40 protein-coding genes, 2 pseudogenes and 1 riboswitch (1 of these 43 running past the window's edge) are annotated in these 57,671 nt (G+C 72.1%); of the genes and pseudogenes, 11 read left to right on the forward strand and 31 right to left on the reverse strand.

Annotation, left to right across the window (positions count from 1 at the left end):
- On the reverse strand, positions 1-1,906 hold a 1,906-nt coding region (locus ABZY44_RS17180; RefSeq protein ID WP_356654512.1), incomplete at its 3' end, for a GNAT family N-acetyltransferase.
- Between the two features lie 184 nt (positions 1,907-2,090).
- Between ABZY44_RS17180 and ABZY44_RS17185 the strand changes: the two genes are divergently transcribed.
- The gene (locus tag ABZY44_RS17185; protein WP_356654514.1) at positions 2,091-2,372 is read left to right on the forward strand and encodes an HPr family phosphocarrier protein; all 282 of its coding nucleotides are present in this window, start codon (positions 2,091-2,093) and stop codon (positions 2,370-2,372) included.
- A gap of 355 nt (positions 2,373-2,727) precedes the next feature.
- Here the strand turns inward: ABZY44_RS17185 and ABZY44_RS17190 are convergent, their stop codons facing one another.
- The 4 genes from ABZY44_RS17190 to ABZY44_RS17205 all read right to left on the reverse strand — a co-directional run bounded on the left by ABZY44_RS17190 (position 2,728) and on the right by ABZY44_RS17205 (position 7,561).
- Positions 2,728-3,393, reverse strand: a complete 666-nt coding sequence (locus ABZY44_RS17190) for a GntR family transcriptional regulator (protein ID WP_356654516.1) — start codon at positions 3,391-3,393, stop codon at positions 2,728-2,730.
- 252 nt (positions 3,394-3,645) lie between these two features.
- The gene (locus ABZY44_RS17195; RefSeq protein ID WP_356654518.1) at positions 3,646-4,443 is read right to left on the reverse strand and encodes a M23 family metallopeptidase; all 798 of its coding nucleotides are present in this window, start codon (positions 4,441-4,443) and stop codon (positions 3,646-3,648) included.
- 12 nt (positions 4,444-4,455) lie between these two features.
- A riboswitch (cyclic di-AMP (ydaO/yuaA leader) is annotated at positions 4,456-4,615 on the reverse strand.
- A gap of 184 nt (positions 4,616-4,799) precedes the next feature.
- Entirely contained in the window at positions 4,800-6,167 is a 1,368-nt protein-coding gene (locus ABZY44_RS17200; RefSeq protein ID WP_356654605.1) for a pitrilysin family protein, read from the reverse strand.
- A 20-nt stretch (positions 6,168-6,187) separates the two neighbouring features.
- Positions 6,188-7,561 (reverse strand): pitrilysin family protein, encoded by a 1,374-nt coding sequence (locus ABZY44_RS17205; protein ID WP_356654520.1) that lies wholly within the window; start codon positions 7,559-7,561, stop codon positions 6,188-6,190.
- Between the two features lie 324 nt (positions 7,562-7,885).
- On the opposite strand from ABZY44_RS17205, the gene ABZY44_RS17210 reads away from it, so the two are divergent.
- Both ABZY44_RS17210 and ABZY44_RS17215 read left to right on the forward strand, forming a co-directional pair.
- On the forward strand, positions 7,886-10,342 hold the full coding sequence (locus tag ABZY44_RS17210; RefSeq protein ID WP_356654522.1) for a DNA topoisomerase IV subunit A: 2,457 nt from the start codon (positions 7,886-7,888) through the stop codon (positions 10,340-10,342).
- 102 nt (positions 10,343-10,444) lie between these two features.
- Complete coding sequence (locus ABZY44_RS17215) at positions 10,445-12,535, forward strand: restriction endonuclease (protein ID WP_356654524.1); 2,091 nt, start codon at positions 10,445-10,447, stop codon at positions 12,533-12,535.
- Between the two features lie 22 nt (positions 12,536-12,557).
- Here the strand turns inward: ABZY44_RS17215 and ABZY44_RS17220 are convergent, their stop codons facing one another.
- The gene (locus tag ABZY44_RS17220) at positions 12,558-13,736 is read right to left on the reverse strand and encodes a GTP-binding protein (protein ID WP_356654526.1); all 1,179 of its coding nucleotides are present in this window, start codon (positions 13,734-13,736) and stop codon (positions 12,558-12,560) included.
- Positions 13,737-13,750: 14 nt separating this feature from the next.
- Entirely contained in the window at positions 13,751-14,911 is a 1,161-nt protein-coding gene (locus ABZY44_RS17225) for a citrate synthase (RefSeq protein WP_356654528.1), read from the reverse strand.
- A gap of 70 nt (positions 14,912-14,981) precedes the next feature.
- Here ABZY44_RS17225 and ABZY44_RS17230 point away from each other — a divergent pair, with 70 nt between their 5' ends.
- The gene (locus tag ABZY44_RS17230) at positions 14,982-16,235 is read left to right on the forward strand and encodes a citrate synthase family protein (RefSeq protein ID WP_356654530.1); all 1,254 of its coding nucleotides are present in this window, start codon (positions 14,982-14,984) and stop codon (positions 16,233-16,235) included.
- A gap of 48 nt (positions 16,236-16,283) precedes the next feature.
- On the opposite strand, the pseudogene ABZY44_RS17235 reads toward ABZY44_RS17230, so the two are convergent.
- A pseudogene (locus ABZY44_RS17235) lies at positions 16,284-16,502 on the reverse strand (hypothetical protein); the annotation flags it as partial.
- 370 nt (positions 16,503-16,872) lie between these two features.
- Between ABZY44_RS17235 and ABZY44_RS17240 the strand changes: the two are divergent.
- Both ABZY44_RS17240 and ABZY44_RS17245 read left to right on the forward strand, forming a co-directional pair.
- Complete coding sequence (locus ABZY44_RS17240) at positions 16,873-18,474, forward strand: sensor histidine kinase (RefSeq protein WP_356654607.1); 1,602 nt, start codon at positions 16,873-16,875, stop codon at positions 18,472-18,474.
- Positions 18,471-19,205: a response regulator gene (locus ABZY44_RS17245; RefSeq protein ID WP_356654532.1), complete on the forward strand. Its 735-nt coding sequence runs from the start codon at positions 18,471-18,473 to the stop codon at positions 19,203-19,205. The genes ABZY44_RS17240 and ABZY44_RS17245 overlap by 4 nt, the downstream gene beginning before the upstream one ends.
- A gap of 54 nt (positions 19,206-19,259) precedes the next feature.
- Here ABZY44_RS17245 and ABZY44_RS17250 read toward each other — a convergent pair whose 3' ends face one another.
- The 3 genes from ABZY44_RS17250 to ABZY44_RS17260 all read right to left on the reverse strand — a co-directional run bounded on the left by ABZY44_RS17250 (position 19,260) and on the right by ABZY44_RS17260 (position 23,700).
- Positions 19,260-20,852, reverse strand: coding sequence for a cation acetate symporter (locus tag ABZY44_RS17250; RefSeq protein WP_356654534.1), 1,593 nt, complete (start codon positions 20,850-20,852; stop codon positions 19,260-19,262).
- Entirely contained in the window at positions 20,849-21,403 is a 555-nt protein-coding gene (locus ABZY44_RS17255; RefSeq protein WP_356654536.1) for a DUF485 domain-containing protein, read from the reverse strand. The genes ABZY44_RS17250 and ABZY44_RS17255 overlap by 4 nt, the downstream gene beginning before the upstream one ends.
- Before the next feature lie 176 nt (positions 21,404-21,579).
- A complete protein-coding gene (locus ABZY44_RS17260) occupies positions 21,580-23,700 on the reverse strand; it encodes a DNA topoisomerase IV subunit B (protein ID WP_356654538.1) in 2,121 nt (706 codons plus the stop codon).
- Positions 23,701-24,146: 446 nt separating this feature from the next.
- Between ABZY44_RS17260 and ABZY44_RS17265 the strand changes: the two genes are divergently transcribed.
- The gene (locus tag ABZY44_RS17265) at positions 24,147-24,383 is read left to right on the forward strand and encodes a hypothetical protein (RefSeq protein ID WP_356654540.1); all 237 of its coding nucleotides are present in this window, start codon (positions 24,147-24,149) and stop codon (positions 24,381-24,383) included.
- A gap of 185 nt (positions 24,384-24,568) precedes the next feature.
- Here the strand turns inward: ABZY44_RS17265 and ABZY44_RS17270 are convergent, their stop codons facing one another.
- The 7 genes from ABZY44_RS17270 to ABZY44_RS17300 all read right to left on the reverse strand — a co-directional run bounded on the left by ABZY44_RS17270 (position 24,569) and on the right by ABZY44_RS17300 (position 36,046).
- Positions 24,569-25,537 carry a trypsin-like serine protease gene (locus ABZY44_RS17270; protein WP_356654542.1) on the reverse strand — a complete coding sequence of 323 codons (969 nt, stop codon included), beginning with the start codon at positions 25,535-25,537 and terminating at the stop codon, positions 24,569-24,571.
- Positions 25,538-25,645: 108 nt separating this feature from the next.
- Positions 25,646-27,226, reverse strand: a complete 1,581-nt coding sequence (locus ABZY44_RS17275) for an RNA polymerase sigma factor (RefSeq protein ID WP_356654544.1) — start codon at positions 27,224-27,226, stop codon at positions 25,646-25,648.
- A gap of 427 nt (positions 27,227-27,653) precedes the next feature.
- Complete coding sequence (locus tag ABZY44_RS17280) at positions 27,654-28,520, reverse strand: FCD domain-containing protein (RefSeq protein WP_356654609.1); 867 nt, start codon at positions 28,518-28,520, stop codon at positions 27,654-27,656.
- A gap of 226 nt (positions 28,521-28,746) precedes the next feature.
- The gene (locus ABZY44_RS17285; protein WP_356654546.1) at positions 28,747-30,558 is read right to left on the reverse strand and encodes an ATP-binding cassette domain-containing protein; all 1,812 of its coding nucleotides are present in this window, start codon (positions 30,556-30,558) and stop codon (positions 28,747-28,749) included.
- Between the two features lie 270 nt (positions 30,559-30,828).
- Positions 30,829-31,575, reverse strand: a complete 747-nt coding sequence (locus ABZY44_RS17290) for an NUDIX domain-containing protein (RefSeq protein WP_356654548.1) — start codon at positions 31,573-31,575, stop codon at positions 30,829-30,831.
- Positions 31,576-32,414: 839 nt separating this feature from the next.
- Positions 32,415-34,397: a glycogen debranching N-terminal domain-containing protein gene (locus ABZY44_RS17295; protein ID WP_356654550.1), complete on the reverse strand. Its 1,983-nt coding sequence runs from the start codon at positions 34,395-34,397 to the stop codon at positions 32,415-32,417.
- 371 nt (positions 34,398-34,768) lie between these two features.
- Positions 34,769-36,046 (reverse strand): DUF4192 domain-containing protein, encoded by a 1,278-nt coding sequence (locus ABZY44_RS17300; protein ID WP_356654552.1) that lies wholly within the window; start codon positions 36,044-36,046, stop codon positions 34,769-34,771.
- A 250-nt stretch (positions 36,047-36,296) separates the two neighbouring features.
- On the opposite strand from ABZY44_RS17300, the gene ABZY44_RS17305 reads away from it, so the two are divergent.
- Both ABZY44_RS17305 and ABZY44_RS17310 read left to right on the forward strand, forming a co-directional pair.
- Positions 36,297-38,456 (forward strand): RecQ family ATP-dependent DNA helicase, encoded by a 2,160-nt coding sequence (locus tag ABZY44_RS17305; protein WP_356654554.1) that lies wholly within the window; start codon positions 36,297-36,299, stop codon positions 38,454-38,456.
- Positions 38,457-38,673: 217 nt separating this feature from the next.
- Positions 38,674-39,303 carry a hypothetical protein gene (locus ABZY44_RS17310; protein WP_356654556.1) on the forward strand — a complete coding sequence of 210 codons (630 nt, stop codon included), beginning with the start codon at positions 38,674-38,676 and terminating at the stop codon, positions 39,301-39,303.
- 227 nt (positions 39,304-39,530) lie between these two features.
- On the opposite strand, the gene ABZY44_RS17315 is transcribed toward ABZY44_RS17310, so the two are convergent.
- From ABZY44_RS17315 to ABZY44_RS17325, 3 genes are all read right to left on the reverse strand, one after another.
- Entirely contained in the window at positions 39,531-40,163 is a 633-nt protein-coding gene (locus ABZY44_RS17315) for a hypothetical protein (protein ID WP_356654611.1), read from the reverse strand.
- A 102-nt stretch (positions 40,164-40,265) separates the two neighbouring features.
- Positions 40,266-40,976, reverse strand: a complete 711-nt coding sequence (locus ABZY44_RS17320) for a ribonuclease HII (protein ID WP_356654558.1) — start codon at positions 40,974-40,976, stop codon at positions 40,266-40,268.
- Between the two features lie 75 nt (positions 40,977-41,051).
- Entirely contained in the window at positions 41,052-41,654 is a 603-nt protein-coding gene (locus ABZY44_RS17325) for a TetR/AcrR family transcriptional regulator (RefSeq protein WP_356654560.1), read from the reverse strand.
- A gap of 139 nt (positions 41,655-41,793) precedes the next feature.
- Here ABZY44_RS17325 and ABZY44_RS17330 point away from each other — a divergent pair, with 139 nt between their 5' ends.
- On the forward strand, positions 41,794-43,347 hold the full coding sequence (locus tag ABZY44_RS17330) for an MFS transporter (RefSeq protein ID WP_356654562.1): 1,554 nt from the start codon (positions 41,794-41,796) through the stop codon (positions 43,345-43,347).
- A 150-nt stretch (positions 43,348-43,497) separates the two neighbouring features.
- Here the strand turns inward: ABZY44_RS17330 and ABZY44_RS17335 are convergent, their stop codons facing one another.
- The 8 genes from ABZY44_RS17335 to nrdR all read right to left on the reverse strand — a co-directional run bounded on the left by ABZY44_RS17335 (position 43,498) and on the right by nrdR (position 53,703).
- Positions 43,498-45,333, reverse strand: a complete 1,836-nt coding sequence (locus ABZY44_RS17335; protein WP_356654564.1) for a DUF4173 domain-containing protein — start codon at positions 45,331-45,333, stop codon at positions 43,498-43,500.
- Positions 45,334-45,557: 224 nt separating this feature from the next.
- The gene (locus ABZY44_RS17340) at positions 45,558-46,472 is read right to left on the reverse strand and encodes an ADP-ribosylglycohydrolase family protein (RefSeq protein WP_356654566.1); all 915 of its coding nucleotides are present in this window, start codon (positions 46,470-46,472) and stop codon (positions 45,558-45,560) included.
- Between the two features lie 11 nt (positions 46,473-46,483).
- A complete protein-coding gene (locus ABZY44_RS17345; RefSeq protein WP_356654568.1) occupies positions 46,484-47,143 on the reverse strand; it encodes a histidine phosphatase family protein in 660 nt (219 codons plus the stop codon).
- Positions 47,144-47,192: 49 nt separating this feature from the next.
- Complete coding sequence (locus ABZY44_RS17350) at positions 47,193-47,798, reverse strand: YdbC family protein (RefSeq protein ID WP_356654570.1); 606 nt, start codon at positions 47,796-47,798, stop codon at positions 47,193-47,195.
- A gap of 32 nt (positions 47,799-47,830) precedes the next feature.
- Positions 47,831-48,655 (reverse strand): arylamine N-acetyltransferase, encoded by an 825-nt coding sequence (locus ABZY44_RS17355; RefSeq protein ID WP_356654572.1) that lies wholly within the window; start codon positions 48,653-48,655, stop codon positions 47,831-47,833.
- Positions 48,656-48,805: 150 nt separating this feature from the next.
- Entirely contained in the window at positions 48,806-49,954 is a 1,149-nt protein-coding gene (locus tag ABZY44_RS17360) for a hypothetical protein (protein ID WP_356654573.1), read from the reverse strand.
- Positions 49,955-50,132: 178 nt separating this feature from the next.
- The gene (locus ABZY44_RS17365; RefSeq protein ID WP_356654575.1) at positions 50,133-53,024 is read right to left on the reverse strand and encodes a vitamin B12-dependent ribonucleotide reductase; all 2,892 of its coding nucleotides are present in this window, start codon (positions 53,022-53,024) and stop codon (positions 50,133-50,135) included.
- A 166-nt stretch (positions 53,025-53,190) separates the two neighbouring features.
- Positions 53,191-53,703 (reverse strand): transcriptional regulator NrdR, encoded by a 513-nt coding sequence (nrdR, locus tag ABZY44_RS17370; RefSeq protein ID WP_356654577.1) that lies wholly within the window; start codon positions 53,701-53,703, stop codon positions 53,191-53,193.
- Positions 53,704-54,184: 481 nt separating this feature from the next.
- Between nrdR and lexA the strand changes: the two genes are divergently transcribed.
- Positions 54,185-54,976 carry a transcriptional repressor LexA gene (lexA, locus tag ABZY44_RS17375; protein ID WP_356654579.1) on the forward strand — a complete coding sequence of 264 codons (792 nt, stop codon included), beginning with the start codon at positions 54,185-54,187 and terminating at the stop codon, positions 54,974-54,976.
- An 86-nt stretch (positions 54,977-55,062) separates the two neighbouring features.
- Here lexA and ABZY44_RS17380 read toward each other — a convergent pair whose 3' ends face one another.
- A complete protein-coding gene (locus ABZY44_RS17380) occupies positions 55,063-57,033 on the reverse strand; it encodes an ATP-dependent DNA helicase (protein ID WP_356654581.1) in 1,971 nt (656 codons plus the stop codon).
- A gap of 52 nt (positions 57,034-57,085) precedes the next feature.
- Positions 57,086-57,671, reverse strand: a pseudogene (locus ABZY44_RS17385) (IucA/IucC family siderophore biosynthesis protein); it runs 1,408 nt beyond the window's last position.

Raw genomic sequence — 57,671 nt, forward strand, 5'->3', positions numbered from 1 at the left:
CCGCGGCCGCGGGAGGGCCCGTCGGCGTCGTCGCCGCCGTGCGCGCGGTGGTGACCGCTCCGGGCGGCGCCGCCGGGCCGGTCACCGCCGAGAGGGCCTCGGCCAGGGCGCCCAGCTCCACGTGGACCACGGCCACCGGCTTGCCCGGGTGCTCCCGGGCCGCCGCGCGCAGGGCCTCCGCCAGGTCGTCCGCCAGCGCGTGCTCGCTCACCCAGGGGATCGCGGTGACGACCAGGGCGTCGTTGTCCGGCGAGGCCAGCGCCGCGGCGACCGCCGCACGGAAGTCCTCCGGCGAAGCCGCCGTCGTCAGGTCCAGCGGTGGGAGCGGGCGCAGCCCCTCCGTGAGGCAGGCGTCGTAGGTGAGCACCCCGAGCGACTCGGAGTTCCCGAGGATCGCCACCCGGGGACCGGCCGGCAGGGGCTGGGAGGCCAGCAGCAGGCCGACGTCCACCAGCTCCGTCACCGTGTCGACCCTGATCACGCCGGCCTGGCGCAGCAGCGCCGACACCGTCGCCTCGGGCAGCCGGGTGCCGGGGACCACGTGTCCGGCGGGGGTGTGGCGGCCGCCCTTGGCGACGACCACCGGCTTGACGGCGGCCGTGCGCCGGGCGAGCCGGGTGAACTTCCGCGGGTTGCCCAGGGTCTCCAGGTACATCAGCGCGACGTCGGTCGCCTCGTCGTCGTACCAGTACTGCAGGATGTCGTTGCCCGAGACGTCCGCCCGGTTCCCGGCGGAGACGAAGGACGACAGCCCTTCCCCGCGCCGCAGCAGCCCCGAGAGCAGCGCGATGCCGATCGCTCCGGACTGGGTGAACAGGCCGACCCGTCCCCGCACGGGGGCCGGGGCGGGGGCGAGCGAGGCGTTCAGCTCCACCTCGGGCGCGGTGTTGATCACCCCGAAGGCGTTGGGGCCGATGAGCCGCATCCCGTACGAGCGCACCTGCCGCACCAGTTCGCGCTGGCGGGCCAGGCCTTCGGCGCCGCTCTCCCCGTAGCCGGCGGACAGCACCACCAGGCCCTGCACCCCGTGTTCGCCGCAGGCGGCCACGGCCTCCGGGACCCGGTCCGCCGGGACCGCGATCACCGCGAGGTCCACCGGGGCGCCGATGTCGCCGACCGCGCGGTAGGCCCGTACGCCGTCCAGCAGGTCGGCGCCGGTCGCCTCGTTGACGGCGTAGAGGTGGCCGTGGAAGCCGCTGTCGCGCAGGTTGCGCAGGGCGGCCGCGCCCACTCCCCCGCCGGAGCGGCTGACTCCGATCACGGCCACGGATCCGGGGGCGAGGAGCCGCTGCACGGAGCGGGCTTCGGCGCGCTGTTCACGGGCACGCTGGACGGCCAGGGACTCGGCGGTGGGTTCGAGGTCGAGAGTGAGGTGGACGGAGCCGTCCTCGAAGCTGCGCTTCTGCTGGTAGCCGACGTCCGTGAACACCTTGATCATCTTGGTGTTGGCGGGCAGCACCTCGGCGACGAAGCGGCGGATTCCGCGCTCGCGCGCCACCGCGCCGATGTGTTCGAGCAGGGCGGAGGCCACGCCGCGCCCCTGGTGGGCGTCCTGGACGAGGAAGGCGACCTCGGCCTCGTCGGAGGGCCCGGTGGCCGACCGCCCGTCGGAGTCGATCCGGTCGAAGCGGACGGTGGCGATGAACTCGCCGCCGATCGTCGCGGCGAGGCCGACGCGGTCCACGTAGTCGTGGTGCGTGAAGCGGCGCACGTCGCGGGCGGAGAGGCGGGGGTAGGGGGCGAAGAACCGGTAGTACTTCGACTCGTCGGAGACCTGTTCGTAGAAGCTGACCAGCCGGCCGGCGTCGTCGGTGGTGATGGGCCGGATCCGGGCGGTTCCGCCGTCGCGCAGGACGACGTCCGCTTCCCAGTGGTCCGGGTACGAGGGGTCCGACTCGGTGGTCATGGGGCCACCTTAGGGCGTGCACGGTTCGAGTGGCCCGGGCGCGGCGCATCGGACAAGCCATGCCGGATCAGGGCAAGCTGAGACAGGCCGAACGGCGGGAAATCCGGGCCGAAGGTCGGTTCTACCATTCCGGACGTCGTGAGAGACTGGTCTAGACAACCGTAAGAACCTGAAGGGCATCACCATGGCAGAGCGCCGCGTCAACGTCGGGTGGGCCGAGGGCCTGCACGCTCGTCCCGCCTCGATCTTCGTCCGCGCGACGACCGCTTCCGGCGTCCCGGTGACCATCGCGAAGGCCGGCGGCGACCCCGTCAACGCCGCCTCCATGCTGGCGGTCCTGGGCCTGGGCGCCCAGGGCGGCGAGGAGATCGTCCTCACGTCCGAGGCCGAGGGTGCCGAGGCCGCGCTGGACCGGCTCGCGAAGCTGGTCGCCGAGGGCCTCGACGAGCTCCCCGAGACCGTCTGACCCTTCGGGTTCGACCCGTACGACCCGCACGACCCGCACGGCGAAGCCGTTGCCCCCGACCGCGTCGGGGGCAACGGCTTCTTCGCGCTCCGCCCCGCGGGGAGCGGCGGCCGGAGAGCGCGACGGAGATACGGAGGGGAGATACGGGGCTCGAGGCGGCGAGCGGCGGGGCGGCCAGCGGCGGGGTAATCGGCGGCCCGGTATTCAGGTCACGACAAGCCGGCACCACAACGGCCGGCTCGCCCGGAAATACGCAAGCGAATTCCGATAGCAGGCCGGCCGCGCGCACACGAATTGCACCGTCCCGATATCGGCGGCCGCCGCGCGAATACCAGACCTTTGTATACGGGGTTTGTTAATGCGGACCGCTCGCCGTGTTTACGGCAGGTTGCGGAGTCCTCACCCGGAGCCGGTGCGCCCCGGCCGCCCGGTCCACGTGGACCGCGGTCAGCGCCCGGGCCCGCTCCGCGTCGCCCCGCGTCACCGCGTCCACGATCGCGCCGTGCTCCGCCCAGGACTCCACGGGCCGCACCGGGGCGTCCACCACGTACATCCAGGCCACCTTGTGCCGCATCTGGGTGAGCAGCGCGATCAGGCCGGGACTGTCGGAGGCCTGGGCGAGCGTCTCGTGGAACCAGCCGCCCAGGGAGCGCAGGTCCTCCCCCTGCCCCCTCTTGGCCCGCTCCTGGCCCAGCCTGACCAGCCCCCGGAGCACTTTGAGGTGGCCCTCGCTGCGCCGTCGGGCCGCACGGGCGGCCGCCAGCGGCTCCAGCAGCATCCGCAGCTCGAGGAGGTCCGCGGCCTCCCGCTCGGTCGGCTCGGCCACGCACGCGCCCGCGTGCCGCCGGGTGGTGACGAAGCCCTCCGACTCCAGCGTGCGCAGTGCCTCGCGCACCGGGACGCGCGAGACTCCGTACCGGCGGGCCAGCACCTCTTCGGTCAGCCGGGCGCCGGGCCCGAACACGCCGGAGACGATGTCGTCGCGAATTGCTGTGCATACCGTGTGCGCGGGAATACGCAAGACCGGACCTCCGCCTTTTTCGTATGACTGTGCGCGCTGCGATTCTATTGCAACACACGATAATTTCCGAGGACGGCCGGAAATACGAAACATTCCCACGCGTCCGGGGCCCGCCTCGAAGGCGATCCGCGGGGACCGACGCACGAAGGCCCCGGCTCAGGAGAGCCGGGGCCTTCGGGGAAGACGCGCGGTGCGGTGGTCGGCCGGACGGCGTACCGCCGGGCCCGGTGGTGCGGACCGGGTGCGGACCGGTCAGACGTTGACGCCGTGCGAGCGCAGGTACGCGACCGGGTCGATGTCCGAGCCGTAGTCGGCGCCGGTGCGGGCTTCGAAGTGCAGGTGCGGGCCGCTGGAGTTGCCCGTGGAGCCCGACAGGCCGATCTTCTGGCCCGGGGTGACCTGCTGGCCGACGGAGACGCTCAGCGAGCTCATGTGGCCGTACTGGGTGTACGTGCCGTCGGCGTGCTTGATGACGATGTTGTTGCCGTACGCGCCGCCCCAGCCCGCCTCGACCACGGTGCCCATGCCGACCGCGTGGACCTCGGTGCCGGAGGCGGCGTGGAAGTCGATGCCGGTGTGGCTGCCGGAGGACCACATGCCGCCGCCCGCGTGGTACTGGGTGCTGACGTAGGACTCCGCGACGGGGGACACGAAGGTGTTGAGGCGCTTGCGCTCCTCCTCGCGGGCCGCACGCTCGGCGGCCTCGCGCTCGGCCTTGGCACGCGCCTCGGCCTTCACCTTGGCCTCTGCCGCCCGCTGCTTCGCGTCGGCCTCGGCCTGCGCCTTGGCGGCGGCGGCCTCGGCGGCACGCTGCTGGGAGGCGGCCTGGGCCTCGATCTCGCCCTCGAGCCCGTCGGCCACGACGATGGTGTTCATGCCGGTGTCCTCGACGGAGGGGGCATGGTCCGCGGCGAACGCGGGGCCGGCCAGGGAGCCGACGACGCCCGTGGTGGCGAGGGCCGCGATGCCGGCGTAACCGGCGGTCCTGCGGCTCAGACGACTGGAACCGCGGTGCTTGCCGGACCCGGCGGTACGACTGCCAAACGCCATGAAGGGGTTGATCCTTTCCTTCCCTCTCGCCTACCGGGTTAGCTGACGGGTTCGGAGCAGGAAGGTCTCCTACGGGCCTCCACTTGCGAGGCGGCCCGATTCACCCCAGGGACACATGTGGGTCCCCGGCTCCCCAGGCTCGCGCCTGACGGGGACTCGGCGATCGCTGCCCGGTGCCGCGGGTGCGGCGGTTACCACTGACGGACAGCACGCCTGACGCTAGGCGGATCATCAGTCAATCGCCAAACAGACGCGCCTTTTTGTTGCGTTCGCCACACCGCATACAAGCAACCACACCACTAAACGGACAAAAGGGGTTCCAGCGAACAAGTCGCCGGAACCCCTTGGGTGTCCGCTCAGTTGGTCACCACGGTCACCTCGCCGATACCGAGGGCGCGCACCGGCTCCTCGATCTGCGAGGCGTCGCCCACCAGGACCGTGACCAGGCGGTTCACCGGGAACGCGCTGACGACCGCCGAAGTGGCCTCCACCGTCCCGGTTTCGGCGAGCCGCGCGTACAACTGCGCCTGGTAGTCGTCCGGCAGCTCCTGCTCGACCTGGTCGGCGAGGGTGCCGGCGACCGAGGCGGCCGTCTCGAACTTCAGCGGGGCCACGCCCACCAAGTTCTGTACCGCCACGTCCCGTTCGGCATCGGTCAGGCCGCCCTCCGCGAGGGTGCGCAGCACCTTCCAGAGGTCGTCCAGCGCCGGGCCGGTGTTCGGGGTGTCCACCGAGCCGCTGATGGCGAGCATCGAGGCGCCCTTGCCGTCGGCGGTGGAGCGCAGCACCTGACCGAAGGCGCGCACGCCGTACGTGTACCCCTTCTCCTCGCGCAGCACCTTGTCCAGGCGCGAGGTGAGGGTGCCGCCCAGGCAGTACGTGCCGAGCACCTGGGGCGCCCAGACGCGGTCGTGCCGGTCCGGCCCGATGCGGCCGATCAGCAACTGGGTCTGTACCGCGCCGGGCCGGTCCACGATGACCACGCGGCCGGTGTCGTCGGCGGTGACCGGCGTGACCGGGCGCGGTTCGGTGGTGTCACCGGTCCAGGCGCCCAGGGTGTCCGCGAGGACGGCGTCGAGGTCGATGCCGGTCAGGTCGCCGACGACCACCGCGGTGGCGGTGGCGGGGCGTACATGGGCGTCGTAGAAGGCCCGTACGGCGCCGGAGTCGATGCGGGAGACCGTGTCCTCGGTGCCCTGGCGGGGGCGGGACATCCGCAGGGTCGCCGGGAACAGCTCCTGCGAGAGCTGCTTGGCGGCGCGGCGCTGGGGGTTGGCCAGCTCGTGCGGGATCTCGTCGAGCCGGTTGCGCACCAGGCGGTCGACCTCGGCGTCGGCGAAGGCCGGCGCGCGCAGCGCCTCGGCGACCAGGCCGAGCGCCTTGTGCAGCCGCGACGCGGGGACCTCCAGGGAGACCCGCAGGCCCGGGTGGTCGGCGTGCGCGTCGAGGGTGGCCCCGCAGCGGTCCAGCTCGGCCGCGAACTCCTCGGCGGAATGCTTGTCGGTGCCCTCGGCCAGCGCGCGGGCCATGATGGTGGCCACGCCGTCGAGGCCCTCGGGCTCGGCGTCCAGCGGGGCGGCGAGGTTGATCTCGACCGCGACGACCTGCTGCCCGGGGCGGTGGCAGCGCAGCAGGGTCAGGCCGTTGGCCAGGACCGTGCGGTCGGGGGCCGGGAAGGCCCACGGCTGCGGCTCGCCGGCCTGGGGGCGCGGGTGGAAGGTCATCGTGACGGCTGCGGTGTCGCTCACTGCTCCGCCCCTTCGTTCTCGTCGCCGTTCCCGGCGCTCTCGTCGGTGTCGTGCGACCCGTCGGTCTCGTCCGCCGCGATCGGCTCGTACACGAGCACCGCGCGGTTGTCCGGGCGCAGGCGGGCCGCGGCCACGGCCTGCACCTCCTCGGCGGTGACGTCGAGGACGCGCTGGACGGCGGTCAGGGCCAGCTGCGGGTCGCCGAACAGCACCGCGAAGCGGCACAGTTCGTCGGCGCGGCCGGAGACCGTGCTCAGCCGGTCCAGCCACTCGCGCTCGAGCTGGGCCTGCGCGCGCTCCATCTCCTCCGCCGTCGGGCCCTCGGCGGCGAACCGCGCGAGCTCCTCGTCGACGGCGGCCTCGATGTCGGGCACGTCGACCCCGCTCGAGGTCTTGACGTCCAGCCAGCCGAGGGAGGGGGCGCCGGCCAGGCGCAGCATCCCGAAGCCGGCCGCGACGGCGCTCTGGTCGCGCCGCACCAGGCGGTTGTGCAGGCGGGAGGAGTCTCCGCTGCCGAGGATGGTCAGCGCCACGTCGGCGGCGTCGCACGCGCGGGTGCCGTCGTGCGGGAGCCGGTAGGCGGCCATCAGCGCGCGGGCCGGGACCTCTTCGACGATCTCCTCGCGCAGCTGCTCGCCCATGATGTCGGGGAGCGAGCCGTCGCGCGGCGGCTGCTTGCCGTCGTGGGCGGGAATGGTGCCGAAGTACTTCTCGATCCAGGCGAGCGTCCGCTCCGGGTCGATGTCGCCGACGACCGACAGCACCGCGTTGTTGGGCGCGTAGTACGTGCGGAAGAACGTGCGCGCGTCCTCCAGGGACGCGGCGTCCAGGTCGGCCATCGAGCCGATCGGGGTGTGGTGGTACGGGTGGCCGTCCGGGTACGCCAGGGCTGTCAGCCTCTCGAAGGCCGTGCCGTACGGGACGTTGTCGTACCGCTGGCGGCGCTCGTTCTTGACGACGTCGCGCTGGTTCTCCATGGACTCCTCGTCCAGGGCGGCCAGCAGCGAGCCCATCCGGTCCGCCTCCAGCCAGAGCGCGAGCTCCAGCTGGTGCGTCGGCATCGTCTCGAAGTAGTTGGTGCGCTCGAAGCTGGTGGTGCCGTTGAGGGAACCGCCGGCGCCCTGGACCAGCTCGAAGTGGTCGTTGCCGGAGACGTTCGCCGAGCCCTGGAACATCAGGTGCTCGAAGAGGTGAGCCAGGCCGGTACGCCCCTTGACTTCGTGGCGCGAGCCGACGTCGTACCAGAGGCAGACCGCGGCGACCGGGGTCAGGTGGTCCTCGGACAGCACCACGCGCAGGCCGTTGGCCAGCCTGTGCTCGGTCGCTGTGAGGCCGCCGGAGCCGGCCTGGGCTGTGGCCGTGTGACCCATGGGCATGTGGTCCCTTCGATCGCGATGCAGAGATTCCTGTCAGACCTGCCACTGTATGCAAGCGCGTCGGCGACCGGAGAAGTTCCCGGCCCACTCCTGGGTCGGAGTCGGCGTTGTCGGTGCCTCGGGCCACAATGGTCCGCGTCACCCGTGTACGAATCCCAGCCAGACCCCGCCCAGAGCACCGCCCGGCCCCCGCCGCCCGGCCCCCGCCGGACCCGGGTGCACCCGCGCACCACCTCCGTACGAGACTCGTACGGAGCACCAGCCCCGCCCCCTGAGAGCCCAGCTCATCCCGATTCTTGGTTAAGGAGCCGCGCAGCGATGGCCCGCCGCAGCACGAAGACCCCGCCGCCGGAGGATTTCGAGGAGAAGATCCTCGACATCGACGTCGTCGACGAAATGCAGGGCTCCTTCCTCGAGTACGCGTACTCGGTGATCTACTCCCGCGCCCTGCCCGACGCACGCGACGGCATGAAGCCGGTGCACCGGCGCATCGTCTACCAGATGAACGAGATGGGCCTGCGCCCCGACCGCGGGTACGTGAAGTGCGCCCGTGTCGTCGGCGAGGTCATGGGCAAGCTCCACCCGCACGGCGACGCGTCGATCTACGACGCGCTCGTCCGCATGGCACAGCCCTTCTCCATGCGCCTCCCCCTGGTGGACGGCCACGGCAACTTTGGCTCGCTCGGCAACGACGACCCGCCGGCCGCGATGCGTTACACCGAGTCCAGGATGGCCGACGCCGCCTCGCTGATGACGGAGTCGATCGACGAGAACACGGTCGACTTCAACGCGAACTACGACGGCCAGGAGCAGGAGCCCGTCGTACTGCCCGCGGCGTACCCGAACCTGCTGGTCAACGGCGCGTCCGGAATCGCGGTCGGCATGGCCACCAACATGGCGCCGCACAACCTCGGCGAGGTCATCGCGGCCGCCCGCCACCTGATCCGCTACCCGGAGGCGGACCTGGAGGCGCTGATGCGCTTCGTGCCGGGTCCCGACCTGCCCACCGGCGGCCGGATCGTGGGCCTCGCGGGCATCAAGGACGCCTACGAGAACGGCCGCGGCACCTTCAAGATCCGCGCGACCGTGGCCCTGGAGGACGTGACCCCGCGCCGCAAGGGCCTGGTCGTCACCGAACTGCCCTTCACGGTCGGCCCCGAGAAGGTCATCGCGAAGATCAAGGACCTGGTCGGCGCGAAGAAGCTCCAAGGCATCGCGGACGTCAAGGACCTCACCGACCGCTCGCACGGCCTGCGCCTGGTCATCGAGATCAAGAACGGTTTCCACCCCGAGGCCGTGCTCGAGCAGCTGTACAAGCTGACGCCGATGGAGGAGTCCTTCGGCATCAACAACGTCGCGCTGGTCGACGGACAGCCGCTGACGCTGGGCCTCAAGGAGCTGCTGGAGGTCTACCTCGACCACCGCTTCGAGGTCGTGCGGCGCCGCAGCGAGTTCCGCCGGGGCAAGCGCCGCGACCGGCTGCACCTGGTCGAGGGCCTGCTTGTGGCCCTGGTCGACATCGACGAGGTCATCCGGATCATCCGGGACAGCGACAACTCCGCCCAGGCCAAGGAACGCCTGATGGAGCGCTTCTCCCTGAGCGAGATCCAGACCCAGTACATCCTGGACACCCCGCTGCGCCGGCTCACCCGCTTCGACCGGATCGAGCTGGAGTCCGAGCGCGACCGGCTGGCCGGCGAGATCGACGAGCTGACCGGGATCCTGGACTCCGACACCGAGCTGCGCAAGCTGGTCTCCGCCGAACTGGCCGCGGTCTCCAAGAAGTTCGGCACGGAGCGGCGTACGGTGCTGCTGGAGTCGGCGGGGACGCCGGTCGCGGCGGTACCGCTTGAGGTCGCGGACACCCCGTGCCGGGTGCTGCTCTCCTCCACCGGTCTGCTGGCCCGCACGCCGAACGCCGACCCGCTCCCCGAGGAGGAGGGCGGCGCCCGCGCCAAGCACGACCTGGTCGTCTCACAGGTCGCGGCGACCGCGCGGGCCGACATCGGCGTGGTGACCTCGTACGGGCGGCTCCTGCGGCTGTCGGTGATCGATCTGCCGCAGCTGCCGGACACCCACGCCGCGCCGAACCTGGCGGGCGGCGCCCCGGTCTCGGAGTTCCTCTCCGGGCTGGAGGCGGACGAGAAGGTCGTCTGCCTGACCTCGCTGGACGAATCGGGGCAGGGCCTGGCGCTCGGCACCGAGCAGGGCGTGGTCAAGCGGGTGGTGCCGGACTACCCGGCGAACAAGGACGAGCTCGAGGTCATCACGCTCAAGGACGGCGACCGGATCATCGGCGCGGTCGAGCTGCGCACGGGCGAGGAGGACCTGGTCTTCATCACCGACGACGCGCAGTTGCTGCGCTATCCGGCGGCCCAGGTCCGCCCGCAGGGCCGCCCGGCGGGCGGCATGGCGGGCATCAAGCTCGCGGACGACGCCAAGGTGATCCACTTCTCGGCGGTGGACCCGGCGCGCGACGCGGTCGTGTTCACGGTGGCGGGCTCGCAGGGGACGCTGGACGACTCGATGCTGTCCGGGAAGCTGACCCCGTTCGACCAGTACCCGCGCAAGGGCCGGGCCACCGGCGGCGTGCGCTGCCAGCGCTTCCTCAAGGGCGAGGACCTGCTCGTCCTGGCCTGGGCGGGCGGCTCGCCGGCCCGCGCGGCCGCGGCGAACGGGACCCCGGCGGAACTGCTCGCCGTGGACCCGCGCCGGGACGGTTCGGGTACGGCACTGCCGGCCGCCGTCGCGGCACTGGCGGGGGCCGCGCTGTAGGAGGTACGACGTCATTCGGGTGGTACGTCCTGGGGACGTACCACCCGAATGGCGACTAGTGTTTTCCCGTTGGTGCTTGCGGTGGGGGTCGGGGGAATGCTGATGAGCCGTCGGTCGAGCGGGATGATCGGGGATTGGGCCGAGGCGCAGCGCAGGCAGCAGCGAACGCAGGTGATTCAGCAACGCGAGGCGGAGCGCCGTCGGCGGGCATGGGACCGGGACGTGGCCCGTGGTGAGCGAGAGCAGCAGGCCGCGTACCGGCAGCACCGCGAGGCCGAGGCACGGCGGCGTACAGAGGCCATGGAAGCCGAAGTCGCGGCGTTACAACACCTGTTGCTCAGGGGCTGCCGGGCCGCGCCGTTCCGGATGGCCTCGCTGGTGCGGAGCGAGCAGCTCGAACCGTTCGATCCGGGATCCCTGGCGCAGCCGGTGGCAACGCCGCGCATCGAGCAGTTTCAGCAGCAGAGCAGTGGCATGGCACTGGGTTCGTACCGGCGGGCCCAAGCGGAGCGCGAGGCGCATGCCCAGTTCACGAGAGCCTCGCTGAAGGCGCAGGCGGCGGAGACCCGCCGCCAACGGCAACTGACCGAGAACCGGCAGGAGTACGACCGGTGGGCGGCCGAGTATCTCGCAGGTGTTCGCGCGCACAACGGTGGACTGACCGAGCTGGCGGGGAGGCTCCGCGCGGGTGAGGCCGAGGCCGTGGTGGACTACTTCTCGGCCGCCCTGTACGCCTCAACGGCCTGGCCGGAGGAACTACCGAGGCAGGTGTCGGCCGCGTACGACCAGACGGTGCGGCAACTGGTGCTCGACTGGGAGCTGCCTCGGCACGAGGTGGTGCCTGAGATCAAGTCGGTCCGATATCTACCGAGTACGGACCAAGACAAGGAGACGGTCCGCCCGGCCACGCAGCGTCGAGCACTGTACCGGGACCTACTGGCGCAGTGTGTGCTGTTGGTGGTACGCGATCTTTACGCGGCGGACGAGTTCGGCGTGCTGGACTCGGTAGTGGTCAACGGCTTCGTGGACGCCCACGATCCGGTGACGGGTCTGGAGGCGCAGCTGGTGGTCGCGACGGTGTCCGCGGCCCGGTCGGCCTTCGAAGGGCTGCGGCTGGAGCAGGTCAGCGCGGTGGACTGCCTGGTGACGGGGTTGCGCGGGCAGTTGTCGGCACGGCCGGAGCAACTGACGTCCGTGCGCGCGGGGCGCCGGCCAGAGGAGGTCGGCGCGGTCGTCAGCCACGGCGGCCACGCGGAGGGCGACGCGGACGAACCGGACCTCTTCGCGATGGACCCGATCGTCTTCGAGAACCTGGTCGCCGAACTGTTCCGGGCGATGGGCATGGAGGCGGTGACCACGCAGCGGTCGGGCGACGGCGGTGTGGACGTCGAGGCGCTGGACCCCACACCGATCCGGGGCGGCCGGATCGTGGTGCAGGTCAAGCGGTACCGGCACACGGTCCCGCCTACAGCCGTACGGGACCTGTATGGCACGGTCCAGGATCGCGGGGCGAACAAGGGGGTGCTGGTCACCACCGCGACCTTCGGCCCTACGTCGTACGCATTCATCACGGACAAGCCGCTGGAACTTGTGGACGGGGCCACGCTCGTGGGCCTGCTTCACCAGCACGGGCTACGAGGCCGACTCGGCGGCGGCCAGGCGGCCTCGGTATCGACCCAGCGCACAGCGGAGCCCGCACCCCCATCCAGAGACCACAACATCCTCGGCATGTCCTGGACGGGCTCGGTCGCGCTGGACGTGTGCGCGCTGGTCTGCGAGGGCAACCGGGTGCTGAGCGAGGACCACTTCGTGTTCTTCAACAACCCCCGCACGCCGGACGGTTCGGTACGCACGCACCCGCACGCGGCGCCCGACAAGGCGGCGCTGCTGGTCGCCTTCGACGCTTTGCCGCAGTCCGCCGACCGGCTGGTCCTCGTGGCCGCGGTCGACCCGGAGGTCAATCCGGACGCGGACCTGGCGGGCTTCACGGACGCCCGGATCCGGCTGCTGGACGCCGCGGGCGGGGAGCTGGGACAGCTGGAGGTCTCCGACGGCCGCGCCGGCGAAACCGCCCTGGTCCTCGGCTCCTTTCGGCGGCGCCCGGGCGGCGACTGGGACTTCGTCCTCGGCGGCAAGGGCTACCGGGGCGGCCTGGAATCCCTGCTCGGCGACTTCGGCATCGAGGTCGCCTGACGGGACCCGAGGGGCCGCCCTCCTAGAAGTCCTCGGGATCGGTTTCGGCTCCGAAGTCCGCTTCCGGATCGGCTTCCGGATGGGCTTCCGGATCGGGGCCGGCGCCGGCCTCGGGGGCCGGGGCCGGCGGGCGGTGGACGTAGCGCAGCACGCCCCACATGCTCTCCGGGCCGGTGTTCTGCGGCTCCGGTTCGCGGCAGGCTTCCAGCTCGCGGAGCAGGGACGGGCCGTCGGTACCCGATCCGATGAGGACCAACTGCGTCAGGCGCGGCTCGCCCCGGCCCCAGGGGTGCGGGGCGAAGCGCAGGAAGCGGCCGACCGCGTGGATCTCGTAGCGCTCCTGGTGACCGGGGACGCCGAAGTGGACGGAACCCTTGATCCGGTAGAGGCCGGCCGGGCGGCGGTCGAGGAACCGCATGAGACGGCGCGGGTCGAGGGCCTGCTCGGACACGAACTCCGTGCTCTGGTACGCCGCGTGGGCGTGCCGCCCGCAATCACCCTCGTGATCGTGTCCGTCGTGTCCTTCGTGGCCGTCGTGGCCGTCGTGGCCGCGCGCCTGGACCAGCAGGTCCTCGAAGGACAACTGGCCGCGCGTCTCGGTCCACGGGCGGCGGTCGAAGAGCAGTTCCGGGTCGATCCGCCCGTGGTCGGCGCCGACGACCGGGGTGCCGGGGCCGCAGAGCCCGGCGAGCGCGCGCTCGATCCGGGTCCGTTCGGCAGCGTCGACGCGGTCGGTCTTGTTCAGCACCACCAGGTCCGCGACGGCCAGGTGCCGGTCGGTCTCCGGGTGCGCGGCCCGGGTCCGGTCGAACTCCGCCGCGTCGACGATCTGCACCATTCCGCCGTAGCGGACGGCCGGGTTCTCGTTGGCGACGAGCATCCGGACCATCTCCTGCGGCTCCGCCAGCCCGCTCGCCTCGATGACGATCACGTCGATGCGGTGGACCGGGTCGGCGAGCTTCTCCAGGTACGCGTCGAGCTCGCTGCCGTCCACCGCGCAGCACAGGCAGCCGCCCCCGAGGGAGACCATCGAGTCGCCGACCTGGCCGGCCACCGACATCGCGTCGACCTCGATGGAGCCGAAGTCGTTGACGACGACCCCGATCCGGGTCCCTCCCCGGTTGCCGAGGAGGTGGTTGAGGACGGTCGTCTTGCCGGATCCGAGGAATCCGGCGAGGACGACGACGGGGATGCTGTTCACCCGCCCGATGGTAGTCAGCGCAGGACGGGAACCGGATGGGGCGGGGTCGGGCCGGTGTAGCGGGCGGCCGGGCGGATGATCTTCGAGTCGGCGGCCTGTTCGAGGACGTTCGCGCTCCAGCCGACCACCCGGGCCGTGCAGAAGGTCGGGGTGAACATCTCGCGCGGCAGCCCGCACAGTTCCATGACCACGCCCGCGTAGAACTCCACGTTGGTGTGCAGTTCGCGGCCCGGCTTGAGCTCGGCGAGGATCTCCTCCACGCGCCGCTCCACCTCCACGGCGAGGTCCACGAGCGGGCCGCCGAAGCCGCGGGCGATGTCGCGCAGCATGCGCGAGCGCGGGTCCTCGGTGCGGTAGACCGGGTGCCCGAAGCCCATGATCCGGTCGCCCGCACGCACCCGCTCGCGGATCCACGGGTCGATCCGGTCCGCCGTGCCGATGGCGTCCAGGGTGTCCAGGGCCCGGCTGGGAGCGCCGCCGTGCAGCGGGCCGGAGAGCGCGCCGATCGCCCCGGTGAGGCAGGCCGCGACGTCCGCGCCGGTCGAGGCGATCACGCGGGCGGTGAAGGTGGAGGCGTTGAAACCGTGGTCGACCGTCGCGATCAGGTACCGCTCGACCGCCCGGGCCCTGACCGGGTCGGGTTCCTGACCGGTCAGCATGTAGAGGTAGTTGGCGGCGTACGGGAGGTCCCCGCGGGGTTCCACCGGCTCGAGCCCCTGCCCGAGCCGGTACAGGGCGGTGAGCAGGGTCGGTACCGCGGCGCAGGCGGCCAGCGCGTCGGCGGCCCGGCACTCGGGGCCGAGGTCGTAGACCGGGCGGAATCCGGTGGCGGCGCCGAGCAGGGAGAGCGCCGTGCGCAGACCGGCGAGCGGCCCGGAGAGGGCGGTGGCACGGGCCAGCGCGGGCAGGGCGTCCCGGACCTCGTCGGGGAGCCGGCGCAGCGGGGCGATCTCGGCGGCGAAAGCGGCGCGTTCGGCGGCGTCGGCCGGGAGCGTGCCGCGGAACATCAGGTGCCAGACGTCCTCGAAGGTGCGGTGCTCGGCGAGCTCCACGGCCGAGTACTGGCGGTAGTGGTAGAAGCCCTCGCGGCCTCGGACGTCACCGAGCCGGGTGTCGGTGACCACGACTCCCGCAAGGCCTCGGGGGGTTTCGGAGGGTACGGCGGTGGTGTTCATGTCTCGACCATCGATGATGGATTCAATCCTTGTCAATATTGATTCAATCAATATCTGTAAGGTATGCGTCATGAATGAGGAGTCCGGTGAGTCCGGCCAGCGAAGGCTCAGCACCCAGGAGGCGGCCCACCTCCTCGGCGTGAAGCCCGCCACCGTCTACGCCTACGTCAGCCGCGGTCAGCTCACCAGCCGCCGCGACCCGGTGGGACGCGGGAGCAGCTTCGACGCCCGCGAGGTGGAAGCCCTGGCCCGGCGCAGCCGGCGCGAGGCGGCCGTCCCCGCAGGTTCCGCCGGGGAGCTGTCCGTCCGCACCTCGCTCACGCTCATCGAGTCCGACCGCTACTACTTCCGCGGCGTGGACGCGGTGGAGCTGGCCTCGCGGCACCGATACGAGGAGGTCGCCGAGTGGCTGTGGACGGGGACCCTGGTGCGCGGGGCCCGGTTCACCGCTCACCCGGACGCCCTCGCCGCGGCCCGGCGGGCGGTCGCCGCGCTGCCCCCGCACAGTGGTCCGGTCGACCGCCTGCGGGTGGCCGTCGCCGCCGCCGCGGTCGCGGACCCCCTGCGCTTCGACCTCTCCGAGCCTGCGGTGCTCGGCTCCGCGCGCTCCCTGATCCCCACCTTGGTCGGCGCCCTGCCCGAAGTGGGGCCGTCGCAGTGGGGCGGGGACGGCAGGCTCGCCCGGCAGCTGTGGCCGCGGCTCTCCCCCCTGGAACCCGATCCGGACGCCCTGGCCGTGCTGGACCTGGCGCTGGGGCTGCTGACCGACCACGATCTGGCCGCCTCGACCCTGGCCGTGCGGGTCGCGGCGTCGGCGCGCGCGCATCCGTACGCCGCGGTGTCGGCCGGGCTCGGCGCGCTCGAGGGACCGCTGCACGGCGCGGCCGGCCGGCTCGCGCACCGGATGCTGGTGGAGGTGCTGGAACGGGGCGGGGCGGCGCCGGTGGTCGCGGAGTACCTGCGCGCCGGGCGCCGGGTACCGGGGCTCGGTCACCGGCTGTACACGGGCGAGGACCCCCGTGCCGCGGTTCTGTTCGCACGGCTGGAGCCGCTGGCGCAGGCCGGGCCGGCCCTGGAGGCGGCGCGCGAGGTGGCCGGATTGACGGCGCGGCACGGCGGCGGCCTGTACCCCAATGTGGACCTGGCGCTGGCGGTGCTGACGGTGTCCTGCGGGATGGCTCCGGAGGCCGGGGAGACCGTCTTCGCGGTGGCCCGAACGGCCGGGTGGATCGCGCACGCGCTCGAGGAGTACCAGGAGCGCCCGCTGCGGATGCGGCCGAGCGGGCAGTACCACGGGCCCCGCCCGCCACAGCCGATGCCGTGACGGGCGGGGTCGTCCGGGGAGGACGAGAAGGGCGTGCCGTGCGCCGGATCAGCCGGCGTAGGCCTCGAGCTCGCTGAGCTGCCCGGCCGGCCAGCCGGTGTCGCCGGTGACGCTCACCCGCAGGTGGCGCAGGTGCGTACCGTCCGGGAGGGTGATGGTGACCCGGTTGCCGGCGGCCGGTTCGAAGCGGTAGCCCTGGGAGGCGGCGACGGTGGTGAAGTTCGAGCCGTCGGCGCTGCCGAGGACGGAGAGGGTCTGGGTCGTAGCCCTGGGTGTGCGAGGACTCGGAGACGGGCCGGCCCTGGGCCGGGTTCCGCGTGGGGTCGGGGGTCAGGGGTTGGCCTGGGCGTCGGCGTGGGCGTCGGGCTCGGCGTGGGGGTCGGGTCCGGGCCCGGCTGGTCGTTGGCCGGCGGGAACGGTCCGCAGTAGGTGTGCGGCAGCTTGGTGTTCCAGCCGGAGTTCCCACCGCCCTGCGTCAGCTTCGACTGCGGGCCCAGGCAGCTGTAGACGGGCTCGGCGAAGCCGATCCGGGCGGCGCGCAAGCCGGGCGCAGATCACGCAAGCCATTTGCGTACAGGCTGGAAATTCCGCTGACGCCCGAACCGCCCTACGGTTCCTAGTCATGCGGTTCCTTCTCATGAGCGCTCGGCGCCTCGGGCTGCCCAGACGGGCCGTCTCCCAGATCCTCCTGACCCAGCTGGCCATCGCCGCCGGGGTCCTCGCCCTGGCCACCGGACTCTTCCTGGCTCCGCTGAGCGCGCAGCTCGACGACCAGGCCATGCGCCGCGCGCTGGCCATCGCCCAGAGCGCGGCGGCCGACCCTTCGCTCGCCGCCGGCCTCCTCGGCTCGGACCCGTCGCCGGACGGACCGGTCCAGGCGTCGGCCGAGCGGATCCGCCGGGCCACGGGAGCCGAGTACGTGGTCGTCGTCGACACCGACGGGATCCGCCGCTCCCACCCGAGCCCCGAGCGCATCGGACAGCCCGTCTCCACCGACCCCGGAGACGCCCTGGCGGGCCGCGAGGTCATGGAGATCGGCGAAGGCACCCTCGGCCGCTCCGCGCGCGGCAAGGTCCCGCTGCTCGCCGCCGACGGAGAGGTCGTGGGCGCCGTCTCGGTCGGCATCGCCTACGACAGCGTCCAGGGCCGGCTGCTCGGTGCCGTCCCGGGCCTCCTCGCGTACGCGGGCGGCGCCCTGGCGGCCGGTGCGCTCGCCGCCTACCTGCTCTCCCGCCGGATCCAGCGGCAGACCCGCGACCTGGCCTTCTCCGATATCGCGGGCCTGCTCGCCGAACGCGAGGCCATGCTGCACTCCATCCGCGAAGGCGTGATCGCCCTCGACCCGGGCGGCCGGGTCCGGCTGGTCAACGACGAGGCGGCCCGGCTGCTGGGCCTCGACCCCGACGCGGCCGGCGCCGTCGCGGGGCGCGCGCTGGACGACGTACTGGGCGCGGGCCGCACCACCGACGTCCTCACCGGCCGGGTCACCGGCCGCGACCTGCTCACCGTCCGGGGCCCCCGGGTCCTGGTCGCCAACCGGATGCCCACCGAGGACGGCGGAGCCGTGGCCACCCTGCGCGACCGCACCGAGCTGGAGCACCTGGGACGCGAGCTCGATTCCACCAAGGGGCTGATCGACGCCCTGCGCGCCCAGGACCACGAGCACGCCAACCGCCTCCACACCCTCCTCGGGCTGCTGGAACTGGGCCTGTACGAGGAGGCCGTGGAGTTCGTGACGGAGGTCGTCGGAGTGCACCGCAGTACCGCCGAACAGGTCACCGAGAAGGTCCACGACCCGCTGCTCGCCGCCCTGCTGGTGGGCAAGGCCACGGTCGCGGCCGAACGCGGCGTCCCGTTGCGCCTGGCCGACGCCGCCCTGCTGCCCGACCGTCTCGTCGATCCCGGAGGCCTGGTCACCATCCTCGGCAACCTGGTCGACAACGCCCTCGACGCGGCCGCGGGCTCGCCGGCGCCCCTGGTCGAGGTCGACATCCGGGCGGACGGCCGCACGGCGGTGCTGCTGGTCCGCGACAGCGGCCCCGGTATCCCGCCGGCGCGCCGCGAGGAGATCTTCACCGAGGGCTGGTCGACCAAGCAGCCCCAGCCCCACCGTGAGCGCGGGCTCGGTCTCGCGCTGGTACGGCGCCTGGCGGAGCGGCAGGGCGGCACGGTCCGGGCCGGCGCGACAGCGGACGGAGGGGCGGAATTCTCCGTCGTGCTCCCGGAGGCCCTGCGATGAACGCGACCCCGGACGAGCCGTCCGGCGGACACGGCGTCCCGCGCGACTTCGACGTCCTGGTCGTCGACGACGACACGCGGGTCGCCCGGATCAACGCGGCGTACGTGGCGAAGGTTCCCGGCTTCCGCGTGGCGGCCCGGGCGCACTCCGCGGCCGAGGCCCTGGCGGTCCTGGACACCCGTGCCGTGGACCTGATCCTGCTCGACCACTACCTCCCCGACGAGAACGGCCTCGACCTGGTCCGGCGCCTGCGCGAGCGCGGCCACCACACCGACGTGATCATGGTGACGGCCGCCCGCGACCTGGCCACCGTCCAGGCCGCGATGCGCCTCGGCGCCCTCCAGTACCTGGTCAAACCCTTCACCTTCGGGGGCCTGCGCGCACGGCTGGAGGCCTACGGGGCGCTACGGCGCACCCTGGACACGGGCGGCGAGGCCGAACAGGCCGAGGTCGACCGCATCTTCGGCGCCCTCGCCGCGGCCGGCGCCCCGAACGACCTCCCCAAGGGCCACTCCCCCACCACCGCCGACACGGTCCGCCAGGTCCTGCGCACGGCCGAAGGACCGCTCTCCACCCAGCAGATCGCCGACCTCGCCGGCATCAGCCGCCAGACCGCCCAGCGCTACCTCAAACTCCTCGACCGCACCGGCCGCGTCACCCTGGCCCTGCGCTACGGCGAAACGGGCCGCCCGGAACACCGCTACGCATGGCGCCCGCCCACCCCTGGGTGACGCGGACCGGCCGGTGGCCCTGCCCCGGCCCGCGCATCCGCGCCGGCCCCGGACCTACACCGCTCCGGCCCCCGTCAAGGAGCGGACCTCCGTCTCCGCGTGCCGGCGCTCGTCCGGCTCCTCCACCGAGGTCACCGTGCCCAGCCATCCCGCCAGGAATCCCAGCGGGATCGAGACGAGGCCGGGGTTCTGGAGCGGGAAGTACTGGAAGTCCACCCCGGGGAAGAGGGATTCAGGGCTGCCGGAGACCACCGGGGACAGTGCCACCAGCAGCACCGCCGGGACCAGACCCCCGTACACGGACCAGACCGCGCCGCGCGTGGTGAAGCCGCGCCAGAACAGCGAGTACAGCAGCACCGGCAGGTTCGCCGAGGCCGCCACCGCGAAGGCAAGTCCCACCAGGAACGCCACGTTCAGGTCCTGGGCGAGCAGCCCCAGGGCGATCGCCACCGCCCCGATCCCCGCGGCCGCGGCCCTGGCCACCGTGACCTCGCTGCGCTGACGGGCGTGACGGCGCTTCAGTGAGGCGTACAGGTCGTGCGCGACGGAGGCCGACGAGGCCAGGGTGATCCCCGCGACCACCGCGAGGATCGTGGCGAAGGCGATGGCGGCCACGACGGCGAACAGCACCGCTCCGCCCGTGGATTCGGCGCCGCCGCCCAGGAAGGCCGCGAGCAGCGGAACCGCCGTGTTCCCCGAGGCGTTGGAGGCCTTGACCTGCTCCGGGCCGAGCAGCGCCGCCGCGCCGAAGCCCAGGACGATGGTCATCAGGTAGAAGCCGCCGATCAGCGCGATCGCCCACACCACCGACCGGCGGGCGGCCCGGGCCGTGGGCACCGTGTAGAACCGCGACAGGATGTGCGGCAGCCCGGCCGTCCCGAGGACGAGGGCGAGTCCGAGACTCATGAAGTCGAAGCGGGCCGTCCAGTCGCCGCCGTACTTCAGCCCCGGGCCGAGGAACCGCTCCCCGTACCCGCTGCGCTCCGCGGCGCTGCTGAGCAGCTGGTCGAAGTTCCCGTGGAAACGGACGAGCACCAGCACGGTCAGGGTGATCGCCCCGCCCATGAGCAGCACGGCCTTGACGATCTGGATCCAGGTGGTGGCCCGCATGCCGCCGAAGGACACGTAGATCACCATGAGCGCGCCGACCCCGATCACGGTCAGCGTCCGCGCGGTGCGGCCGGAATCGGCGAGCAGCAGGCCCACCAGGCTGCCCGCGCCGACCATCTGCGCGACGAGGTACAGGACGGAGACCACGACCGAGGAGGTGCCCGCGGCGATCCGCACGGGCCGCTCGCTCATCCGGGCGGCGACCACGTCGGCGAGGGTGAAGCGGCCGCAGTTGCGGACGAGTTCGGCGACGAGGAACAGCACGACGAGCCACGCGACGAGGAAGCCCACCGAGTAGAGGAGGCCGTCGTATCCGAAGAGCGCGATCAGGCCGGAGATGCCGAGGAAGGAGGCGGCGGACATGTAGTCGCCGGCGATGGCGAAACCGTTTTCCAGCGGGGAGAACAGTCGGCCGCCCGCGTAGAACTCCTCCGCCGAGCCGTGCCGGTTGCGGCTGACCCACGTGGTGATCCCGAGGGTGACGGCGATGAAGACGCTGAACAGGATCAGCGCCAGCGTCTGGTGCTCGGTGGTCACCGGCCCGCCCCCCGGGTCCTGGTGCGCTCCCCCGCGTCCGCCCGGCGGACCTGCTCCTGCTCGAAGACGGTCCAGCGCAGGTCCAGGGCCGCGCGGTCGCGACGCAGCCGCGCGTGCCGGGCGTAGGCCCAGGTCAGCAGGAAGGTGCTGAGGAACTGACCGAGGCCCGCCAGGAGGGCCACGTTGACGGATCCGACCACGGGCCGGGCCATCATGCCGGGCGCCGTGGTAGCCGCGATCACGTAGGCGACGTACCAGAGGAAGAAGCCGACGGTCGCGGGGACCACGAACCTCCGGTAGCGGCTGCGCACCTCCTGGAAGGCGGCGCTGCGCTGCACTTCGAGGTAGATGTCGGACGCGCCGAGCGCGTGCGGGCCGTGCGAGGGGAAGCCGGACGGCGACGTTTCCGCACCCTCGCCGGCGGTCCCGCCGGAACCCTCGCCCGCACCGGCACCCGCGCCCTCGCCCTCGCCCCATCCGACGGCGAGCGCGTCGTACCAGGGGTCGTCCAGCCGGATCGTTCCGGCATCACGACCTTCGTGCTTGTCCACCGAACTCTCCTTGTCCGCCGCCGCATTGGCCGCGTGCCCACAAGGATGTGCGGGAGAGGGGTTTCCGGACTGGTGTACCGGTGCTCTTCACTCCATCAGGTGATGGGGTGAAGAGCACCGGTGTGCCGGCGCCGCGGAAGTGCCCGTACTCGGAAGGGCCCGTACCGCGGCCGGGGTCAGGCGTCGATCCGCGAGCGGTCCAGGGTGGCGGCGGAGCTGGTGATGAACTCCTTGCGCGGGGCCACCTCGTTGCCCATGAGCAGGTCGAAGACCGACTCCGCCGAGTCCAGGTCGCCGATGTTGATCCGGCGCAGGGTGCGGAAACGGGGATCCATGGTGGTCTCCGCCAGCTGGTCCGCGTCCATCTCGCCGAGGCCCTTGTACCGCTGGATCGAGTCCTTGAAGCGGATGTTCTTGCGCTGGTACTCCAGCAGGGTCTGGCGCAGCTCGTTGTCCGAGTACGTGTAGACGTACTTGTCCTGGCCCTTCTTCGGCTGGACGAGCTCGATCCGGTGGAGCGGCGGCACGGCGGCGAAGACCCGGCCCGCCTCGACCATCGGGCGCATGTACCGCTGGAAGAGCGTGAGCAGCAGGCAGCGGATGTGCGCGCCGTCCACGTCGGCGTCCACGAGCAGGACGATCTTCCCGTACCGGGCGGCGTCGATGTCGAAGGTCCGGCCCGATCCGGCTCCTATGACCTGGATGATCGCCCCGCACTCGGCGTTCTTGAGCATGTCCGAGACCGAGGACTTCTGGACGTTGAGGATCTTGCCGCGGATGGGCAGGAGCGCCTGGAACTCCGAGTTGCGCGCGAGCTTGGCGGTGCCGAGCGCGGAGTCGCCCTCGACGATGAAGAGCTCGCTGCGTTCCACGTCGTCGCTGCGGCAGTCGGCCAGCTTCGCGGGCAGCGAGGAGGTCTCCAGCGCGGTCTTGCGACGCTGCGCCTCCTTGTGCTGACGGGCCGCGATGCGGGTCCGCGCGGCCGCGACGATCTTCTCCATCACGGCGCGGGCCTGCTGCTTGTCGTCGCGCTTGGTGGAGGTCAGGAAGGCCTTGAGCTCCTTGGCGACCACGGCCGCGACGATCCGGGTGGCCGCCGAGGTACCGAGCACCTCCTTGGTCTGGCCTTCGAACTGGGGTTCGGCGAGACGGACGGTGACGACGGCCGTCATGCCCTCCATCGCGTCGTCCTTGACCACGTCGTCCTCGGCGACGCGCAGCAGCTTCGCCGAGCGCAGCACCTCGTTCACGGTCTTGGTGACCGAGCGCTCGAAGCCGGAGATGTGGGTGCCGCCCTTGGGCGTGGCGATGATGTTCACGAAGGACTTGACGTTCGTCTCGTACCCCGTGCCCCAGCGCAGGGCGATGTCCACGCCGAGCTCACGGGTGACCTCGGTGGGGGTCATGTGGCCACGGTCGTCGAGGACCGGGACGGTCTCCTTGAAGGTGCCCGTGCCGGTCAGGCGCAGGACGTCGCAGGCGGCCTTGTCCTGGGCGAGGTACTCGCAGAACTCGCTGATGCCCCCGTCGAAGCGGAAGGTCTCCTCGGTCTTGCCGGCGCCTTCGAGGGCCCGCTCGTCGCGGACGACGATGGTCAGTCCCGGGACCAGGAAGGCCGTCTGGCGGGCGCGCTGGTAGAGCGTGTCCAGCGTGAGCTTGGCGTCCTTGAGGAAGATCTGCCGGTCGGCCCAGTACCGGATACGGGTACCGGTCCTGCCCCGGGTGACCCGCTTGCCCTTGCGCAGCCCGTTGCCGGGGTCGAAGGGGCTGTCGGGGCCCTGCTCGGTGAACATGCCCGGCACGCCGCGGCGGAAGCTGATGGCGTGCGTGGCGCCGTTGCGGTCGACCTCGACGTCGAGGCGGGCGGAGAGGGCGTTGACCACGGAGGCGCCGACGCCGTGCAGGCCGCCGGAGGCCGCGTACGACCCGCCGCCGAACTTGCCGCCGGCGTGCAGCTTGGTCATGACGACCTCGACGCCGGAGAGGCCGGTCTTGGGTTCGACGTCCACGGGGATGCCGCGGCCGTTGTCCCGGACCTCCACGGACGAGTCCTCGTGGAGGATGACCTCGATGTGGTCGCAGTAGCCGCCCAGGGCCTCGTCGACCGAATTGTCGATGATCTCCCAGAGGCAGTGCATGAGGCCACGGCTGTCGGTGGACCCGATATACATGCCGGGGCGCTTGCGGACGGCCTCGAGGCCTTCGAGGACGAGCAGGTGCCGCGCGGTGTAGTTGGAGCCGTCCCGGTCTGCTCCGGTCAGCAGTGCGCTGGAAGGCACGGACTTGTCGGCGGTCACGCAGTTCGCTCCTCGCTGAATTTCTTTTCTGGCCCGGTCGGGCGCAGGGGTGGCTCGGCTGCCGCTGGAAGGGTACCGAGGCCTGGTAGAGCCGATGCAACGCCACCCCAACCCCTTCACCAGCCTAGTGCAGGTCCGTACGGATGTTCGATCCCCCGGGCGGGTGAAGCAAACATCACGTTCCCTTCGACGCATGAACCATTTAGTGTTCGGGCACGTCCTCATGCACAACCGGCACACAGCCGGAGAGGGCGGAACTGCTACAAGCGAACGACCTGACAACGCGAAACCGTAAAGCAACGCAATACGGCTCCTTCGCCGCCAACCGGCAACAGCCGGCCAGCTTCGGAAGGAAGTTTCGAGGAAAAGCCGCGAGCGGGAACGTTTTCGGCCTGGTTGGATGTTGACCCTGGTACGACAGCTCGTCGAGCTAGAGAAGAGGCGACGTGACTACTGTTCTGACACCCGCGACCCCGCTGACGGCCGCTGACCGATGCGACCGTTGTGGCGCCCAGGCATATCTGCGCGTCGTCCTGCTGAGCGGCGGCGAACTGCTCTTCTGCGCCCACCACGGTCGCAAGTTCGAGCCGGAACTCAAGAAGATCGCCGCAGAAATACAGGATGAGACCGAGCGGCTCACGCCCGCTCCGGCGGCCGGTGCCGCCGACCTCGAGGACCGCTGACACAAGGCCGCACCTCGCATCCGACGAGCTTGGACCGGCCAGGCCGGTCGACGGGCGGTACCCCTGAGATCCAGGGGTACCGCCCGTCCTCATGCCCGGACACTCTGCCCGGACCGCTCCCGAACCGGCCCGGACCGCTCTCGTGCTCCGGCCCGCGGCGCTCCCGCGAGCCACCGATTGCGGGATCAGCGCTTCGGCGCGAGCCGGATCCCCTCCCGAAAGCCCCTCCCGGGCCCCTGGGCGGGCCGTACGCCCGCTCCCGGCCGCCCGCGTACATCCGGGTGGGTCAGCTTCCCCCGGGCCGCCTCCGGGCCACCGGCGCCTCCCGCCGGCTCGTGCACGAAGCCCATCAGCGGCGCGATCCGCGTGTACACCCCCGGGCTGTCGGCGCGCCCGCAGCCGCGCCCCCAGGACACCAGGCCGATGAGCCGGCCCTGGGCGACCAGCGGGCCCCCGCTGTCCCCCTGGCACGCGTCCTTGCCGCCCTCGCGGTCGCCCGCGCACACCATGGAGTCGGCCCGGTACTGTCCGTCGGCGTCCCCCGGGTAGGCCCGCCCGCAGACCTCGTCCGCCAGTACCGTCACCCGGGCCGCCCGCAACGCGTACGCGTAGTCACCGAATCCGCTCGTGTCGCCCCAGCCGTACACGGAGGCCTCGCTCCCGACGTCGTACGCCGGGTGCCCGGGACCGGCCATGGCGAGCACGTGCTCGCCCGGCACGGCCGCGTCCAGCTCGAGCACGGCCAGGTCCCCCGCGTTGCTGGCCGGGTCGTAGCCGGGGTACACGCGAGCGGAACGCACCGCGATCTCCCTGCCCTCGCCGGCGCGCAGCTCCGTACGGCCGGTGATCACCCGGAAGTCGGTCACGGAGTCGACCGGGCCGCCCAGGACCTGGCGGCTTAGGCAGTGGGCCGCGGTCAGCACCTTGGTCGGGGCGACGAGGACGCCTCCGCAGAACTGCCCGCCGCGCGTACCCCCGAACCGGTCACGGCTCGCGAGGGCCACGACCCACGGGGCATCCGCCACCTTCACCGGCTTCCCGCCGATCACCACGCTGTCCGCTGCGGCCCGCGGGGCCTGGCTCAGCGGCGCCGCCGCCGCTCCCGCCACCAGGGTCAGCGCGCCCGCCAGAACGCGGGCAAAGGGACGACGCATGAGGCCTCCTGACTCCGAGTGTGCATGACTCCACCCAGAGTGGGTCGCCGGGTGGCCGCGCGCACCCGCGCGGCCACCTGTCCGACCTGCGACGAACGCCGTGCCCGGTCAGTCCAGGTAGTCGCGCAGCACCTGGGACCGGGAGGGGTGACGGAGCTTCGACATGGTCTTCGACTCGATCTGGCGGATGCGCTCACGGGTGACCCCGTAGACCTTGCCGATCTCGTCGAGGGTCTTGGGCTGGCCGTCGGTGAGACCGAAGCGCATCGAGACCACGCCCGCCTCGCGCTCGCTCAGGGTGTCGAGCACCGAGTGCAGCTGCTCCTGCAGAAGCGTGAAGCTCACGGCGTCCGCCGGGACGACCGCCTCGGAGTCCTCGATGAGGTCGCCGAACTCGCTGTCGCCGTCCTCGCCGAGCGGGGTGTGCAGGGAGATCGGTTCGCGGCCGTACTTCTGGACCTCGATGACCTTCTCCGGGGTCATGTCGAGTTCCTTGGCCAGCTCCTCCGGGGTGGGCTCGCGGCCCAGGTCCTGGAGCATCTGGCGCTGGACACGGGCCAGCTTGTTGATGACCTCGACCATGTGCACCGGGATGCGGATGGTGCGGGCCTGGTCGGCCATGGCGCGCGTGATCGCCTGGCGGATCCACCACGTGGCGTACGTGGAGAACTTGTAGCCCTTGGTGTAGTCGAACTTCTCGACCGCGCGGATCAGACCCAGGTTGCCCTCCTGGATCAGGTCCAGGAAGAGCATGCCGCGGCCGGTGTAGCGCTTGGCGAGGGAGACCACGAGGCGGAGGTTGGCCTCCAGCAGGTGGTTCTTCGCGCGGCGGCCGTCCTCCGCGATGATCTCCAGCTCGCGCTTGAGCTTGGGCGCCAGCTTGTCGGAGTTGGCCAGCTTGTCCTCGCCGAAGAGGCCCGCCTCGATGCGCTTGGCGAGCTCGACCTCCTGCTCCGCGTTGAGGAGGGGGACCTTGCCGATCTGCTTGAGGTAGTCCTTGACCGGGTCTGCGGTGGCTCCGGCGACGACGACCTGCTGGGCGGGGGCGTCGTCCTCGTCGTCCGAGATGACGAAGCCCTTGTTCTCCCCGCCCTCTTCCTCCTCGTCGGCCTCGGCCTTCGCGGGACCGTCTTCCGCCGTCTCCTCGTCGCCCTCGTCCGCGTCCTTCTTGGCGGCGGTCTTCTTCGCCGCCGTCTTCTTGGCCGCGGTCTTCTTGGCGGGTGCGGCCTTCTTGGCCGCCGTCTTCTTCGCCGCGGTCTTCTTGGCTGCGGGTTCGGCCGCGGTCTCCTGTGCCAGGGCGCCGGTGGCGGTCTCCGGGGCCGACGCCTCGGCCGCAGGGGCCACGGCGGCGGGCGCGGCCGCGGTCTTCTCCACCGTCTTCCTGGCAACGGGCTCGGTGGCCGTCTTCTTGGCGGGGCTCTTCGCTGCGACGCTCTTGCGGGGGGCGCGCTTGGGCGACTCCGCGGCACTGACCATCAGCGTCACACCCTCTTCCTCGAGGATCTGGTTGAGGCTGCGCAGAACACTCTTCCACTGGGTCGCAGGAATCTGGTCAGCCTCGAAGGCCCGACGCACGTCATCGCCGGCGATCTGCCCCTCGGCCTTGCCTCGCTCGATGAGCGCCATCACAGACTCGGAATCGGCGATCTCCGACGGGAGCGTACGGGATGTGCTGGCCGACACGAACAACCTCTCGGAACGATGGAAACGGCTTCCGACCCCGGGCCTGGTGGTGCTGGACCGGAGCCGACGACCACCGACTGGGGATGGGCCGGCGGCGCGGGCAGGGGCCGGGGAGCTGCACAGCATCCCCAAGGGCTGCTGTCTTCCCTCCGTCGGCCATCACCTCTTAGGTCATCGCGTGACCTCGCTGAGCGTTACGCCCAATCTTCGTGGCCCGAGTCACACCGCGTTCGCTGCCATGCCGGTCACAGAGTCATTTATGTCGGTCCGGTGTGTCCGAACACGCCCCATTTCGGAGGCCGGACGGCCCGCCCGGAGCCTTCGCCGTGCCGCCGGCCCCTCCCCCGGAATCCCTCCGGCGGGAGCCTTCCGGCCCGGCGACACGTCGGCGCGCGACCACCGCACGACCCCGCGCCCCCGCGCGGGGATCCGCTCAGTGCTCGCGCGGGGCCGGAACCACGCGCTCGACCTCCGGATGAACCGTCAGGAGCTGGCGCATCGCGTTCTCCGCCCCGAGCGCGTCCCCGGCGGCGAGGGCCTCGAGCATGCGCGCGTGGTGCGCGACGCAGGTTTCGCTGGGGCGGTCACAGGCGGTGACGGGACTGCCGGAGACCTGGAGGGCCGAGGAGACGATGCCGGAGAGGTGCTCCAGCATCCGGTTGCCGGCGGCCTGGATGAGCAGGGCGTGGAACTCGTTGTCGGCGCGCGCGAAGGTGATCGAATCGCCCTGGCCGAGGGCGTGGCCCATGATCTCGACCATGTCGGTCAGGCGCTGCTGGATCTCCGGGCGGCCGTGCCCGGCGGCGAGGCGCGCGGCGAGCGGTTCGATGGTCCAGCGGAGCTCGCCCAGCTCGCGGCGCTGGTCGTCGCGCTGGGGGCCGAAGGCGCGCCACTCGATGATGTCGGGGTCCAGCAGGTTCCAGTCGGCGACGGGGCGGACCCGGGTGCCGACGTTGGGGCGGGCGCTGACCAGGCCCTTGGCCTCCAGGACCCGCAGCGATTCGCGGACCACCGTGCGGGAGACCTCGAAGCGCTGGCCGATCTCCTCCGGCACCAGGGGGCGGTCCGCGCCGAGATCGCCGGAGACGATCATCTGGCCGAGCTGCTGGACGAGTTGGCCGTGCAGGCCGCGGCCGCGGCTGCCCGCCGCGCGCCGGCCGACCCGGCTCAACTCGATGTCGGATCCGTCCCAGTGGGGCACTCCGGCACGGTCGGCCCCCGGAGCCTCCGCGAAGGGGTAGCGGTCGAGTTCGCCCGAGCCGGCGAGGCCGGAATCGGCATGGCGGGCGGCGGTCATCATGGTGTGCGCAAGGGTACTCACGAATCCTTTGTCGGCCTCGTTTCCTTGACCCTTGAGGTCTTTGGTGAAAAGCACACGAAAGGGTGATCGGTGCCACCTACGCAATTGACGACTTATCGTAAAGAACCGGGCCTTTTGCGGGGAGTTGCGATCCGCCACCCCTGATGTGGACGGCATCGGTCCCGTTGGGGTCCCTTCCGGTGCCGGAACGGTCACCAACGATCCCTCACCATCGGACGCGGCCGCGCAGTCCTGTGAACCCATAGGCGCACAACAGGACCATCAGCGACAACACCAGTGCGGTGCCGACAGGTTGGGCCATCACCCGCAGCACCCCGAGGACGATCCGGTCGGCCTCCGGGGGCCACTGCGCCCAGGCCAGGCCGCGCAGCCGTTCCGCGAGACCGGTCACCGGGTAGGCGGACGGGCCGTCCAACGCCTTGCGCACCAGCGGCACGACCATCACGGGCACGGCGAGCACCGCGGCCAGACCCGCGGCGGCGGAGCGGAAGACCCCGGAGGCCAGGACGCCGGACCAGGCACAGCCGACGAGCAGCCCCGCCCAGCTGACCGCCGGGGAAACCCACTCCGCCGGGGTACGGAGCGGGCCGCCGCCGAAGACCAGGGTCAGGGCGGCCGCGTCGGCGGTCACGGCGAGGGCGCCGAGCAGGAGGGCGAGCACGGCGCTGACGCCGAGCTTCGCCGTGAGCAGCCCGAGCCGGCGCGGAACGGTACCGCGGTCGGCCGCGAGCGCGGGGAATCGGTACTCCTCTCCGAAGGCCAGGGCGCCGAGGAGGCCGGCGCCGAGGGCGGCGGGCGGGAGCGGCAGCAACTCGGGCCAGGCGGCGAGCAGCCGGTTCTGCGCGGTGTGCCCGATCCGGGCGAGTACCAGCGCCGTGACGACGGAGACGGCGACGACGAACGCGGCGGTGAGGACGGGGGTCGCGGTGCCGAAGACCCGGTGCAGCTCGTAGCGCAGGGGCCGGAGCGGGCCGCCGAGCCGCCGGACGGCGGAGGCGGGCCCCGCGGCGCGCGCGGTCCGCCGGTTGCGCCCGGTGAGCCCGGTGAGGCCGGTGAGCCCGGCGCGTGGCCGCTCGCCGCCGTCCGGGGTCGGGGACTCGGCGGACGCCGCTGATCCGGCGCGGGCACGCGGCAGCGACGGCGTACCCGCGTCCCCGGTCTCGTCGGCGAGCTGGTGGACGAGCACGCCGTGCCGGAAGGCGGCCTCACCGATCTCGGCGCAGTTGCTGCCGTAGACGGACAGCCGGCTGCCGCTCTCTTCGACGATCTCCACCGTCCGCTGCGTCGCGCGCGCCTCGCGGCCCAGTACGTCGGCCAGCCGGGCCGCGTGCGGGGTGCGCACGGCCACCCGCGGCCTCAGCCTGGTCCGGGCGAAGTCGGCGGCGTCCTGGTCGGCGACGAGCCGGCCCGCCTCGATGCTGACGACCCGGTCGGCGCTGCGGGCGGCCTCCTTCGCGTCGTCCGTGGTGAAGAGCACCGCGCCACCGAGGGAGGCGTGGCCGCGCAGCAGGCTGTACAGCCAGCTCCGCTCCCGGGGCGAGAGCCCGGCGGCGGGCTCGTCGAGGAGCAGCGTGCAGGGGTCGGCGAGCAGGGCGGCGGCCAGGGCGACCCGGCGTTCCATGCCGAGCGAGAGCGAGCCGAGCCGTTGGTCACGCAGCCCGGCGACGCCGACGACCTCCATCATGGTGTCGGCCCGGGAGGCCGGCACCCCGGCCGCGGCGCACAGCATGCGCAGCTGGCTCCGGACGGTGCGCGCGGGGTTGCCGGGCAGGTCGCCGAGGAGCACGCCGACCTCGCGGCCCGGGTGCGGGATCCGGTGCAGGGGGCGCCCGCGGAAGTAGGTGACTCCGCGGCCCGGTTCGAGCTCGAGCATGAGCCGCAGCGCGGTGGTCTTGCCCGATCCGGGGGCGCCGAGGAGCGCGGTCACGCTCCCGGGGCGGGCCTCGAGGGTGAGGTCGTCCACGAGGGGCGGGAGGTTTCGACGGGGGGTGCTGGTGAGTCCGATGGCCTGGAGCATCGCTTCTCTCGCGGGGGGTGAGACCGCTCTGCGGCAGTGTGAGTACCACCAGCAAGATAACGCGATATGTCAGATTTTCGGCGTAATGGACCCGAGGGCTCACTCGTGTCGACACCGGCTCCGGCTCCGGCGAGCCTGCGGGTCCGGCTCCGGCTCCGGCTCCGGCTCCGGCTCCGGCTCCGGCTCCGGCTCCGGCTCCGGCTCCGGCTCCGGCTCCGGCTCCGGCGAGCCTGCGGGTCCGGCTCCGGCGAGCCTGCGGGTCCGGGCGGGTCAGACTTCCGGGCGCAGCATCGGCGGGTTGAGCAGGGTGGCTCCGCCCGCCCGGAACAGCTGGGCGGGACGGCCGCCCTGACGAGTCGTCGTCCCCCCGGCCGGCACCAGGAATCCGGGGGTGCCGGTGACCTTGCGGTGGAAGTTGCGGGGGTCGAGGGCCACGCCCCAGACGGCCTCGTAGACCCGGCGCAGCTCGCCGACGGTGAACTCGGGCGGGCAGAAGGCGGTGGCCAAGGAGGAGTACTCGATCTTCGAGCGGGCCCGCTCCACCCCCTCGGTGAGGATCCGCTCGTGGTCGAAGGCGAGTCCGGCGCCGGCCTGACCGTCCCTGGACAGGACCTCGTCGACGGAGGCCCAACGCGCGCTGTTGGCGTCGCCCCCCGCCCGCGGCGCGGGAAGGTCGGGAGCCAGCACCAGGTGAGCCACGCTGACCACGCGCATACGGGGGTCTCGCTTCGGATCGCCGTAGGTCGCCAGCTGCTCGAGGTGCGCTCCGTTGCCCACCCCGGGAACGGCCGGGTCGTGCGCGCACAGGCCCGTTTCCTCGGACAGCTCCCGGGCCGCGGCCGCCGCCAGGTCCTCGTCGCCGCGCACGAAGCCCCCGGGCAGCGCCCAGCGCCCCTGGAACGGCTGCTCGCCACGCCGGACGACCAGCGCGCAGAGCGCGTGGCGCCGCACGGTGAGCACGACCAGGTCGACGGTAACGGCGAACGGCGGAAAGGCCGACGGGTCGTAGGGCGACATGTCGCGATCATAGTCGTCTGCCTGACGATAAACAGCGTTTTGGCGATCGCGGAACGACGGGACCGCGAGCGGCGCCCCTTTCGCGCGCCGCGGCCCGACGGCCCGGCCCGCGGTGCGCGGCGCCCGCAGGCGCCGTGGCCGGGAACGTTCGCCTCCTCGCACCGTCGTCCCTCCACTAGCCGACGGAGACGACCCGGTCGGGCCGACCGCCTGGGGGGATGACCACTTCGTGGACCGCGCCTCCCCGGGTGGTCATGCGAATCCGGTCGGAGGCCGTCCAAACGGTCTCGCTGAGTGCGTTGCCTTCGGAGTCGCCGTTGAAGCAGCCGACGCCCCAACGGCGTTCCCGTAGTTATCGCGTGAAGTTCATGATCCCCCGAACGATGTGGATCACGCAGCATTAAGAGGGACGGCTCTGCGGGGCTCGGGCCAGAGCCGATGGACGTGGATCACAGCCACTCGTCGATGGCCTCGATGGGGGACGGTCGCTTCGTAGCCGAGCGCGAGCTCGTGCTGGCGCGTAGCGACGGCCCGGGGCCGCGTGACGCGGTTGATGCCGCACTCGCCCGCGTGGCGCTCTCGGTAGTCGGTCGGGGCGACGTGCGGCGGCCGACCGCCACGGGAGCCGAGCTTTGGGGGGATGCGCGCCTGGTCGGCTCTGTCCGGGATGGTGCGGCGGCTCCCGCCGCGGCGCAGGCAGGCGCGGTTCTTGCGGCAGACCGGAAGATCCGCTCTCGATACAGGGCCGAGCGGACGTACTGGCATGGTCCGCCCCCCTCAGAGGGGCGCTGTACCGAACGCGCCCCGGTGAACCTCCCGGCCTCTCCACCGGACAGCCCCTAGCCACTCAGTTGCAGCGCATCGGCGGCCTCCTCCACCATGCCGAGGCCGAGCCTGCTGATCCGCACCGCGAAGGGTGCCCCCGAGACGCGCAGGCCGGACAGGCGGAGCCCGCCGAGCGGGGCGCCCGCGAGCGGGGCGAGGGCGACCGTGCCCGCGGGGGCGTCCGGCCGGATCCCGGCCAGGGAGAGCAGCGCGTGGATCCCCGAGGCGGCGGCGACCGCCGCCGGACGGCAGGCGGCCGGATGGGGAAGCGGGGCGCTGCCGGCGGTGCGCTGCTCGGCGGCGTACATCTCCGGCAGCCGGTACCGGAAGTTCTCCGCGGCGTCCAGCAGACCCCGCAGCAGCGCGGTGGCCTCCTTCTCGAAACCGGCCTGGGACAGACCGACCGCGGCGACCGCGCTCTCGTACGGCCGCACGGCGCCCGCGCGGTAGCCGAACGGATTGTGGCCCGGCTCGCGGAGCGCCATGCTCCGCAGCCCCCACCCGGAGTCCATGGCGGGGGATCCGAGCAGCCGCGCCAGCTGCTCGGTGCGGACACGGTCGAGCAGTCCCGGTGCGAGGCCGCCGCCGCCGAGCAGTCCGGTGTCCAGCAGGTGGGCGGCGGCGGCCGTCAGCCGGGGCAGCGGCCGTCCGTCGGGGTGCAGGGCCGCCGCGGGCCGGCCGCCGTCCGGGCCCTCGACCCAGAACCGGGCTTCGAACCGTTCCCGCAGGTCGACCGCCCATTCCCGCCATTCCTCGGCTCCGGGCCGCCCGCACCCGTCGAGCAGGTCGGCGCCGAGCAGCGCGGCCCGGTGCGCGTGGGCCTGGGTTTCACAGCGCCGCGGTCCCGGGTCGGGGTCGGCCAGGAACCCGTCCTCCCCCAGGGCGCCCCGCAGCCAGTCCAGGCACCGCTCGGCGGCCGGGAGCAGCTGGGCGACCTCCTCCTCGGGCATGCCCCAGCGTCTGGATTCGGCGAGGACCGTCGGGAAGGCGAGCGTCGCCTCGGTCCCGGTGCAGCCCGGTGGCAGCTGTGGTCCGGCGCCGCGCAGCGGTCCCGGGATCTTCCCTGCCTCGCGGCCGCGGCCGGGGCTCTGGGTGCGGGCCAGGACGCGCAGGGTCGAGCCGGCCAGTCCGGTGCCGAGCGGGAGCGCCATGCGGGCGGCCCACAGTGCTTCCGCCGGGGCCAGTCCGAGCCGCCACGGCACCCCCGCCGCCGCATAGGCGTCGGCCGGTTCCCGCGGGTCCCTCAGCAGGAGCGCGCGGAGGTCGGCGACGCTGCTGCGCAACCACGCCTCCGCCCTGGGGTCGTCGCCCTCCGCGCGGGCGTCGGCCAGCGGATTCGCGACGTGCCCCACGGGGGCCCGCCCCCCGCGGTCCCGGGTGGTCCGCAGCTCGATGGTCCGGGATTCGCCGGGGCGCAGTTCGAGCTGCCAGCGCAGGAGGCCGGCCGAGGCGAGCGCGTCGTCCGGAGGCGGCTCGGCCGCCGTGACGGCCTGGGCCTGTCCGCTGGTCCAGCGAAGCCCCGCGGCGTGCACCCCGGCGGCCAGGTCCGGTCCGGCCCGGCCGGCCGCCACGTCGGCCAGCTCCGCCAGGTCGGTGCCCAGTGAGACCTCCACGGGGATCCGTAGCGGCCGGGCGGCGAAACTGCGCAGGGTGATCCGCTCCGTGCCGTCGGCGTGCCTGATCCGCTCCACACCCACGTCGGGGTCGGGCCCGGCCTCGGCTCCGGTCCGCACCGTCGAGGTGAACGCGGCCCGGTCGGCGCCGAGGCTGCGTCCCTGGACGGGGACCGGCTCCCGGCCGTCGACGCGGAGCACGCAGCGGGACAGCAGCCTGCGCCCGGAGCTGTAGACCCCGTCGACGCCCCGCCCGGTGAGCTGGCCGTGCTCGGGCGAGATGACCAGGCAGGGGGCGGCGACGCAGATGACGGCGCCGTGCACGGGCGGCAGGTCGGGCCTGCGCGGGGGAGGTACGCGGGCCGGGGGTACGGGATGCGGCATGGGTCGCCTTGTCTGCGCTCCGGGGGGATCGGCTGGGCGGCGGCGTGGCCGGGACGCCACCACCCCCCAGGGCAACGCCCCCACCCCCGCCTGGGTCACGGGCCCCGGTGGCGGCTGCGCCCACCGGGGACGGGGCCCTCGTCGCAGCCGGCGACCGAGGATCCCGCCCACCGTGTCCCGAAGTCTCCGCAGGACCGGGCGGGGCGGCCGGGCCCGGCTCCGCCCCCACCTGCGGTCCCTGCCGCCCGGGTCGCCGCCGCGGCTCCCGCTCCCGCGCCGGGCCCACTCCCCGCTCCGGTTCCGGATCCCGTTCCCGCTGCTGCTCCGCGGCCCGCACCTGCTGCACGGACCGCTCCTGCCCGGCCCGCGGTTCACTGCTCGCTCCCCGCGGTGCGGCCGGGCTCGCGGCGGGTGGTCCGGCTCCGGCGGCCGGGGGGCCTGGTGGTGTCCCGTCGGACCGCGGCCGGCAGACGCCCCCTGCGGGGCTCCCGGCGCCGCCGCTCCGCCCGCAGGCACTGCCGCAGACCCTCCGGGTCGATCCCCTCGTTGCAGGCGTGGTGGAGCAGCTGCGCGAAGCGGTACTCGCCGTCCGCGCGGAGCGCCAGACCGAGCGCGATCCGTGCGGTCGGTTCGTCCCCGGTGGACCAGGAGACCCAGCCGGCCAGGGTCAGCGGGGCGGCCGCGTGTTCTGCGTAGGCCCCGACACAGCGTCGGGCCAGGGCCCGCCACAGCCGCAGGGCGGGACCCGCCTCCTCGTCCTCCATCCACTCGGCCGCGATGTCGCGGATCTCTCGGTCCTGGAGGCCCAGGATGAGCGAGGCGGCCTCGTCGTCGCCCAGCAGCGCGTCGTCCCAGCCGTCGGCGCCCGGTCCGGTCTCGGCCGGCAGGGCAAGGGTCATGCGGCGCATCAGCGTGCGGGCGAGCGACACCGTCTCGGCTCCCACCTCCTCCCGCGTGGCCCCGTCGAGGATCTTCGGTACGAGGGCAGCCGCCGTCCGGTCCAAGGCCCGCTCCATCTCCTCGGCGCCCGTCCCGCGCAGCGGGGCCAGCCGCCGCTCGATCTCCCGGAGGGACCCCCGGACCTGCAGGCCCGCGAAGGTGGCCGCGGCGGCCATCACCGAGGTGCCGGGGACGGCCAGGACGCTGCCCTCCGCGGGGCAGCAGCGTTCGTCCGGGCAGCAGTAGGACCAGTACCGTCCGGCGGAGAGGCACAGGGCCTCCAGCACGGGGACGTCCAAGGCGCCGCAGGCCAGCCGGATGCGCTGGGCGAGCGGCCGCAGCCGCGTCATCACGCGCTGCCCGTTCTCCTCCCCGCTCGGGTCCTGGCAGAGGAAGACGACGATGCCGTCGGGCTTGACGCCGCGCCGCCGGCTGCCGCCGACCAGGCAGTCGGCGACCTGGCGGGCGGTGTCCTCCCACTCGTCCGGATCGGCCGGGATGCCGACCCGGAGCCGGCCGCCGAAGCGGCCGCCCTCGCCGTGGACGGCGACCATGACGAGGGAGTCGGTCGGGTGGAATCCGAGCATGTAGGGCAGCGCGTCCGCCAGTTCGGCGGGGCCGCGCAGGGTGATCGGGGGTGCGTCGGCGGCTCCGGACGCGCTGGTGGACGTCCGGCCGGAGGGTGCGTGTGCTTCGTGGTTGTTGGTCATGTCCCGAAGATCCCCTGCCGGGGCGGATCCGCCTACCCCTGTGGATAACCGCGGGACCACCGCCGCGCGGCTCCCCGCACGCCGACCTACACCGACCGGCACCGCCCCGGCACCGCCGCGGCACCGACGGGAGAGCGGACCGGCCCGCGGGCCGGACAGCCGACCGGACATCGAACAAATCCACGCTTCAACATCCACAGGACCAGAGCGGCATTCGCCCGATGTCCGAGCCATCGGGTTGCATGGGGGCATGAACGCAGACCTGAGGTCCTCGGCCGACTCCGTACTAGCCCGTCTCGTGGGCGACCCCACGGGCACCGCACGGCTGCGCGAGGACCAGTGGCGGGCGATCGAGGCCCTGGTCGCCGACAAGCGGCGGGCGCTGGTGGTACAGCGCACCGGCTGGGGCAAGTCCGCGGTCTACTTCGTCGCCACCTCGCTGCTGCGCGCCGGTGGCGCCGGCCCCACGGTGATCGTGTCGCCCCTCCTCGCGCTCATGCGCAACCAGGTGGAGGCCGCCGCACGGGCCGGGATCCACGCCCGCACCATCAATTCGGCCAACCCCGAGGAATGGGAGTCGATCCAGGCCGAGATCGCGGCGGGCGACGTCGACGTGCTGCTGGTGAGCCCGGAACGGCTCAACAACCCCGACTTCCGCGACCAGGTGCTGCCCAAGCTGTCCGCCGCGACCGGTCTGCTCGTCGTCGACGAGGCCCACTGCATCTCGGACTGGGGCCACGACTTCCGCCCCGACTACCGGCGGCTGCGGACCATGCTGGCCGATCTCCCGCCGGGCGTCCCGGTCCTGGCCACGACGGCTACGGCAAACGCGCGCGTGACAGCCGATGTGGCCGAGCAGCTGGGCACCGGGGTGGGGACGGACGCCCTCGTCCTGCGGGGTGCTCTGGACCGCGAAAGCCTCAGCCTGGCCGTGCTGACGCTGCCCGACGCCGCCCACCGGCTGGCCTGGCTCGCCGACCACCTCGGCGCCCTCCCCGGTTCCGGCATCATCTACACCCTGACCGTGGCCGCGGCCGAGGAGGTCACCGCGTACCTCCGTCACCGCGGGCACACGGTCTCCTCGTACACCGGCAAGACGGAGAACGCAGACCGGGAGCAGGCCGAGAACGACCTCCAGGCCAACCGGGTCAAGGCCCTGGTGGCCACATCGGCCCTGGGCATGGGCTTCGACAAGCCCGACCTCGGTTTCGTGGTGCACCTCGGATCCCCCTCCTCCCCCATCGCCTACTACCAGCAGGTCGGCCGTGCCGGCCGTGGTGTGGAGCACGCGGAGGTCCTGCTCCTGCCGGGCAAGGAGGACGAGGCGATCTGGCAGTACTTCGCCTCCGTCGCGTTCCCGCCGGAACAGCAGGTCCGCCGGACCCTGGAGGTACTGGCCGCGGCCGGCCGGCCGCTGTCCCTGCCGGCCCTGGAACCGCTGGTCGATCTGCGCCGCACCAGGCTGGAGACCATGCTCAAGGTCCTCGATGTGGACGGCGCGGTCCACCGGGTCAAGGGCGGCTGGACCTCGACGGGCGAGCCCTGGGCGTACGACGCCGAGCGCTACGCCTGGGTCGCCCGGCAGCGGGCCGCCGAACAGCAGGCCATGCGGGACTACGCGTCGGCCACCGGCTGCCGCATGGAGTTCCTGCGCCGCCAGCTCGACGACGAGGAGGCAGCTCCCTGCGGCCGCTGCGACAACTGCGCCGGGGCCCGGTTCACGGCGGAGGTCTCCTCGACGGCGCTGGACACCGCCCGCGGCGAGCTGGGCCGGCCCGGCGTCGAGCTGGAGCCGCGCAAGATGTGGCCGACGGGGCTCGCCGCGGTCGGTGTGGACCTCAAGGGCCGTATCCCGGCGGGCGAACAGGCTTCCACGGGCCGTGCGCTGGGCCGGCTGTCCGACATCGGCTGGGGCAACCGGCTGCGCCCGATGCTCGCTTCCCAGACACCGGACCAGCCGGTCCCGGCCGATGTCGCACAGGCCGTGGTGGCGGTTCTGGCCGACTGGGCGCGCGGCCCCGGCGGTTGGGCCTCCGGGGCGCCGGACGCTCCCGCCCGGCCCGTGGGCGTGGTCGCCCTGCCCTCGCGCAGCCGGCCCCAGCTGGTCGGCTCGCTGGCCGCGCGGATCGCGGAGATCGGGCGGATGCCCCTGCTCGGGACGCTCGCGTACACGGACCAGGCCCCGGAGTTCGGCCTGCCCTCGTCGAACAGCGCCCAGCGGGTGCGCGCCCTCCACCAAGCGCTGACCGTTCCTCCGGAGCTGGCCGCGACCCTGGGGGAGACAGCCGGCCCGGTCCTCCTCGTCGACGATCGGGCGGAGAGCGGATGGACCCTCGCGGTCGCCGCCCGGCTGCTGCGGCGGGCGGGTGCCAAGGAGGTGTTTCCGCTGGTGCTGGCGCTCCAGCCGTAGCGCGATGAGTCGTCTTCGGTGCGGCGGGGCAAGGATATGAACGGCATACCGGCGAATTCCGGTCTGCGGCGCCAATTGCTCGTTGCCGCATGCTCACGGGCCACGCGAGAATTGCAGTGCTCCCGCTCGGCTCGACGGCATGCTTCTGGGCCGCGCCGCGGCGCGCCCGAACCCCAGCCGTGCCCGCGTTCGCGGGCGTGTACCCGAAGGGAGGACTGTGACCTTCGGATTCGCCCCGCCCTCGACCACGTCCCTGTCGCCGGTCACCGGCGGCGCCAGCCGGCACGGCAGACAGCTGGAGCCCTCGGAGTGGACCTCGTCGGGCGTTCCCCTGCTGCGCAGTCCGCGCGAGGTCGTCAGCGGCCTGCACGCGCGGCACAGCCCGGTGGCGTCCACGGCGGTGATCGCCGTGCTCGGCCCCGAGGAGGAACTCGTCGCGAGTGCCTCCTTCGTGCAGCGTTCCGCCTCCGCCGACGGCTGGGAGTACCGCAACGCCCTGCTCTCGCGGCTGCGCCGCGTCCTCCCGCACGACCTGCGGCGGCGGACGCCGATCCGGACGGCGGTGCTGCTCTACTGCCGCGACGGTGACGAGCGGTGGACCGAGGAGGACGGCGCCTGGATGTGGGGGCTGCGCGACGCCTGCACCCTGCACGGGCTGCGCTGCGGCGCGTACATCACGTTGACCCGGGGCGGATGGCAGGTCCTGGGTGACGGCCGCGGCGGCCGCCGGCCCAGTTCGGAGTCACGGCCCGAGCGCCTCGGCGAGACGGCGGCGGAGTTCGCCCCGCTCGCCGTGCACACCGGGGGCGGGGCCGCGGACGCCCTGCGCCGCACCGCCGCCCGCTGACCGGCACGCTTCCCATCCCCGACCCGCCCGCCCGCCGACTCGCCCGCGGAGAATGCCGCGCGCACGGATGTCCGTCGGTCTCAGCGCGGACCGCCGCGTCGGGCCGGCCGCGGGCACGCCCAACGGCCGTACACCCTGGAGCGGGCGTACGGCTGGTCAGGCCACGGACGTCGGCAAGGCCGGCTGTTCGCCCGCCCCGCCCTTCGGCCGCGCCGGGATGCGAAGCGTCAGACGCCCGCGCCCAGCGCGGAGTTGATCGCCTGCGGCTCACCGCACACGATCAGCAGCGCACCGGCTCGCGCGAGCGCGACCGGCAGGGCAGCGGCGGCGGTCCCGACCGGTCCGCCGTTGGCCGCGACGACCACGACGGGACGGCCGGCGGCGCGCTGGACCTGCGCCGCGTCCGCGTAGAAGACGTCGTCCCCGGCATCGTGCAGGGCCCAGTACGCGGCCTCGCCGAAGGACAGTTCGTGCGCGGCCCACGGGTGGGGGTCGCCGGTGGTGAGCACCAGGATGTCGCCGGGCGCGCGCCCGGTGTCGAGCAGCAGGTCCACGGCCTCCTCGGCCGCGTCCAGCGCGCCCTCGGCGGAGGCCGGGATCAGCTGGACCTGCGGAACCGCCGCGGAGACCGACGGTGCGGGGGAGGCTGCGGGAACGGGACCGGGGGTGGCCTGCGACACCCGTTGCGCGGGCGGTGCGGGGCGGGCGGCGTCTCCCGCGCGGCTTGCCGCCGCGGGGGAGGGACCGGGGCGTCCGGGCCTGGGAACGGGGGCGGGACGCGGACCAGGTACGGGGCGGGGGGTCTGCGCGGTGCGGCTCGCGGCCGGCGTGACGCGGGGACCCTGGGCACTCTCGTGAATCTGAGGCTCCTCGGGGCGGGGGTGAGAGGCGTGAGTTGAGTTGACATCTGTCGGACAGCGGACAGCGGTACGAACGTACCGGGGAATGGCACGTACGTGCGATCAGAAATCGAAGCCGAGTTGGCCTCCGATTTCCAGCTCCAGCGATTCCTCGCTGCGGCGCACCTTCTTGAGGTGACGCCAGCGGGGCAGTGCGTCGAGGTAGGACCACGAGAGCCGGTGGTAAGCGGTCGGCCCCTGTTCCTCCAGCGCCGCCCGGTGCACGGGCGAGGGGTATCCGGCGTTCGCGGCGAAAGCGAAGTCCGAGATTCCACCGCCCTGTTCACCGATTTCGGCCATCATCCGGTCGCGCCGGACCTTGGCGATCACCGAGGCCGCGGCGACGGCGACACAGGACTGGTCGCCCTTGATCACCGTCCGGACCTGCCAGGGACCACCGAGATAGTCGTGCTTGCCGTCGAGTATCACCGCGTCGGGACGCACCGGCAGCGCGTCCAGGGCGCGCACCGCGGCGAGGCGCAGCGCGGCGGTCATCCCGAGCTGGTCGATCTCCTCCGGGGAGGAGTGGCCCAGAGCGTAGGCGGTGACCCAGCCCTCCAGGACGCCGACGAGCGCATCGCGTCGCTTGGGGGTGAGCAACTTGGAGTCGGTGAGTCCCTCGGGCGGCCGGCGCAGACCGGTGATCGCCGCGCACACGGTGACCGGACCGGCCCAGGCCCCTCGTCCGACTTCGTCGACCCCGGCGATGACCTTGGCGCCGGTGGTTGCACGGAGGGAGCGTTCGACGGTGTGAGTGGGTGCTTCGTACGGCATGGCGCCAGCAAGGTTACGCCGACCCGCGCCGCCTGCACACCCCGGCCCCCGTCACACCGCGGACGGGGCCCCCGCTCACGCCCTGAGCAGCGGAACCATCACCCCGTCGATCATCTCGGCGATCTCCGCCTCTTCCCATTCGCTCCCGCACACCTTCGTGCGGTACATCATCAGCGCCGGAATGACGTCGACGAGAAGCGGATCAGTGGCATCCGCCCGCACGTCCCCCCGACCGATCCCCCGCCGCAGCAGTTCGCCGATCAGCCGGTGCGCCGGTTCGTGCAGCCCGGACCAGATCAGGCCGCGGAACCGGTCGGCGTTGACGTGGTCGCACTCGTGAAGCACCGCCCGCAGCGCCTGTCCCGCCCGCGAGTACATGACCTCCCGCATCCGCACGCACAACGCGTACAGGTCCTCGCGGATCGATCCCGAGTCCTCGATCTGGCCGAGCGGCGGCAGCCGCGTCCGCAGGGCCTCGGCCACCAGGTCCGCCTTCGAGGGCCAGCGCCGGTACAGCGCCGCCTTGCCGGTGTGCGCACCGGCGGCGACACCTTCCATCGTGAGGGAATTCCAGCCAACGGTGCCCAGCTGTTCCAACGCGGCGTCCAGGATCGCCCGTTCGAGCTCGGGCCCACGCCTGCGCCCCGGAGACGCCGCCGACCAGCGTGAAACCGTCACGTCCGCTCCTCCGTCCGACGCGCGCGTCCCTCGCACGTATTTTCAGCCTTAGTGAACGCTTGCGTTCACTAAGGCTGACTCCTACGGTGGACTCGCTGTGAACGCGTACGTTCACTATTTCACTTTGGGGGGATCCACAGTGACGACTCCTCAGCTCTCCAAGTCCCGAATACCGGGCGCGGCCCGCCGCGAGGGGCGCACGGGAGTGGCGCTCGCCGTCATCGCCGCCTGCCAGCTCATGGTCGTCCTCGACGCGACGATCGTGAACATCGCGCTCCCGCACATCCAGACCGATCTCGCGATCTCCACCACCGATCTGTCGTGGGTGATCAGCGCCTACACGCTCGCCTTCGGCGGCCTGCTGCTGCTCGGCGGCCGAGCCGGCGACATCCTGGGCCGGCGCCGCGTCTTCATGACCGGCATCCTGCTCTTCACCGTGGCGTCCCTGCTCGGCGGATTCGCCGAGCAGTCCTGGCAGTTGCTCGCGGCCCGCGCCCTCCAGGGCATCGGCGGCGCCATCGCCTCCCCGACCTCGCTCGCCCTGATCACCACGACCTTCCCCGAGGGGCCCGAGCGCAACCGCGCCTTCGGGGTGTTCGCCGCCGTCTCCGCGGGCGGCGGCGCCATCGGGCTGCTGACCGGCGGCATGCTCACCGAGTGGCTCGACTGGCGCTGGGTCTTCTTCGTCAACGTGCCGATCGGCATGCTGATCGCGGTCCTGGCACCCCTCTACATCAGCGAGTCCGAACGCCACCCCGGCCGCTTCGACATCGCCGGAGCGCTCACGTCCACCGGCGGCATGGCCTCGCTCGTCTACGGATTCATCCGCGCCTCCCAGGACGGCTGGCGCGACGCCGTGACCATCGGCTCGTTCGCCCTGGCCGTCGTCCTGCTCGCGGCCTTCGTGCTGATCGAGTCCCGGGCCGCCGATCCGATCATCCCGCTGCGCATGTTCTCCCAGCGCAACCGCGCCGGCACTTACGTGATCATGCTCAGTCTTGCCGCCGCGATGTTCGGAATGTTCTTCTTCATCGTCCAGTTCGTGCAGAACGTACTGGGCTTCTCACCGATCCAGTCGGGCATAGGCTTCCTGCCCGTCACGGTCGCCATCGTCACGGCAGCCGGTATCTCGCAGCGTCTCCTGCCCCGCTTCGGCCCCAAGCCGTTCATGGTGGCCGGCTCCGCGCTCACCGGTACCGGCCTGGCGTGGCTGACCTTCATCGGAACCGACAGCTCGTACCTCTCCGGAGTACTGGGCCCGATGCTGCTGTTCGGCTTCGGCATGGGCCTCAACTTCGTCACCCTGACCCTCACCGCCGTCTCCGGCGTGGCCCAGCAGGAGGCCGGCGCCGCATCCGGGCTGCTCAACGCCAGCCAGCAGGTCGGCGGGTCGCTGGGGCTGTCCATCCTGGTCACCGTCTTCGGGACGGCCGGCCGCACCGAAGCCGAGCAGCAGGTTCCGGCCTTCATGGCTCAGGCGGACCAGGGGCAGCTGGCGGCCTTCAAGAAGAGCGGCCTGCTGCCCGACCCCTGGGGGGACCTGGTCCTCACCCACGGGATCGCCACCGCCTTCATCGCGGCCGTGGCCATGGCGGGCGTGGCACTCGCCACCGCGCTCGTGGTGATCCAGGTGCGCAAGAGCGACCTGGACGCCCTCAACGGAGCCGCCGCCGAAGCCGGTCCGGCCGCCTGAGCGGCACGGTCGCATCATGGACTGCCCCGAACAGGGCAGTCCCGGTCAGGGCAGTCCCGTACAGGGCAGTCCCGGCCAGCCGGTCCCGCGAGGAGCGCCCGGCGCGGAAAGCACCGCGCCGGCCCCTCGCGCACACACCTCTCGCGCGTCCTAGTACTCGGACCGGCTGCCGAAGGTGCCGAGGCGAGAGCACTCCTGGTACGAGGCCTTCACCGGGCGATCGCGCAGGATCTCGCGGGCCCTGCGCTCCCCCAGGCTCATCGCGTACCAGGGCACGTCGTCGCCCTCCCTCGCCAGTTCGTTGTTGATCCCGCGCAGGGCGCAGGAACGCTGGGGCTCGGGCAGCCGGTCCAACCCAGGCACCGCGTCCGCCGACAGGGACTGGAAGTACGCCAGGTCGATCTTGCCGTCCTGTACGTACCGCGTGACGTTGCCCTCGGCGATGATCCCGTCCGGGGACAGCAGCCCGAAGGCCAGTACGGCCGCTACGGCGCTCCCCGCGACCGCTCGCGGCAGCCAACGGGCGCCGGCCACCCCGGCGGCCATGATCAGGACGATGACCAGCCCGAGCCACAGCTCCATGCCCGCGACCGAGACGCGCAGCCGGGTCAGCCCGTACGCGTCCACGTAGAGCTCCATGCGGTGGAGCGCGGAAGCGACCACGACCAGGGTCAGCGCGCACAGCGTGCCGAGCACCACCCGCACCAGCCGCCGGTCGCCGGCGCCGCCGCGCGGAGCCCAGCGCAGGGCGAGCGCGATGACGAGCAGGGTGAGCAACGTGGCCCAGAGCAGCTGCCAGAAGCCCTGGCGCGCGTACTCGGCGTAGGTGAGGCCGGTGGCCTCCAGGACCTTGCGGTAGCCCCCGAACAGGACGGCGAGCTGGACGGCGTTGAACCCGGCGAAGAGCAGATTCAGCAGGACGAGCGGAAGGGCCCACTCGACTCGGGAGCGCGCCTTGCCGGGGGCCATGTCGATCCGGTCCCAGCGGGAGGGTGCCACGGCGGTCCGGGCGACGGCGATCGCGACGAGGGCACCGAACAGGAAGAGGAGGAAACGGAACGGCCCCTCCGCGCCGCCGACATCGGGGGTCAGACCGTTCAGCAGATCCGCGAAGGCGGCGTCGGCGGAGGCGAACAACGTGCCGAAGAGCACCAGCAGGACGACCGCCACCAACGAGGCCTTCGCCACCGGCAGCCAGCGGTCCCGGTTCCCCGCACTGCGCGCGCGCACGCCCTTCCAGACCCAGCGCACCCCGAGCACCGTGGAGTCGACGAGACCGACCGGGCTGAGCAGGATGCCGGGCCAGGTGCGGCTGCCCTGCAGGGCCAGCGCACCCGTGAGGACGGCGGCCAGGAGCGCCAGGGTGGACGGCCAGCCGGAATCGCGCAGCGCCGGCACGGCGAGCAGCGCCAGGCAGCCGATGGCCCACAGCGCGGTCCACGGGCGGAACCCGCGGCCGGCCGCTCGGGCGGACAGGTACGCGGCGACGAGGGCCGGCGCCACCGCGATCAGCAGGCCGGGACCCAGTCCGTCGCCGAGCAGCAGGGCCGCGGCGACGCCGGAGGCGAGGACCGCGGCCAGCACGGCGGCCGGGACAGCGACCGCGTCGACGGGCCGGACCTTCTCGGCCCAGCCGAGCGGGGCGAGCGACCATGCGCCGGAGGCGGATCGTTGCTTGCGCAGCTGGTAGACCTGCCAGGCCTTGGGATCCCACCCGGGCGGCGCGGGCGGCATCGGCGCGGGCTTCTCCGTCGCCTCCTGCGGTGAAGTCGGGCCCGCCCCTGGTGGAGCGGGCATGGGCGGCCCGGATCTTGCGTCGGCCCGCGGGGCCGGCCCGGTCGGCGGAGCGACGGCCGCGCCCTTGGCCGCGTGCACGGCCTGAGCTTGCTCCGCCGCGCCCTCGGCCGTGTTCCCGGCCGTGTTCCCGGACGAGGCGTGCGCGCCCTTCGCCGCGACGCCGTCCACCGCATCGGTGTTCTCTGTCATCGGGTTCCCCTCCCCTGTCGGCCACCCCACGTGGTCCGGTGGGGGTGGCGAGGCCGACAGAGTAGGCCGAGGACATGCAGTTTTGAACAGGATCAAAAGATCTCTGTGGCAGGACCGTGACAATCGGACCGACGCGTACCGCCCCCGGGCCCCCAAGGCCGGCACGTGCTGGTGCGGGCGGCACGGGCCGCCCCGGACCGGCTCGGGACCGTTCCGGACCTCCGTTACCGCGCCGTCTCCGGCAGCCAGGCCGGGATGGCCTCGGTGCGCGCCAGCCAGGCGGAGGGGAGCACGGCGTCACCTCGCGCGCCCAGTACCCCGCCGACGATCGCGCAGGTCGTGTCGACGTCTCCGCCCACCTGCGCCGTGGTCCAGAACGCCCGCTCGTAGTCGTCCAGGCTCCGCGCCGCGGACCAGAGGGCGAAGGGCACGGTGTCGTGTGCGCTGGTGCGGCGCCCGCAGCCCAGTACCGCCGCGACGGTGGTCGCGTCGCTGTAGTCGAGCATGTCCCGGGCCCGGCGCAGCCCCGCGCCCACCGCACTGCGCGGTACCAGCGCGATCACCCCGTCCAGCAGGTCGGCGGCCTTCGGCGGTCCGGCCGGACCGGCCGCGAGGGCGGCCGCGGCGGCGACGGCCATCGCGCCGCACACCGCCTCGCGGTGCTGGTGGGTGGTGTAGGCGGAGATCTCGGCCTGGTGCGTGGCCTGCTCGGGGTCGTCGGCGTACCAGGCGCCCAGCGGGGCGACCCGCATGGCCGCGCCGTTGCCCCACGAGCCCTGCCCGTTGAACAGTTCGGCGGCGAGCGTGCGCCAGTCCGCGCCCTCCCGGACCAGGCGCAGCATCCGGTTCACGGCGGGCCCGTAGCCGCGGTCGAAGTCGTGGTGGTGTGCGAACGAGGCGGCCAGGGCGTCCTGGTCCACCCGCCCGTGCGAGGCGAGCACGGCCACCACCGAGCAGGCCATCTCGGTGTCGTCGGTCCACTGCCACGGATCGCTGCCGGCCGGCAGCTCGCGCCGTTTGAGCAGCGGGTAGTTCACGGGGACGAAGTACTGGGAGCCCAGGGCATCACCCAGGGCCAGCCCGCGGAGGCTGGCCATGGCGCGCGCGTAGCGCCTTTCGGAAGAGGAGTCAGAGGTCATCGCGCGTCACTTTAGCCGTCCAGGTCATAAGGCTCGGGTGTGGTCCACCGCTCAAACGGGCGGTCCATCCGGTACCGGCCGTCCCGGCCGAGCAGGAGGACCCGGTATTCGCCGTTCCCGGGATTGGAGAGGGCCTCGAACTCGGCCACGGACCAGTGGAACCAGCGCATGCAGAACAGCCTCATGGTCAGCCCGTGGGTCACGAGCAACACGTTTTCCGGATGGTCCGGCGCCTCGAAGCTGCGGTAGAGGCTCTCCAGGAAGGATCCGACCCGGTCGTAGACGTCGGCCCCCGACTCCCCCTGAGCGAACCGGTAGAAGAAGTGCCCGTAGGCGTCCCGGTACGCCTTCTGCAGCCGTACGTCGTCCCGGTCCTGCCAGTTGCCCCAGTCCTGCTCCCGCAGCCTCGGCTCCTCGCGCATCCGCACGCGCGTCGGGTCCAGGCGCAGGTCCCGGAAGGTCTGCAGGGTGCGGCGGTACGGGGAGACGTACGCGCTGATGTGTTCGTCGCCGAAGAGTTCCCGCAGCCGGACGCCGACGTCCGCCGCCTGTTCGTGCCCGTTGCGGGTCAGCCGCAGGGCGTGGTCGGGCTCCCGCTCGTACACCGTGTCGTCGGCATTGCCTTCCGATTCCCCGTGGCGGACAAGGACGATGCGCCGTGGTCGTACCATCCCATGACCCTATTCGGCCACTCGCGGGCATGCCGAACGGGCACGCCGGTCACACCGTCCAGGCGGAGTCGAGGTCGACCACGTCCCCGGTGAGCGCCTCCACGTCGGCCTGGATCTGGGCGCGCAGCGAGAGCCGCTCGACCCGCTCCTGGCGGTACTTGCCGTGTTCGGCGGCCTTCCGCCACATCGACAGCACCAGGAACTCGCGGCCGGGCGCCTCGCCGAAGAGGCCGCGGACCATGCCGGGCGAACCCGCCATGGCCGGGTTCCACACCTTCTCCTGCATGAGGGCGAAGTGGTCCACCCGGCCCTCGCGCACCCGGGTGTGGGCGACCCGGACCACGTCGGCGTCGGTGAAGCGGGGCTCGAAGCCGGTCTTCACATCGAAGCGGTGGTCGAAGAGCGTGACGCGCGCGTCGGTGTAGGTACCGTTCTGGGAAGCGGCCAGCCGGTCGTGCGAGCGGGCCATGAAGGAGTCGTAGAAGGAGCGGCTCTCCCAGAACGCGAAGACGTGCGCCACCCCCTGCCGGCCTCGGCTCCAGCCACCGCCCTGCCCCCGGAATCCGGGTTCGCCGGGCAGCCCCGCCCATTTGCGCTGCCCGCGCTCGAACCCGCGTCGGTCCGTCACCGTGCAGCGAATCCACTTGACCAGCACGGCGCCATCGTACGGGCCCGGCAGGGCCTGGGTCAGTCCCCGGCGCGGTACATCCGCAGGAGTTCGGCCGCGTCCCGCTCGGGCAGTCGAAGACCGAACTCCCGCTCGAGCAGGGCGAGCAGTTCCCCGGCCGCCACGGCCCGCCGCTCCACCCGCCCGTCGGGCAGCAGCCGGGACAGCTCCCGCCCCACGAGCGCCGACCGGACCCGCTCACCGGGGTACTGGACGATGACCTGGCCCACGAAGGCGGAGCGGGGGTGCGAGGAGCTGTAGTGGTTGAGCACGACGTAGTCGACGGGGTGGTAGGGCTGCGGGGAGAAGGCGTACAGGTCCCGCCAACTCCCGTCGCGGGACACGCAGAGCACGAGCACCCCGTCCGCTTCCTCCCGGACGCGGAACACCCACTCCCCCTGCCGTACGTCGGCGCCGGGGCGCGCCAGCGGCACGGGTTCGCACGGGCCCTGCCAGCCGAACCCGGCGTCGCAGAGCCACGGCTCCCCTTCGACGGTGACGACGAGGACCGCGTGCGTCACCGCGAGGAGGGTGTCCCCCCGGGTCCGGTTGCGGGCACCGCGTCCGGAGACCTCGAAGCCGATCCGCTCCAGGGCAGCGGCCAGCAGCGTGTTCTGCTCGTAGCAGTAGCCGCCGCGGCGGTCGTGCACGAGCTTGGCTTCGACCGTCCTGACGTCCAGCGCGACATCGCGGCCGAACAGCACGTCCAGACTCTCGAAGGTGATCGCACCGGTGTGGGCCCGGTGCACTTCCTTCAACGTCCGCAGGTCCGCCAGGGGTTCCCCGCCCCGCCACCCGATCCTCGCCAGATAGGCGTCCAGATCCAGTTCGTCACCGCTCCACATGGTTCCCCCGCTCGGCGCACCGTGAAAATTCGGGGCCCCCTGCCGTGCCGGCCCCACCACAATGATCACCTCGACCTGGCTGCGCACCAGCCCCTCTCCACCCCCTGGTGTCCCCCGGTCAATCCCCCTGGCCTCGGCCCCGCGGATCCTCTACGGGCGGAGGGCGGGTACTCCCGGCGTACGCACCTCCCCGCCGGCTGGCGGGGAGCCGGCGAACGCCGGCAGCCGGCGGCCTGACGCCGTCCCCGCGAGCCGGACGATTTCGGCGTCTTCGGCCGCTAGGGCGTCCCGTGCCACCTCGCACCAGTCAGGACGCTCGAGAAGAGCCAGGTAGTCGTCCCGGTACGGCTGCCATCGCCGGACAGGCCCGATCGAACCTGCGTCACCGTCTTCCCCCAGGCCGCCCGCCAGACACGCAGCGGCGCAGTAGCGGCCGGCGGAAGGCCCGGCACGCTCGAGCAGCCGCAGATGCGCGGCCAGCACCGCTTCGGCATGGGGATAGCGTGACAGGGTCATTCCCATGCCCTGGCTGTAGGTCATCACCAGGAGGAGCCTGCTGGTGTGGTCGGTGACCTCGTCGTCCACGAAGGGCCCGGCGACGGCTTTGTGCAGGCCGGCAGCCCGGGCCACGGCGCCGACGAAGTACGCGTTGAGGAAATCGCCGTCGCACGCCTTGCGCAGGAGCCACGGCTCGGCGGCGGGATCGTCGAGTCGGCAGAGGGCTTCCACGACGTAGACCCGTCCCCAGCCGGTGACCCGGTCAGCGAGCCAGAGGAGGGCCTCGGTGCCTCCGGGCAGTCTTTCCAAGGCGTGTGCCGCAAGGGGGCCGAAATGGTTGGACAGCAGCCCGATCGTCTGGATCAGCGGGATGTCGTCGGCCGTTCCCACCGCGGCGACCAGGGCGAGCCCCACGGTGACCGAGCAGCGATCGGTTCCGTGCCGGACCAGCCACCGGCCCGTCTCGCGAACGCGGCGCCCGTCCGCCCGCCCGGCCGCGGAAGCGATGTGTTCGTTGGGGTGAATCGGCACGTGGACGCCCTCGAAGGCGCCGGCCAGTTCGCTCGGAAGCGCGCGGGCGCGGGCGAAATGCGCGTCCAGGACGAGCGCGGGGTCCCTGCCCGCCGAGCGCCGGTCCCTCGGCGCCTTCGGCTGAGGCCGGCCGCGGTGCGAGGCATCGTCGGGGTACGGTTCCCCGTCCCGCGGTAGCGGCTCACCCGGGGTCGGTCGGTGCAGTCGCAGCGCGTGCTCGAACAGCGGTGTCCTTGATCCGGGCAGTCCCTTCCCGGTCGTCTCGCTCATCGGCGGACGGTGGACTCGATTCTCTTGATCATGCCTGGAAGCCTGCCACCCCCGCACCCTCCGCGACAACCCCGAAAGAGAGGGAGCCGCCCCGGGGGGCGACTCCCTCTCTCACCTGCAGGTCAGCGCTCTGAGCACGGGCTGCTCAGTGGTGCATCGCGTGCAGTTCCGCTCGTTGTCAGCTGCAGCCGCTGGTGGAGCCGCAGCCCTCGCAGATGTAGCAGGAGCCGGCACGCTGCATCTTCGTACCGCAGGAGAAGCAGAGCGGGGCGTCGGCGGAGACGCCGAGCTGCATCTCGACCAGTTCGGCGTTGGAGTGCGCCGTCTTGGGGGCCGGGAGCGGGGCGACCGCGACCGGCTTCGGGGCCGGGGCCGGCACCGCCGCGAGCGGGGCCGACGGGGTCAGGGACTCCGTGTCGAGCTCGTTCTCGAGCGCCTCGTAGGAGCCGGTGTCCAGGTGGCGCTGACGCTCCTCGGCGGAGTGGATGCCGAGGGCCGAGCGGGTCTCGAAGGGCAGGAAGTCGAGCGCCACGCGGCGGAAGATGTAGTCGACGATCGACTGCGCCATCCGGACGTCCGGGTCGTCCGTCATGCCGGCCGGCTCGAAGCGCATGTTCGTGAACTTCGCGACGTACGTCTCCAGGGGGACGCCGTACTGCAGACCGACCGAGACGGCGATGGAGAAGGCGTCCATCATGCCCGCGAGGGTCGAACCCTGCTTGGACATCTTCAGGAAGACCTCGCCGAGACCGTCGTCCGGGTAGGAGTTGGCGGTCATGTAGCCCTCGGCGCCACCGACCGTGAAGGAGGTCGTGATGCCCGGACGGCCCTTGGGGAGGCGCTTGCGGACCGGCCGGTACTCGATGATCTTCTCGACCGCCGTGCGGATGGTCTCCTCGGCCTTCTCGGTGACCTCGGCCTTCTCCTCCTCCTTCTTCTTGGCGGAGAGGGGCTGGCCGACCTTGCAGTTGTCGCGGTAGATCGCCAGCGCCTTGACGCCCAGCTTCCACGCCTCGAAGTAGATCTCCTCGATCTCCTCGACGGTCGCCGTCTCCGGCATGTTGACCGTCTTCGAGATCGCACCGGAGATCCAGGGCTGGATCGCGGCCATCATGCGGACGTGGCCCATCGCGGAGATGGAACGCTCGCCCATGGCGCAGTCGAACACCGAGTAGTGCTCGGTCTTCAGGCCCGGGGCCCCGACGACGACGCCGTGCTCGGCGATGTGCTCGACGATCGCCTCGATCTGCTCTTCCGGGTAGCCCATGCGGCGCAGGGCCTGCGGGACGGTGCCGTTGACGATCTGCATCGAGCCGCCGCCGACGAGCTTCTTGAACTTGACCAGGGCCAGGTCCGGCTCGACACCCGTGGTGTCGCAGGACATCGCGAGACCGATGGTGCCGGTCGGCGCGAGGACGGAGGCCTGGGAGTTGCGGAAGCCGTTCTTCTCGCCGAGACGCAAGACGTCCTGCCAGGCCTCGGTGGCCGCGGCCCAGATGACGTTGTCCAGGTCCTCGGTGCGCGGCGCCACGGCGTTCGCGTCGGCGTGCTGCTTCATGACGCGCTTGTGCGACTCGGCGTTGCGGGCGTAGCCGTCGTACGGGCCGACGATCGCGGCCAGCTCGGCGGAGCGCTTGTACGCGGTGCCGGTCATCAGCGAGGTGATCGAGGCGGCGAGGGTGCGGCCGCCGTCCGAGTCGTACGCGTGGCCCGTGGCCATCAGCAGGGCGCCGAGGTTGGCGTAGCCGATGCCCAGCTGGCGGAAGGCGCGGGTGTTCTCGCCGATCTTCTGCGTCGGGAAGTCCGCGAAGCAGATGGAGATGTCCATCGCGGTGATGACGAGCTCGACGACCTTGGCGAAGCGCTCGGCGTCGAAGGACTGGTTGCCCTTGCCGTCGTCGTCGAGGAACTTCATCAGGTTCAGCGAGGCGAGGTTGCAGGACGTGTTGTCCAGGTGCATGTACTCGCTGCAGGGGTTGGACGCGGTGATGCGGCCGGACTCGGGGCAGGTGTGCCAGTTGTTGATCACACCGTCGTACTGGATGCCCGGGTCGGCGCAGGCCCACGCGGCCTCGGCGAGCTTGCGGAAGAGCGCCTTGGCGTCGACCTTCTCGATGACCTCGCCGGTCATGCGGGCCCGCAGGCCGAACTCGGTGCCGTTCTCGACGGCCGTCATGAACTCGTCGTTCACGCGGACGGAGTTGTTGGCGTTCTGGTACTGGACGGACGTGATGTCGTCGCCGCCCAGGTCCATGTCGAAGCCCGCGTCGCGCAGGGCGCGGATCTTCTCCTCTTCCTTCACCTTGGTCGCGATGAAGTCCTCGACGTCCGGGTGGTCCACGTCCAGGACGACCATCTTGGCCGCGCGGCGGGTGGCGCCGCCCGACTTGATCGTTCCGGCGGACGCGTCGGCGCCGCGCATGAAGGAGACCGGGCCGGAGGCGTTGCCGCCGGAGGAGAGGAGCTCCTTGGAGGAGCGGATGCGGGAGAGGTTCAGGCCGGCGCCGGAGCCGCCCTTGAAGATCATGCCCTCTTCCTTGTACCAGTCGAGGATGGACTCCATGGAGTCGTCGACGGCCAGGATGAAGCAGGCGGAGACCTGCTGCGGCTGGGGGGTGCCGACGTTGAACCACACCGGCGAGTTGAAGCTGAAGATCTGGTGCAGGAGGGCGTACGTCAGCTCGTGCTCGAAGATCTCCGCGTCGGCGGGCGACGTGAAGTAGTCGAAGTCCTCGCCGGCCTTCGTGTACGTCTTCACGATCCGGTCGATGAGCTGCTTCAGACCGGTCTCGCGCTGCGGGGTGCCGACCGCGCCGCGGAAGTACTTGCTGGTGACGATGTTGACCGCGTTCACCGACCAGAAGTCGGGGAACTCGACGCCACGCTGCTCGAAGTTCACCGAGCCGTCACGCCAGTTGGTCATGACGACGTCACGGCGTTCCCAGCTCACCTCGTCGTACGGGTGCACGCCCGGGGTGGTGTGGATGCGCTCGATCCGCAGGCCGCTCTTGGCAGTCTTGGTCCCCTTGGCGCGGGAACCTCGCGCCGAGCTGCTCGCCGTCTCTGTCATGCCGTTCCTCCCAATGCGGGCAAAACGCCCTAAAGTGCCAGCGTTATTCCGCGGCACGGTGCTGTGTCGTGTATCTACGTCTCTTCTCCCCCAGCTGTCGCTGGAGGGGCCCCCGGGCCGGCCGGCCGCTCCGCGGTGCGAGTGCAGCGCGGTGCGGGCCTGCCGGTCAGTCGGCGGCGGAGGCGGGCACGGGGACCGGAGCGGTCCCACCGTTCCCGCACTCTTCTGGGTGAGGCCGCGGCACGCGGAGTTCCGCGATGGCGGTCTCGAAGTCTTCGAGTGTGTCGAACGCCTTGTAAACGGACGCGAACCGGAGGTACGCGACCAGGTCGAGCTCCTGCAAGGGGCCGAGTATGGCCAGACCCACGTCGTGGGTGGTCAGCTCGGCGCTCCCGGTGGCACGCAGCGCCTCTTCGACCCGCTGGCCGAGTTTGGCGAGGGCGTCCTCGGTGACCGGCCGCCCCTGACACGCCTTGCGCACGCCGGAGATGACCTTGGTACGACTGAAGGGTTCGGTCACCCCGCTGCGCTTGATCACCATCAGCGAGGCCGTCTCCACCGTCGTGAAGCGACGAGAGCAGTCGGGGCACTGGCGGCGGCGGCGGATCGACGTGCCGTCGTCGGTGGTCCGACTGTCGACGACACGGCTGTCGGGGTGCCTGCAGAAGGGGCAGTGCATGGTTCCCTCACCCTCCTCTTGGCACGGCTGAATCACCTCACGAGGTCCCTGACCGGCAGAGTCGAGGCTCTGTCGGGGGCTCGTGAAGCAGCCACAAGCATATGCGATGTCGGGGCCCCCGGCAGACCGCGGACCACAACTCCTGGGTGGCAGCGCTCATCCAACCACTAGATCTGGGGTTGTGGTCGATTTTCGTCGCTCCGCGTGTCGCAACGTCCGATGGCCGGATACGGATCGTCGCGGTGCCACACTGGGCGCAGGCCCGGACGGTGGCGACCCGACCCGGAAGGGTACCGTAATGAGCGACTCCGGAGCCGAACCCGCGTTCGGCCCGAGCAGCCCCGCAGGCCGTCTATACACCCCACGAAGTAACCACGGCGAGCGATCTCTGATTTTTCACTCGAACGTGTGTTTGGCGCAACCTTTCGAAAGCAACTACCGTTGTCCAGCTAGGGAGAACATTTCGAGAGGGGCCGCCGACGTGACCACCACCGCAGACAGTGCCACCATCACTGCCCAGAACCGCTCCCAGAGCCGACTCGAGCCGGTGCATGCCATGAACGACGCAAGCCTTAACCCGGAGGCGGAGGCCGTGCGCCCCGCACGCTCACTGCCGGGGCGACCTCCAGGCATCCGCGCCGACAGCTCCGGCCTCACGGACCGGCAGCGGAGGGTCATCGAGGTCATTCGCGACTCGGTGCAACGGCGGGGCTACCCCCCGTCGATGCGGGAGATCGGCCAGGCCGTCGGCCTGTCGAGCACGTCGTCGGTCGCACACCAGCTGATGGCCCTGGAGCGCAAGGGCTTCCTCCGCCGCGACCCGCACCGCCCCCGGGCGTACGAGGTGCGCGGCTCGGACCAGCCCAGCTCGCAGCCCACGGACACCACGGGCAAGCCCGCGGCCTCGTACGTCCCGCTGGTCGGCCGGATCGCGGCCGGCGGCCCGATCCTCGCCGAGGAGTCGGTGGAGGACGTGTTCCCGCTCCCCCGCCAGCTGGTGGGAGACGGTGAACTGTTCTGCCTCAAGGTCGTCGGCGACTCGATGATCGAGGCCGCCATCTGTGACGGCGACTGGGTCACCGTCCGTCGCCAGCCCGTCGCGGAGAACGGCGACATCGTCGCCGCCATGCTTGACGGCGAAGCCACGGTCAAGCGGTTCAAGCGCGAGGACGGCCACGTCTGGCTGCTTCCGCACAATGCCGCCTACCAGCCGATCCCCGGCGACGAGGCCACCATCCTCGGCAAGGTCGTCGCGGTACTGCGCCGGGTCTGAATTCCCGCGCCCCCGTCCAGCCCTGGGACCTACTGCGCCGGTCCCAGGGCTGCTTTGTGTGCCCGTGCATGCCGTCCGCCGCTCGTCTACTTGCCCTCGGCCTGGGCGCTCGCGTCGATCGCCGCCAGAGAGCGGCGTGCCTGGTTGCGGTCCGTGGTGTACCAGAAGTCCGGCAGGGTGGCCCGCAGGAAGCTGCCGTACCGGGCGGTGGCCAGCCTGGGGTCCAGGATCGCGACGACGCCCTTGTCGCCGGTGGCCCGTACGAGGCGGCCCGCACCCTGCGCCATCAGCAGTGCCGCGTGCGTTGCCGCGACGGCCATGAAGCCGTTGCCGCCCCGCTCCTCGACCGACTTCTGCCGGGCACTCATCAGCGGGTCGTCGGGACGGGGGAAGGGGATCCGGTCCATGACCACCAGCTGGCAGCTGGGACCGGGCACGTCCACGCCCTGCCACAGCGAGAGGGTTCCGAACAGGCAGGTCTTCGGGTCCCCGGCGAATGTCTTGATCAGCTCGCCCAGCGTCTCCTCGCCCTGGAGCAGGATCGGGTTGTCGAGCCGGCCGCGCAGTTCCTCGGCGGCGGCCTTCGCACCGCGCATCGAGGAGAACAGTCCTAGGGTGCGGCCGCCGGCCGCCTCGATCAGCTCCGCGAGCTCGTCCATCATGTCGCCACGGGTGCCCTCGCGGCCGGGGGTGGCCAGGTGCTTGGCGACGTAGAGGATGCCCTGCTTGGGGTAGTCGAAGGGCGAGCCGACGTCCAGGCCCTTCCAATGCGGTGCGTCGTCCCCTTCCACACCCTCCGGGGACAGGCCCATCGACGCGGCGACGCCGTTGAAGTCCCCGCCGAGTTTGAGGGTCGCGGAGGTCAGGACCACCGAGCGGTCCTCGAACAGCTTCTCGCGCAGCAGGCCGGAGACCGACAGCGGAGCGACGCGCAGGGTGGCGCCGAAGCGGTCGTGGCGCTCGTACCAGACGACGTCGTACTCGGAGCCGGCCATGATCCGCTCGGCCACCCCGTGGACGCTCTCCACGGCGGCGAGGGCCTGCTTGCGGACGGCGTCCTCGTCGTGGACGGACTTGTCGCGGGTGTTGCCGATCGCCGAGATCACGTTGCGCGAGGCGTCGCGCAGGGCCATCAGCGCGTAGCCGAGGTCCTCGGGGATCTCCTCGAGGCGGCCGGGGAGCGCGAGCTCCATGACGCGCTCGAAGGTCTCGGAAGCCGTCTGGAGGGAGTCCGCGGTCTTCTCGTCCACCAGCTTCGCCGACCGCTTCACGGCGCGGTTGACCTGGCCGGGCGTGAGCTCCCCGGTGGCGACCCCCGTCACCCGCGAGACCAGTTCGTGGGCCTCGTCGACGATCAGCACCTCGTGCTGCGGCAGCACGGGGGCGCCCTCGATGGCGTCGATGGCGAGCAGCGCGTGGTTCGTGACGACCACGTCCGCGAGCTTGGCCCGCTCACGGGCCGCCTCCGCGAAGCACTCGGCGCCGTACGCGCACTTCGTCGCGCCCAGACACTCGCGGGAGGACACCGAGATCTGCCCCCAGGCCTTGTCCGAGACGCCCGGGGTCAGGTCGTCGCGGTCGCCCGTCTCGGTCTCGTCCGCCCAGTCGCGCAGCCGCAGCAGGTCCTTGCCGAGCTTGCTGGTGGGCGTGGCCGCCTCGAACTGGTCGAAGAGGCCCTCCTCCTCGTCCTGCGGGGCGCCCTCGTGCAGGCGGTGCAGGCACAGGTAGTTGGAGCGGCCCTTGAGCATGGCGAACTGCGGGCGGCGGCGGAGCTGCGGGTGCAGCGCCTCCACCGTCCGTGGGAGGTCGCGTTCGACGAGCTGGCGCTGGAGGGCCAGCGTCGCCGTGGCCACGACCACGCGCTTGCCGTGCGCGAGGGCCGGCACCAGGTAGCCCAAGGACTTACCGGTGCCGGTACCGGCCTGGATGAGGCGGTGGGAGTTGTCGTCGATCGCTTCGGCGACGGCTTCGGCCATGGCCACCTGGCCGGGGCGCTCCGTGCCGCCGACGGCGGAGACGGCGGCGTGCAGCAGGTCGGGGAGGGAGGGCTTCGTCATAGCAGTGCCAACCCTACGGGTCGCCACCGACAGCGACCGCACCGATGAAGACTCATGTGCGGTACAAGGGGTTCGGGACGGTGCCGTGGCGCACCGCGTTCGGGCGGTCGGGGCGGTCGCGGTAGCCGTCCTCGTAGAGACGGTTGCGGTTGAGGCACAGGCGCACGAGGCGTTCGCCGAGCAGGTCGAAGAGCTCGTAGCGCTCCTTCAGCTCCGGGAAGCGGGCCTGGTGGCGCAGGATCTCCGCCCGCACGAGGGACCAGAACTGCTCCTCGGGGACGCCGAGCCGGTCTTCGCAGAGGGCGGTGAGGTAGCGGAAGACTCCGATGAACAGTCCGGAGTGGATGAACTGGGGCAGGAAGTCCGCGGGCTGGGCGAGCAGCACCGCGCGGACCTCGTCGGGCACGGCGGACAGCTCGGGCAGGGGCTCGTCGCTGATGTTGACGTCGTCCACGAAGTCCTTGACCGCGAGGCGGACCGGCACGTCGTGCTCGTCGAAGATCACGATGACGTTCTCGCCGTGCGGGGAGAAGACGGTGCCGTAGCGGTAGAGGAAGTGGAGCAGCGGCGGCAGCAGGGCGGAGAAGAGGCGCCCCAGCCATGCGGCGGGGGCCAGGCCGGAGCGGGCGACGAGCTCG

This window comes from Streptomyces sp. NPDC006544, from assembly GCF_040611715.1.
GTDB lineage: Bacteria > Actinomycetota > Actinomycetes > Streptomycetales > Streptomycetaceae > Streptomyces.

What these genes read in the sequence shown, in the direction of transcription:
- ABZY44_RS17380 (WP_356654581.1), bottom strand. Translation starts at nt 57,033, where the DNA reads ATGACGAAGCCCTCCCTCCCCGACCTGCTGCACGCCGCCGTCTCCGCC.
- ABZY44_RS17245 (WP_356654532.1), top strand. Translation starts at nt 18,471, where the DNA reads ATGAACGCGACCCCGGACGAGCCGTCCGGCGGACACGGCGTCCCGCGC.
- ABZY44_RS17360 (WP_356654573.1), bottom strand. Translation starts at nt 49,954, where the DNA reads ATGAGCGAGACGACCGGGAAGGGACTGCCCGGATCAAGGACACCGCTG.
- ABZY44_RS17205 (WP_356654520.1), bottom strand. Translation starts at nt 7,561, where the DNA reads ATGGGTCACACGGCCACAGCCCAGGCCGGCTCCGGCGGCCTCACAGCG.
- ABZY44_RS17215 (WP_356654524.1), top strand. Translation starts at nt 10,445, where the DNA reads ATGAGCCGTCGGTCGAGCGGGATGATCGGGGATTGGGCCGAGGCGCAG.
- ABZY44_RS17305 (WP_356654554.1), top strand. Translation starts at nt 36,297, where the DNA reads ATGAACGCAGACCTGAGGTCCTCGGCCGACTCCGTACTAGCCCGTCTC.
- ABZY44_RS17230 (WP_356654530.1), top strand. Translation starts at nt 14,982, where the DNA reads ATGAATGAGGAGTCCGGTGAGTCCGGCCAGCGAAGGCTCAGCACCCAG.
- ABZY44_RS17300 (WP_356654552.1), bottom strand. Translation starts at nt 36,046, where the DNA reads ATGACCAACAACCACGAAGCACACGCACCCTCCGGCCGGACGTCCACC.
- ABZY44_RS17365 (WP_356654575.1), bottom strand. Translation starts at nt 53,024, where the DNA reads ATGACAGAGACGGCGAGCAGCTCGGCGCGAGGTTCCCGCGCCAAGGGG.
- ABZY44_RS17225 (WP_356654528.1), bottom strand. Translation starts at nt 14,911, where the DNA reads ATGAACACCACCGCCGTACCCTCCGAAACCCCCCGAGGCCTTGCGGGA.
- ABZY44_RS17200 (WP_356654605.1), bottom strand. Translation starts at nt 6,167, where the DNA reads ATGACCTTCCACCCGCGCCCCCAGGCCGGCGAGCCGCAGCCGTGGGCC.
- ABZY44_RS17340 (WP_356654566.1), bottom strand. Translation starts at nt 46,472, where the DNA reads ATGACCTCTGACTCCTCTTCCGAAAGGCGCTACGCGCGCGCCATGGCC.
- ABZY44_RS17240 (WP_356654607.1), top strand. Translation starts at nt 16,873, where the DNA reads ATGAGCGCTCGGCGCCTCGGGCTGCCCAGACGGGCCGTCTCCCAGATC.
- ABZY44_RS17320 (WP_356654558.1), bottom strand. Translation starts at nt 40,976, where the DNA reads ATGCCGTACGAAGCACCCACTCACACCGTCGAACGCTCCCTCCGTGCA.
- ABZY44_RS17335 (WP_356654564.1), bottom strand. Translation starts at nt 45,333, where the DNA reads ATGACAGAGAACACCGATGCGGTGGACGGCGTCGCGGCGAAGGGCGCG.
- ABZY44_RS17210 (WP_356654522.1), top strand. Translation starts at nt 7,886, where the DNA reads ATGGCCCGCCGCAGCACGAAGACCCCGCCGCCGGAGGATTTCGAGGAG.
- nrdR (WP_356654577.1), bottom strand. Translation starts at nt 53,703, where the DNA reads ATGCACTGCCCCTTCTGCAGGCACCCCGACAGCCGTGTCGTCGACAGT.
- ABZY44_RS17295 (WP_356654550.1), bottom strand. Translation starts at nt 34,397, where the DNA reads ATGCCGCATCCCGTACCCCCGGCCCGCGTACCTCCCCCGCGCAGGCCC.
- ABZY44_RS17280 (WP_356654609.1), bottom strand. Translation starts at nt 28,520, where the DNA reads ATGATGACCGCCGCCCGCCATGCCGATTCCGGCCTCGCCGGCTCGGGC.
- ABZY44_RS17195 (WP_356654518.1), bottom strand. Translation starts at nt 4,443, where the DNA reads ATGGCGTTTGGCAGTCGTACCGCCGGGTCCGGCAAGCACCGCGGTTCC.
- ABZY44_RS17290 (WP_356654548.1), bottom strand. Translation starts at nt 31,575, where the DNA reads ATGTCGCCCTACGACCCGTCGGCCTTTCCGCCGTTCGCCGTTACCGTC.
- ABZY44_RS17185 (WP_356654514.1), top strand. Translation starts at nt 2,091, where the DNA reads ATGGCAGAGCGCCGCGTCAACGTCGGGTGGGCCGAGGGCCTGCACGCT.
- ABZY44_RS17285 (WP_356654546.1), bottom strand. Translation starts at nt 30,558, where the DNA reads ATGCTCCAGGCCATCGGACTCACCAGCACCCCCCGTCGAAACCTCCCG.
- ABZY44_RS17345 (WP_356654568.1), bottom strand. Translation starts at nt 47,143, where the DNA reads ATGGTACGACCACGGCGCATCGTCCTTGTCCGCCACGGGGAATCGGAA.
- ABZY44_RS17270 (WP_356654542.1), bottom strand. Translation starts at nt 25,537, where the DNA reads ATGCGTCGTCCCTTTGCCCGCGTTCTGGCGGGCGCGCTGACCCTGGTG.
- ABZY44_RS17355 (WP_356654572.1), bottom strand. Translation starts at nt 48,655, where the DNA reads ATGTGGAGCGGTGACGAACTGGATCTGGACGCCTATCTGGCGAGGATC.